This is a genomic window from Streptomyces sp. ID05-39B (assembly GCF_033794725.1).
GTDB lineage: Bacteria > Actinomycetota > Actinomycetes > Streptomycetales > Streptomycetaceae > Streptomyces > Streptomyces bobili.
Genome location: NZ_JARGEF010000001.1, coordinates 1 through 56,493, shown reverse-complemented (window position 1 = coordinate 56,493; position 56,493 = coordinate 1). Strand labels below are relative to the sequence as shown.

Genomic DNA, 56,493 nt, shown 5'->3' with positions numbered 1-56,493 from the left:
GTAAGCCCTGGATCGGGAGCCGCCGCAGACCCGGCGGAACTCGCAGGCGCCGCACCGGCCGCCCAACCGGTCGGGGTCTCGCAGGCCGGTGAACAGCTCAGAGGTGCGGTAGATCTCCGTCAGCGGTGTCGTGCGGACGCTTCCGGCGCCCAGCGGCAGGAATCCGCTGGGGTGCACGGTGCCGGTGTGGGAGACGAACACGAAGCCTCGGCCCGCGTTGACGTCGAGCGGCGGGCGCCGTACCCGGCGCGTTCCGGCGGCCAGGCCCAGCTCGGCGGCCCGGTCGCTCAACTCCCGGTAGAGCGCGCCGAGTCCGAGCACCGTCACGTGGTCGTCGCCGGCGGCGGCCAGCACCTGGCGTTGCAGGACCACGCGGCGGAAGTGGTGGGCCTCGGTGGTCTTGGCCGGAACGGTCAGACCGACGTCGTAGACGAAGTTGATGAGGTCCTCCACCTCACCCGGAGTGAGTGCGCCGAGGCCGCGGCCACGGCCGGTGGGGACCAGGAAGAAGGCGCTCCACAGCATCGCCCCGTGCTCGGCGACGAGGCGGACGATGTCGGGGAGGTCGTGCAGGTTGTGGCGGGCGACCGTGGTGTTGATCTGTACCTTCATGCCGAGAGCCCGAGCGGTGTCCCAGGCGTCCAGGGTCCAGCGGAACACTCCGGGGACCCCGCGAAAGGTGTCGTGGAGGTCCGCGGTGGAGCCGTCCAGGCTCAGTGAGAGGCCGACCGCGCCGGCCTCGTACAGCTTCCGCAGCCTCTCCGCGGTGAGCGTCGGGGTACCGGACGGGGACACCGCCACCCGGACGCCGATCTCACGGCCGTGAGCGACGAGTTCGTTCAGATCCGGGCGCTGGAAGGGGTCGCCGCCGGTGATCACGAACAGTGGGGCGGGCTGCCCGAAGGCGGCCACCTGGTCCAGCAGGTCCTTGGCGGCGGCGGTGTCCAGTTCGCGCGGATCCCGGTCGGGGACGGCCTCGGCGCGGCAGTGCAGACAGGCCAGTGGGCAGGCCCGAGTGGACTCCCAGATGACGATGAAGGGCCGCTCCCCCGCGTCGTGCCGTTGGCGGCGGATGGCGTGGGCGGCATGGGTGGCGTGAGTCATCGCACGGACCTGCCCCACACACCGAGGCTGTGTCCGACCGCCCTGGAGTCAGGGCAGACGAGGCGGGCGGCCGGACGATGACCGGACCGGACCGTGCGCGGCACCCACCGCGGACAACGGCGGCGGGCTCGGCCTCGAGGGGGGTCGACATGGTCGTGCACGGGTTCTACCTCCGGATCGGTCGCCGTCAGCATGCACGGGCGGAAGTGGTCGGCGCGGCGGCCGATGGTCCATGCCCATAGGGCCGACAGTCCCTCTCCGGTGGGCCTGAGAAGGGCCGGTCGGGCCGTCGGGACGGGTGGGTCGGGGCCGACCGCGGCGCAGGTGTGCGTCTGTCGGCGGGACGACGACGGCGAGGTCACGCGTGCCGCCGACCTGATGATGGGTTCCGAGGCCGCTGCGGCCGGTCCGCGCAGCGCCGCGGCGGCGCGGACCGGCCACGGGATACCCCCTCCGGAAGCGGCAGCGCCCGCCCGGCCACGGGACAACGATGTCGGAGACCGCGTCTCGACCACCGTGCCCGGCTGCGGTGCGACGGTCGACGGCGTGCGGGAGAGTGCCGTGGCGCGCTGCCCGCGCATGCACCGGCGGACCGGGTCAAGGATCCCGGGCGTGCGCGCCGCGGCAGGTTCAGGAGCGACGCGGAGAGCGGGTTGCCAGAGCGTCCGCGGTGGCCACCAGGGCGACGCCCAGGCCGGTGACCAGGGTGGTGAGATGCCATGCCTGGTATGCGGACATCAGCGAGGCGCGCAGGGACTGGCCCATGAACGCGGTCTGGCGCAGGTCGGCGAGTTTCTCGTCGTCGCCTGCGGCATGCAGCTCCGCGCTGAGTTCGGCATAGGTGCGGCCGCCGGTGGCATGGGCGAGGTTGCCTTTGATGAACTCGGCGTACGCGTGCGCCTCGGGGCCGGTCTCCACACGGCGGCCGGCATGCGGGGCGAGTTCGGCGGGCAGGCCGCGGTCCGGGAAGGTGATCTTCTGGGCGGCCAGTTCGCCGCGTATCTCGTTCTTGCCGCGGCGGCCACGCCACAGCATGACCGGTCCGGCGACTGCCAGAGCTGTCCCTACGGTCCCGAGCAGAATGCCGGCCCGGCGTGGTGATCCGTCCATGATGTGTCCGTCCTTCTCTCTTCGGGTGCGGCGGGTACAGCGGTGCGCTGCCGTCGGCGGCGGCGTCCGTGCCCCGCCGGGAAGTCGGGTGACCGCGGTCAGCGGTGGCTGAGCCGCAGCCGCCAAGCCTGCGGGCCACTTTCCAGGTACTCCACAGCGAAGACTCCGGGGTTGCGCTGTTCGATCTGCGCGAGCAACGGCAGGGGGTCGTGCGGGGCGATCAGGACCACCGCGGTGCCTGCCGGCACGGCGTCGAGCGCGCCGAAGACCGCCGCGTGGCGCAGGGCGTGCGGCACCTCCCGCACGTCCAGCTCCGGCTCGGCCGCCTCCTCCGCACCGCCGCAGCCACAGACCCCGCCGCAGCCGCCGGGCTCGTCGGTCCGCTGTCCTCGCATGTCGTGTCCTTTCTCGTTGCTCTGATCCTGTGGGGCACCGCTGCCCCCCGTACCGTTCGCGATCCTGTGGTGCATGTCCGCCAGCAGCGCCGTCAGGGAGACCTCGGGTGTCATGGCGAGCAGGGGAAGCACAAGCCCGTTCTCCTTGGCCACGTGCTCCTCGAACAACACCTGCAGAGCCCTGGCGTCGGCGGCCGCGTCGGCCGGTCCGGGTGCGGTGCGCAGGGTGTCGACCAGCGTGGTGAGACAGCGGTGTTCGCCGATGAGGCTCTCGATGAGCAGGCGAGCCTCGAACATCGCGTGGGCGGCCGGATAGAGTGCGGCCTCCTCGGCGGCGGCGTGCGGGAGCAGCGAGCGATCGCAGAAGGCCACGAGACCGGCGTGGATCCGCTCCGCGGCGGTCGGGTCCCGGTCCACGGCGGTCAGCAGCATCTTCACCCGCCCCGCCAACTCACCGGCCAGGCGGGCGTGGTGCGCCTCGGCTCCCTCGAGGGCCGCAGCGTCCTCGGGGGCCGAAGCAAGGTTGAGCGTGCTCATGGGTGTCTCCAGCGGGTCGCGGTCGGCTCGGCCGGCCGATGCGGGTGTGCGGGGCCTTCGGGTGTGCGGGGTGCTCGGGCCGTTCCGGAGGGCCGGCGCCGGTCAGGAGCTTGTTGCGTCCGGCCGCGATGGGCGGCCGGACGCACGACCGAACCGGGCCACGATCCGTACGCGCTGCGCCTGCGGCAGCCGGGGACGGGGGATGCAGCCGCCCGGCAGGCACGGAATGCGGTCGTCCGGAAGGGCTCCCGCGGTTCGATCAGTGCCCAGCATGCACCTCGGGCACCGTCCGCTCCCCGGCCGACCGGGCCCATGGCAAGGACCGTTCGGCCCTGTTCGGGACCGTCCGAATAGGGCCGGACGGTCGCCGCGCAGGGACCGCCGGCCCCGGGTGCGCCTCGGTCCGCGGCACCTAGCGTTCGGGCCATGGAGAACGATCAGAACGCACGGCGTCAGGCGCCGGGCACCGGGGAGGGCTGGCCGCTGGCCGCCCGCAGACTGCTCACCCGCCGTGAGGTGTCCGCCGACGGCCGTGCCGTCTTCGGCACGGGCGACGCGAAGTGGGAGGGCTTCTACCGCGACCGCTGGGCGCACGACAAAGTGGTGCGCTCCACGCACGGCGTGAACTGCACCGGTTCCTGTTCGTGGATGGTCTACGTCAAGGACGGGATCATCACCTGGGAGCACCAGGCCACCGACTACCCGTCGATCGGCGCCGACTGCCCCGAGTACGAGCCTCGCGGCTGCCCCCGCGGGGCGTCGTTCTCCTGGTACACCTACTCACCCAGCCGCGTCCGCTACCCGTATGTGCGTGGCACGCTGCTGAAGCTGTGGCGCGAGGCCCGCAAGCGGCTCGGCGACCCGGTGGCGGCCTGGGCCGAGATCACCTCCGACCCTGCCAAGGCCCGCGCCTACAAGCGGGCCCGCGGCAAGGGCGGTCTGGTCCGCGCCGACTGGGACGAGGTCAGCGAACTGATCGCGGCCGCCCAGGTGCACACCGTCAAGACGTACGGACCCGACCGCGTCGCGGGCTTCTCGCCCATCCCTGCGATGTCGATGGCGTCGTTCGCGGCCGGAGCGCGGTTCCACTCGCTGATCGGCGGCACACTGCTGTCGTTCTACGACTGGTACGCCGACCTGCCGATCGCCTCCCCGCAGGTCTTCGGCGACCAGACCGACGTGCCGGAGTCCGCGGACTGGTGGAACGCGGGCTACCTGATCATGTGGGGCTCCAACATCCCCGTGACCCGCACGCCCGACGCGCACTTCCTCACCGAGACCCGCTACAACGGCACCAAGGTCGTCGCGGTCAGCCCCGACTACGCCGACAACGTCAAACACGCCGACGAGTGGGTCGCCCCGCACCCGGGCACGGACGGGGCCCTGGCGATGGCCATGGGCCACGTGATCCTGCGCGAGTTCCTCGTCGACCGCGAGGTGCCGTACTTCCAGGACTACCTGCGCAAGTTCACCGACGCCCCGTTCCTGGTGACCCTGCGCGAGCACGAGCGCGGTCTCGTCCCGGACGGGTTCCTGACCGCCGCCGACCTCGGACACGACACGGAGCACGCCGAGTCCAAGACGGTTCTCCTGGACGGGGCCACGGGCGAACCCGTGGTCCCCGGCGGCTCGCTCGGCTTCCGGTGGGGGGAAGCCGGGCGAGGCCGCTGGAACCTGGACCTGGGCGATGTCGTACCCGAACTGAGCCTGCTGGAGCGGGCCGAGGAGACGGCCGCGGTCGCACTGCCCCGCTTCGACGAGGGCGCCACGGAAGGCGGCTCGGTCATGGTGCGCGGGGTGCCGGTGCGCCGGATCGGCGGCCGGCTCGTCACCACGGTCTTCGACCTGATGCTGGCCCAGTACGGCGTCGCACGCCCCGGACTGCCGGGCAGCTGGCCCACCTCGTACGAGGACGCCTCCGAGCCGTACACCCCGGCCTGGCAGGAGACGATCACCTCGGTACCGGCGGAGCAGGCGGCCCGCATCGGCCGGGAGTTCGCACGCAACGCCGAGCGCACCAACGGCCGGTCCATGATCGCGCTGGGTGCCGGCACCAACCACTGGTTCCACTCCGACACCATCTACCGCGCCTTCCTGGCACTGATCACGATGACCGGCTGCCAGGGGGTCAACGGCGGCGGCTGGGCGCACTACGTCGGCCAGGAGAAGGTCCGCCCGGTCACCGGGCAGCAGCACCTGTCGTTCGCCTTCGACTGGCAGCGGCCCACCCGGCACATGGCGGGCACCTCGTACTGGTATCTGAACTCCGACCAGTGGCGCTACGAGGCGTTCGGACCGGACGAGCTCGCTTCCCCGCTCGGGAAGGGCCGGTTCAAGGGCAAGGGGTTCGCGGACACACTCGCGCAGGCCGTGCGGCTGGGCTGGACTCCCGGTCACCCCGGTTTCAACCGCAACCCCCTCGATCTGACCGACGAGGCGGCCGCCGCGGGCCGGCCGGTCGCCGAGCACATCGTGGACGAGCTGAAGTCCGGGCGGCTGCGGTTCGCCGTCGAGGACCCGGACGACCCGGCCAACTTCCCGCGTGTGCTGACCGTGTGGCGGGCCAACCTGCTCGGCTCCTCCGGCAAGGGCAACGAGTACTTCCTGCGCCATCTGCTGGGCACCGACGCGGCGGTCCGCTCCGAGGAGACCCCGCCCGAGGGCCGTCCGAAGGAGGTGGTGTGGCGGGAGGAGGCGCCCGAGGGCAAGCTCGACCTGCTCGTCACCATGGACTTCCGCATGACCTCCACCAGCCTGCTCTCCGACGTCGTCCTGCCGGCCGCCACCTGGTACGAGAAGGACGACCTGTCATCCACCGACATGCACCCCTTCGTGCACGCCTTCACCCCGGCCATCGCCCCGCCCTGGCAGACCCGCACCGACTACGACATGTTCCTGACGATGGCCGACAAGTTCAGCGAGCTGGCCGCCGAGCACCTCGGCACCCGCACCGATGTCCTCGCGGTGCCGCTCCTGCACGACACCCCGGACGAACTCGCCCAGCCGGGCGGGGTGGTGCGGGACTGGAAGGCCGGCGAGTGCGAACCGGTTCCCGGGCGGACCATGCCGAAGCTGGTCGTCATCGAACGGGACTACGCCGCGATCGCGCAGAAGATGCGCGCCGTCGGCCCGCTGCTCGACACGCTGGGCACCACCACCAAGGGCGTCACCGTGCACCCGAACCAGGAGATCGACGAACTCAGGCACCGCAACGGCACCGTCAGGGACGGCATCGCCGCCGGACGGCCCTCCCTCGCCACCGCATCCGACATGTGCGAGGCCATCCTCGCCCTGTCCGGCACCACCAACGGCCGACTGGCCACCGAGGGTTTCCGCGCACTGGAGCGGCAGACCGGCAGCGAGGGTCTGGTTGAACTCGCCGCCGAGCGCGAGGCCGACCGGATCACGTTCGCCGACACGCGCACCCAGCCCCGCTCCGTGATGACCTCCTACGAGTGGTCCGGCTCGGAGACCGGTGGCCGACGCTATTCGCCCTTCGTCATCAACACCGAGCACAAGAAGCCCTGGCACACCCTCACCGGCCGCCAGCACTTCTTCGTCCAGCACGACTGGATCGCCGAACTCGGCGAGCAACTTCCCGTCTACCGCCCGCCGTTGAACACGCCCCGGCACTACGGCGACGAGCAGCTGCGCGAGGACGGCCGGGCGGAGGTCACCGTCCGCTATCTGACCCCGCACTCGAAGTGGTCCATCCACTCGAACTACCAGGACAACAAGCACATGCTCGACCTGTCCCGTGGCGGACCCACGATCTGGATGTCCTTGGAGGACGCCGAGAAGATCGGCGTCAAGGACAACGAGTGGATCGAGGCGTACAACCGCAACGGCGTCGTCGCCGCCCGGGCCGTGGTCACCCACCGCATGCCCGAGGGAACCGTGTACATGTACCACGCCCAGGACCGCAACGTGAACGTCCCGAAGACCGAGGTCAGCGGCAAACGCGGCGGCATCCACAACTCCCTCACCAGGCTCCTGCTCAAGCCCACTCACCTCGCGGGCGGCTACGCCCAGTTCACCTACGCCTTCAACTACTACGGCCCGACCGGCAACCAGCGCGACGAGGTCACCGTCATCCGCCGCCGCAGCCAGCAAGTGGAGTACTGACATGCGAGTGATGGCCCAGATCGCCATGGTGATGAACCTCGACAAGTGCATCGGCTGCCACACCTGCTCGGTCACCTGCAAGCAGACGTGGACCAACCGCACCGGTGTCGAGTACGCCTGGTTCAACAACGTCGAGACCAAGCCCGGCGTCGGCTACCCACGCCGCTACGAGGACCAGGAGCAGTGGAAGGGCGGCTGGATGCTCGACAAGCGCGGGCGCCTCGTCCTGCGCTCCGGCGGCCGGATCAAGCGCCTGCTGTCCCTCTTCTCCAACCCGGACCTGCCGTCCATCGAGGACTACTACGAGCCGGTCACCTACGACTACGACAACCTGGTCAGCGCACCCGCCCAGAAGGACATCCCCGTCGCCCGCCCGCGATCGGTCCTCACCGGCAAGCCCACCGCCATCACCTGGGGCGCCAACTGGGAGGACGGCCTCGGCGGCGCACCCGAGAACGCCGGCGCCGACCCGAACCTCAGCGGTGAGTGGGCTCAGAAGGTGAAGTTCGAGTTCGAGCAGACCTTCCTCTTCCACCTCCCCCGCCTGTGCGAGCACTGCCTCAACCCCGCCTGCGTCTCCGCCTGCCCCTCCGGCGCAATGTACAAGCGGGTCGAGGACGGCATCGTCCTGGTCGACCAGGACCGCTGCCGGGGCTGGCGGATGTGCGTGACGGCGTGCCCGTACAAGAAGGTCTACGTCAACCACGCCACCGGCAAGGCCGAGAAGTGCACCTTCTGCTTCCCGCGCATCGAAGCCGGCCAGCCCACCGTCTGCTCCGAGACCTGCGTCGGACGCCTGCGCTACCTCGGACTGCTCCTCTACGACGCCGACCGCGTCGGCGAGGCCGCCGCGACTCCGGACGAGAAGGACCTCCTGGACGCCCAGCGCGGCGTCTTCCTCGACCCGCACGACCCTGACGTCATCGCGGCGGCACGGGAGTCCGGCATCCCCGAGGACTGGCTGGAGGCGGCCCGCCGCTCCCCGGTGTACGACCTGGTCATGCGGTACAAGGTCGCACTGCCGCTCCACCCGGAGTACCGCACCATGCCCATGGTCTGGTACGTACCCCCGCTGTCCCCCGTCCTCGACGCCGTCGACGCGGCCGGCGGGAATCAGGACGACCCCGACCACGTCTTCGCCGCCGTCACCCGACTGCGCATCCCGCTGGAATACCTGGCGGAGCTGTTCACCGCAGGAGACGCCGACGTCGTCGCCGGGGTGCTGATGAAACTCACCGCCCTGCGCTCGTACATGCGTGAACGCACCCTCGGCGAGGACGGCGACGAGGCGGCGCTGAAGGCCGTCGGCCTCACCCCGCGCGAGGCGCAGGACCTGCACCGGCTCCTCGCCGTCGCCAAGTACCAGGACCGCTACGTCGTCCCCGCCGCGCACAAGGAGGACGCCGCCGCGCTCACCGCGATGGAGAACCGCTGCCCCGTCGAATCGTCCGACGACCCGGCGGACGCCGGCGGCCGACGCGTGATGCTCGGCATCCCCACCCTGCGCCGCAAGACCGCCGGAGGCCAGTCGTGAGCCCGCTGCCCACAACCATTCCCGCCCTCCTGCGCACCCGCGTCCGGGCGGCCGTCCGCCGCCCGACCCGGCTCACGCCCGAGGAGGCCGAGGCACGCACCCTGCTGCTGCGGCTGTGCTCGCTGCTGCTGCAGTACCCGGACGCCGAACTCGCGGCGGCCCGGCCGGTGCTGACGGCCACGGTCGAAGCGCTGCCGCCCTCGTCGGCCGCCGAGGACCTGGCCGCCTTCACCTCCTGGTTCACCGACCAGGAACCGGAGGCGCTGGAACGCCACTACGTCGAGATGTTCGACCTGCGCCGCAAGAGCAGCCTCTACCTCACCTACTACCTGCACGGCGACACCCGCCGCCGGGGCATGGCCCTGCTCACCCTGAACCAGCGTTACAAGACTGCGGGCTGGGACATCGACGGGGGTGAACTGCCCGACCACCTGCCGGTCGTGCTGGAGTTCGCCGCCCTGGCGGGCCCGGGTGGGGGCGAGGCCCCGCTGCGCCTGCACCGGCGCGGTCTCGAGCTGATCCACCGGGCGTTGACGGACGCCGACTCTCCGTACCGGCACGTCCTCGCCGCGCTGCTCACCCTGCTGCCTGCGCCCACCGAGGCGGACCGCGCGGCCGTGGCCCAGCTCGTCGCCGAGGGCCCGCCGAACGAGGAGGTCGGCCTCGATCCCTACGGGACGTACGGAGAGGGGGAGTTCGCCCCTCCGGGCACGTTCGTGCCGCCGGTGCCCGCTCCGCCGACCCGAGTGCCGTCCGCCCATCCGACCACCAGCCGTACGGAAGGTACCCGATGAACGCCGCCGTCCTCTCCCCGTCGGCCGCCGCCCCGGTGAGCGGCACCGACCTCCTGCTGTGGGTCGCCATCCCGTACATCTGCCTCGCCGTGTTCGTGGTCGGGCACATCTGGCGCTACCGCCAGGACCAGTTCGGCTGGACCACGCACACCAGCCAACTCCTCGAACACCGCTGGCTGCGCTGGGGCAGCCCGCTGTTCCACCTGGGCGCCTTCATGGTGATCGCCGGGCATGTGGCGGGCCTCGCCGTTCCCGACTCGTGGACCGAGGCCGTCGGCATCACCGAGCACGCCTACCACACCACCGCCGTCTGGGCGGGGTCGGTGGCCGGCGTCACCATGGTCGCCGGACTGGGCATGCTGTGCGCCCGCCGGCTGCTCAACCGCCAGATCCGCCTGGGCACCGACCGCAGCGACAAGCTCCTCTTCCCGCTCCTGTCGGCCACCGTGGTGCTCGGCATCACGGCCACGGCCGCCCACAACGTCTTCGGCGCCGGCTACGACTACCGCTCCACCGTCTCCGTGTGGTTCCGCGGCCTGTTCGTCCTCCAGCCGGAGCCGGAAGCGATCGCCGGGGCCCCGCTGCTGTTCCAACTGCACGCCCTGACCGCGTTCCTGCTCTTCGCGGCCTGGCCGTTCACCCGGCTCGTCCATGTGTGGAGCGCGCCGGTGGGATACCTGGTCCGCCCCTACCTGGTCTACCGGCGGCGAACCGCGCCGGCGCCGGCCTCGGCCTCCCGGCGAGCGGCATGAGTCACGAACTCCCCCTCGCTCCGGACCTCCCGACCACGCGGCTCCCGTCCACGGTGGGCGGGAGCCGCCGGACGGGATGGGTGATGGTCCTCACCGGGACCGTCGGCTGGCTCGCCTCGTTCCAGCTCACCGTGGACGACTGGCGGATGCTCCGCGACCCGTCCTACCGACCGCCCTGCGACGTCAGCCCCGTGGTGAGCTGCGGAAGTGTCATGTCCAGCCCGCAGGGCAGCCTGTTCGGCTTCCCCAACATGCTGCTGGGGCTGGGCGCCTTCGCGGCCGTTACCGCCCTGGGCGTCGCCGTCCTCACCGGAGCTCGCCTGCACCGTCGGTTGTGGCTCTCGCTGACGGCCGGCGCACTGGTGGGGGTGGTGTTCGTGCACTGGTTGATCGGCCAGTCGCTGTACACGCTCGACAAGCTCTGCCCCTACTGCGCCGCCGTCTGGGCCATGACCATCACCCTGTTCTGGTACGCCGCCCTGCACTGCCTGGAACGGGGTCTCCTCCCCGCGCCCCGAGGCCTGCTGCTCCTCCTCCGGGACACGCACTGGATGCTGCTCGGCGCCTGGTACGGAGTGATCGTGCTCCTCGTCCTCACCCGCTTCTGGCCGTACTGGAGCAGCCTGCTGTGACGGGCCCACTGGTCCCCGCGATCGGGACGTTCGGCCCCCGCATCCCGGCCCCCATTCAAGTTAGGTTCGCCTAAGTAGGACTGATGCAGGCAGAAAGTGAGGCTTGACGATGGCATCTACGAACCATTCGGCCCGATGGGCGAACACGTCCCTCCCCGGTGACGGACTGGACGCCGGCCGCATGCCCGGTCACTGGCTGCTGGCCCGCCTGGGCAAGCGGGTGCTGCGTCCCGGCGGTGCGGAGCTGACCCGCTGGATGCTGGACGCCCTGGACCTCGGCCCGCGGGACCGGGTGGTGGAGCTGGCCGCCGGTCTCGGGGCCACCGCCCGGCTGACCCTCGCCCGCCGCCCGGCCGCCTACACCGCCGTCGACCGCGACGCCGCCGCCGTGGCCGCGCTGAGCGTCCTTGGCGCCGTCGGCCCCACCCCGGTGCGCGCCATCCGTTCGGACGCAGCGGACACCGGGCTGCCGGACGGCGACGCCACCGTCGTGTACGGCGAGGCGATGCTGACCATGCAGCCCTCCGCCGCGAAGCGGCGCGTGGTGCGGGAAGCGCGCCGCCTCCTCGACGGTTCCGCCGGCCGGTACGCCGTCCACGAGCTGTGCCTGCTGCCCGACGACCTCGATCCGGCCCTCGCCGACCGTATAGCCGCGGACCTGCAGGACGCCATCCACGTCGGCGCCCGTCCGCTGACCCCGACGGGCTGGAGTGAACTCCTCGCCGACGAGGGCTTCACCGTCACCGCCCACAGGACCGCGCCGATGGCCCTGCTCGAACCCCGACGACTCGTCGCCGACGAAGGGCTGGTTCCCGCCCTGCGCATCGTCGGGCGGATATTGCGGGACCCGGTCGCCCTGCGCCGGGTGCGCCACATGCGTCGCGTCTTCCGACGCCACAGCGCGCACCTCGGTGCCATCGGTCTGCTCGCCGTACCCACCCCGTCCCAGCTCTGAGAAGGTGCCCCCGATGACTGCCACAGTGATCACCGACCTGACCGCCGAACTGACCGTGCCCGAGGACGGCACCCTCAGTCGCGTCCTGTACCGCGACGACCGCCTGCGCGTGGTCGGCTTCGCCTTCGCCGCCGGCCAGGAACTGACCGAGCACACGTCCGCCCTGCCCGTGATCATCCAGGTGGTCGAGGGCCGCCTCGACCTGGTGCTGGGCGAGGAGAGGACCGAGGCAGGGCCCGGAAGCTGGATCCATCTGCCCGCCCGGCTGCCGCACACGGTGCATGCCACCGAGCCCAGTGTCATGCTGCTGACCATGCTGCCCGCCGCCGCGGAGCCGTCCTGATCCGGAGGCCCGTCGAGGCCTGACCGGCGCCCGCCCGTGCGCCTGCTCTGATCAGCCGGCGCACTCAGACGAAGTCCAGCACGTCCCGGACCGGACGCCGGGGCGTGGCCGGGCCCCGCGGGCCGTAGCCGAGGCGGAGCACCATCTGTACCTGGCCGGTGGCCGAACCGGGGTCGCGCGCCAGCAGACGCAGCGAACGGTCCTCCAGAGCGTGGGAGGTCAAGGACGTGGCCAGGTCCGCCAGCGTGGCCTCCAGGAGAACGCGTTCCAGAGCCTGGCCGGCCCGCAGCCAGTCGGCGGGTCCGTCCTCCGGAGTGCTCAGCAGGGCGAGAAGCGGGATGTGCTCGAAGGTGGTGGTTCCGCGGTCGGCCACCGGCCGACGGCCTGAGAAGTCCCGGACGGGAGCCTTGCCGTCCCGCTTGCGCGGCCCGAAGGCGTATTCGGGGACGCCGTCGACGGCGGTGTCCGCCTCTGCTCCTAGTCGCGTCCAGCGGACCAGGTCCTCGTTGACGTCCGGATCGATGACGTCGCGGCTCTCGGCGTCGCGGACCAGGTCGAGGACGGTCTCGGCGTGCCAGGGACCGGGGAAGTCCAGCGCGGCTCCCTCTCGCGCCGCGGCGTCCTGCAACGCGGCCCGCACCTCCCCGGGGACTTCCTTCTCGGCGAAGGGGTGCCGGCTGGTGTGCCGTTGCCGGATCGCGGGGTGCAGCCGCACCAGCTCGCCGCTGCCCGCGTCGTCCACCGGGTCGGTCAGCTGGACGGCGGCGAGCAGCAGCGGGTCGGCCGGCTCGGGCAGCAGCGTCGTCCGGGGGGCGATGCCCGCGTGCGCCGCGGCGACACGCAGGTTGAACAGCGCCGCGCCGCATCCGATGTGCAGCGCCCGGTTGTCGGGGTCGGAACGGGGCATGGCCCGCTCGTGATCGGCCCGCAGCAACAGGACCCGCTCGCCGCTCAGATAGCGGAAGCGCCAGGGCTGCGCGTTGTGCATGGAGGGCGCCGCGGTGGCCTCGGCCACCAGCGTGCTCACGATCTTCGACTCGAGCGGTCGCTCAGCCATGGCATCCTCCTCGCACGTCGCCGGGTGACACCCGTCCGAACGGCCGGGCACCCGGTCATCGACACGGGTTGCGTTCCGGCGCACCGTCGGTGTCCCTTCCCGGAACCGATCACGCGGAGCTGCTCCCGCCACGTCCCATCGTCCCCGAGCCGGGGCCGGTCTGCCCCCTTACCCTCGCGCGGCGGCGCGGGAGCCCGGGGTGTGCCGCGGACGGCACACCCCGGGACCGCCCGGCGCGCTCATCCGGGCCGGACGGTCCGCGGGCGAGCCGCGAGACCTTTGGGCCCCACGACTCTCCGACGGTCTCAGCGGCCTTCGTGCCTGAGCCGGTCCTGGGCCTGGGTGGCGATCACGGCGGCCTGGATCCGCCGCTCGACACCGAGCTTGGCGAGCAGCCGGGAGATGTGGTTCTTCACCGTCTTCTCCGCCAGGTACAGCCGCTGGCCGATCTGGCGGTTGGTGAGTCCCTCACCGATCAGTGCCAGGATCTCCCGCTCCCGCTCGGTCAGGCCCGGCAGGGCGTCGGGCTCCGGTTGCGGTTCCTGGCCCTGGCGCAGGCGGGCCATCAGCTTGGCGGTGGCGCTGGGGTCGAGCAGGGACTGGCCGGCGGCCACCGTGCGCACGGCCGAGACCAGGTCGGAGCCCTGGATCTGCTTCAGTACGTAGCCGGAGGCGCCCGCCATGATCGAGTCCAGCAGTGCCTCCTCGTCGTCGAACGAGGTGAGCATCAGGCAGGCGAGGTCCGGCATCTGGGAGCGGAGCTCGCGGCACACCGTGACACCGTCGCCGTCCGGCAGGCGCACGTCGAGCACGGCGACCTGGGGGCGCAGTGCGGGTACGCGCGCCAGGGCCTGGGCGGCATTGGCGGCCTCGCCGACGACGGTGATGTCCGGCTCGTCGTCGAGCAGGTCGTGCACTCCGCGCCGAACGACCTCGTGATCGTCCAGCAGGAAGACCCGGATCGGGTTGCCGGGTCCGGGCTGCTCGCCGTCCGCCATCAAATGCTCCTTGTTCTGCGCCTTGTACCGCATCGTTCGTCCTTGCGCGCCGTGCCTCGCCCGCCCGACGGGCGGTACGGGCTTGTCCACTGCAGATCCTGCTCGATCCCGGGCCGATGGGCCAGGGCCGTTCGGCCCTACTCGTCTCTGACAATTGTCCCCTCCGAGCCTGCCTCAACCGGCGCACGGTGCACGAACGACCGTCAAGCACCGCCGCCACGAGCGGAGGTGCTTGACGGTCCGGACGAGCGTGCGGCCTCACATCAGCCAGCGGTTGCGGCTGACGAAGGGCAGTCGCGCCCAGGCCCTGCCCAGACCCCAGGTGGCCCCGGCGCCCACTGCCGCAAGGCCGATGAGGACGACGGCGTAGACGAGGTGGTAGTCGGCGAACGGGTTCGTCGACATGCTCGCCGACCCGTCGGAGAGGTGCTTGGCGGGTGGCCACTCCGCGATCCACATGAGCGCCATCATCGCGGTGCCGGCGACCGCGGCGAGCCGCAGGCCGATGCCCGCGATCAGGGCGAGTCCGATGCCGAGGAGACCGAGCATGAACAGCCAGTCCGCCCAGGCCGCACCGGCCCAGGCGTGGAAGGTGGACTCCATCGGGCCGACGGCGACACCGCCGAGGAAGCCCTTGGTGGGCGAGCCGCCGTCGATCCAGCCCCTGCCGGAGCCGGTGGCGTAGCCCAGTCCGAAGGTCTTGTCGAGGAAGGCCCACAGGAACACGAACCCGGTCAGGAGGCGCAGTCCGGCGAACACGTACGCCTGGGTCGCCGTGGCCACGGCGGTCGCCTCACCGGCGGAGGCGAGGGAGGATGCGGGAGCAGCCGACGTCCGGCGCAGGGACCGCAAGCCCATTCCCAGGTGCCGCTGCGGGTGGTTGTGAAGTGCCATGATGCTCATCCCTTTCGGGGAGGGTGGCGCGCCGGCTGGTGGTCGACTCTCGTTGCGCTTTCAATGTGCCGCGTCGCCAACTCCCGGGAGAGGGGCTGCAAGTCCCCGGACAGCGGGCCGAACGTCCCTGTGTGCGGGATCATCGGCACAGGGACTCGGGCGAAGGAGGCGGCATGACCGGCACAAAGGCGGCGAAGGTACCCCGCGCGGCGTACGAGCGGGAGCTGCTGCGTCTCCAGACGGAGTTGGTGAAACTCCAGGAGTGGGTGCGCGCCGAGGGTGCGCGGCTGGTGGTGGTGTTCGAGGGCCGGGACGCGGCGGGCAAGGGCGGCACCATCAAGCGGGTCGCCGAGCACCTCAACCCCCGCGTGGCGCGGATCGCGGCGCTGCCCAAGCCGAGCGAGCGCCAGCGCACCCAGTGGTACTTCCAGCGGTATGTGGAGCATCTGCCGGCCGCCGGGGAGATCGTCCTGTTCGACCGTTCCTGGTACAACCGGGCCGGTGTCGAGCACGTGATGGGCTTCTGCACCAAGGAGGAGCACCAGCGGTTCCTGCGGCAGTGCCCGATCTTCGAGCGGATGCTCGTCGAGGACGGGATCCTGCTGCGCAAGTACTGGTTCTCGGTGAGCGACACCGAGCAACAGGAGCGTTTCCGGCGCCGGTTGGAGGATCCGTTGCGACGCTGGAAGCTGTCCCCGATGGACCTGGAGTCGATCACCCGCTGGGAGGCGTACTCCCGGGCCAAGGACGAGATGATGGTGCACACCGACATCGCCGAGGCGCCGTGGTTCGTCGTGGAGAGCGACGACAAGCGCCGGGCCCGGCTGAACATGATCGCCCATCTCCTGGACTCCGTGCCGTACCGCGAGGTGCCCCCACCGGTGCTGGAGCTGCCGCCCCGGCCGTCATCGACCGGCTACGAGCGCTCGCCGCGCGATCTGCAGACGTACGTTCCCGATCACGCGGCGGGCCTCTGATCCGTCCGGTCAGGCGTCGTGCGGGACGACAGCCACCGGGCAGCCGGAGCGGTGCAGGGCCGCGTGGGCGACGCTGCCGAGCTGCGGCCCGAAGTGTCCCTCGCGTCGAGCGGCCCCGACGACCAGCAGGCCGGCCCCGTGCGAGGCGTCGACCAGCACCTGCCGGGCGTGGCCCTCGACGGTGCGCCGGCGCACGTCCCCATCCTCGGGGACGTCCCGCAGCGCCGCCTCCAGCGCTTCGGCCGCCCGCTCCTCGTGCAGTCGGGCGCGCTCACCGGCTCGCAGGGGGTCGGTGCTCTCGTGCGCGGGGCCACCGCCAGGCCCGTACGGCGTCCCGCGACAGGTAGGCGGCCGACGCCCCGTCCCCCGGTGCGTCCGACGCGGGCCGGTGCCTGCGCCGGCCGGCCAGGGCCGACAAGGTGGTGGTCCGGGTGCCGTTCGGCCCCGTGCCGCAGCGGGGTGCGGGGCCGATGCGCCCGAATCGGCAGGGCCGTTCGGCCCTGGTTCGCCCAGCGCCGCGAAACAGCGCCGAAACGCGCTCCGGCGCCTGGTACACAGAAGACGCCGCCCGATGCGATGGGCCGCACTTCCCACCTCATCCCCCTGCCCGGGAGGCTTCATGCTGTCCGCAGAATCCGCCGCCGTGATCCGTGCGACCCTGCCCGCCGTGGGCGCCGCACTCGACGAGATCACCACTCGCTTCTACGGCGCGATGTTCCGCGACCGGCCCGAACTCCTCGACGGAATGTTCAACCGCGGCAATCAGGCCAGCGGAGCCCAGCGCCGCGCGCTCGCCGGTTCGATCGCCGGGTTCGCGACCGCGCTTCTCGACGACCCGGACACCCGCCCGGACACGCTGCTGGACCGCATCGCGCACAAGCACGCCGCCGTCGGCGTCACCGACGACCAGTACACCATCGTGCACAAGTACCTCTTCGGCGCGATAGCCGAGGTCCTCGGCGACGCCGTCACGCCCGAGGTGGCGGCCGCCTGGGACGAGGTCTACTGGCTGATGGCCGGCGCCCTGATCGGCCGTGAGGCCCGCCTCTACCAGGACGCGGGCGTGGAGCCCGGCAAGGTGTGGCGGCAGTGGACGGTGGTCGAGCGCCGGGTCGAGACCCCGGACGTGGTGTCCTTCCTGCTCCGCCCCGCCGACGGCCGGCCCGCGCCGCGCGCCCGTGCGGGCCAGTACGTGAGCGTCCGGGTCCGGATGGCCGACGGCGTGCACCAGTTGCGCCAGTACAGTCTGTCCTCCGAACCCGGCGGGGACCTGCGGCGGATCACCGTCAAACGCGTCGCGGGCACCGCCGGAACGCCGGACGGCGAGGTCTCCGGCCTGCTGCACGGGCAGGTCCGCGAGGGCGACGAACTGGCGCTCTCCGCTCCCTTCGGCGATGTCTTCCTCGACGACCCGGCCGACGCCACCGCCCCGGTGACGCTGATCTCCGCGGGCATCGGCGGCACCCCCATGACCGGCATCCTGGCCCATCTCCAGGCCCTGGGCTCGGCCCGGCCCGTGCTGGTCCTGCACGCCGACCGCTCCCCCGCCGAACACGCCCTGCGCGCCGACACCCGCCGGCTCGTCGAGCGGTTGCCGAACGCCCGCGCCGCGTTCTGGTACGAGCGTCCGGGCACGGAGGAACCGGACGCCCACGAAGGCCTGATGAACCTCGACCGCATCGAAGTGCCCGTGGACTCCGCCGTGTTCCTGTGCGGACCGCTGCCGTTCATGCGCGAGATCCGCGCCCAGCTGCTGCGCGCCGGGGTTCCGGCCCGGAGCATCCGCTACGAGGTCTTCGGTCCGGATCTGTGGCTGCCCGGTCCGGCGGCCTGACTGCGGGCGCACGCCGAGGCGTGAGCCGGCGGTGGGTGCGGGGCCCGGTCGGTGGAACACCACCGACCGGGCCTTTCGCGTGCTCGCCGGGGGCGCGTTGCGGGCCGTTCGGACCTGACGGGTGACCAATGGCCCACTGACCGCGCCGGCCGGCGCGGGAGAGGCTGTGGCCGTGGGTCCCCGACCAGGTGACCGGACCGAGGAGTGGCGTGATGGCGAAGGCTTATCTGGTGGGCAGTGGGATCGCGGCTCTCGCCGCGGCCACGTTCCTGATCCGCGAAGGGGGGTTCGAGGGTTCGGACATCCACCTCTTCGAGGAGAAGCGGGACATCGGCGGCAGCCTGGACGCGGGCGGGACGGCCGAAGCCGGTTACACCATGCGCGGCGGGCGGATGTTCGAGGCGGAGTACCGCTGTACGTACGACCTGCTGTCCGGCATCCCCTCCCTCGACGATCCCTCGGTGTCGGTCACGCAGGAAATCCGGTCGGCGCACGAGGAGTTCTCCTGGGACGACATCGCACGTCTCGTCGACGGAGACGGCAAGATCGTCGACACGGCCTCGATGGGTTTCTCCGAGCGCGACCGGCTGGAACTGATCCGCTGCCTGGCCTCTCCCGAAGGCCGTCTGGACGGCAAGCGCATCACCGACTGCTTCGGCGAGCACTTCTTCACCACGAACTTCTGGTTCCTGTGGTGCACCACGTTCGCCTTCCAGCCCTGGCACAGCGCGATCGAGTTCCACCGCTATCTCAGGCGCTTCATCCACCTGCTTCCCGAGTTCGCCTCCATGTCGGGAATCCAGCGCACCCGCTACAACCAGTACGACTCCATCGTGCGTCCCCTGACCGCCTGGCTGCGTGAACGGGGCGTCACCGTCCACACCGGCTGCCACGTCAGCGACCTCGGGCTCGCGCCCGGACACCGGAGCATCACGGTCGAGACCCTCTGCCTCTCCCGGCACGGACAGGACGAGAAGATCGCCGTGTCCCCCGACGACCTGGTCCTGGTGACCAACGGGTCCATGACCGACGCCTCCAGTCTCGGCTCGCACACCGCCGCGCCGCCCCCGGCCCCACATCGCTCGGACTCATGGCTGCTCTGGCACCGGCTGTCCCGAGGGCGCGCGGACTTCGGGAACCCCGCCGCCTTCGACAAGCGCGTCAAGGAGTCCCGCTGGGAGTCGTTCACGGTCACCGCCGAGGACCCCGCGTTTCTTGACGCGCTCGCGGAGTTCAGTGGCCGCGAGAGCGGCCGGGGCGGCCTGATGACCTTCACCGGCTCGAACTGGCTGATCACCATCGTCGCCCAGTCCCAGCCCGTCTACCGCGACCAGCCCGACGGCGTCTGCGTCTGGTGGGGCTACGGCCTGTTCCCGGGCCGCGCCGGCAACCACACGCCGAAGCCGATGACGATGTGCTCCGGCAGGGAGATCCTCGAAGAGATCCTGCACCACCTGCCGTTCGACGAGGCGGTGCGGGCGCGGGTCCTGCGGACCTCCAGGGTCGTGCCGTGCCTCATGCCGTACATCACCAGTCAGTTCCTGGCCCGCCGCCGGCACGACCGCCCCGAGGTCGTGCCCGACGGCTCGGTGAACCTGGCCTTCATCGGCCAGTTCGCGGAGGTGCCCGACGACGTCGTCTTCACCGTCGAGTACTCCGTGCGCACCGCCTGGACGGCCGTGGCCCAGCTGCTCGACCTCCCCGAACAGCCGCCGGCGGTCTACAAGGGCCACCACGACCCGCACGTTCTGGCCGCCGCGCTCGAAACCATGCACCGCCGGTAGACCTGGGCGCCTTCCTCCTCGCTCCCACGAAACCGCGGCCCGGACGGTGTCACCGCGACTTCGGTGACACCGTCCGGGCCGCTCGTCGACCGGCCTCGGCGTCCTTGCCCCGAACCGTCCTCCGCACGACGGACGGTCACGTGTGCCCGGCCGGACACGACGGCCGGTGGGCCGGCGTGTCCGGCCGGGGGGAACGCTGGGTTCGGGGAACCGGTCCGCGGCGGCGTGATCCGCTCCCGGCCGGCGCCGCTCGAGCGCCGCGGAGGGGTGCCACCCAGCCGGGGTCGAACGCCCCGGCCCCGGACCCCGGCCGGGCTCACCGGTCCCTCTCAGGGCCGGTGCCGGCCGACGCCGCCCGCCGGCGGACGCGCAGGTCAGTGGGCGGTAAGCCCCTGCGCACGGAACTGACCGCGGACCCTGTCCACCAGAGTCGCGTCGGGAACCGGCGTGTCGCGGAGGGGGAAGGGGATGCCCAGGGCGTCGTACTTGGCGGCCCCGAGCTTGTGGAACGGAAGGATGTCGATCCGTTCGACGCTGTCGAGGCCGGAGAGGAAGCGGGCCAGCCCGTCGATGGCCTCCGGGTCGTCGGTCCAGCCCGGGACCAGCACGTACCGGATCCACGTCCGCTTGCCCAGTCGGTCCAGACGGGTGGCGAAGTTGAGAGTGGGGGCGACTTCGCCGCCGGTCAGCTTCCGGTAGGTGGTGACATCGAAGGACTTGATGTCCAGCAGCACCAGATCGACGTCGGCGAGCAGTTCGTCGGTGGCGCGGGCGCCGAGGAAGCCGGAGGTGTCGAGCGCCGTGTGCAGCCCGGCCTCCTTGCAGCGGCGCAGTACGGCGCCGGTCAGCGTGGGCTGGAGCAGCGGCTCCCCGCCGGTGATGGTGACTCCGCCGCCGGCCGCGGTGATGAACGCCCGGTACTTCTCGATCTCCGCCATCACCTCGTCGACGGTGGCCTCCCGTCCGTCCCGCATGTGCCAGGTGTCCGGGTTGGCGCAGTACAGGCAGCGCAGCGGACAGCCGCTGACGAAGAGGACGAACCGGGTCCCGGGACCGTCCACGCCGGTGGACAGGTCCCAGGAGTGGATCCGGCCCGTCGTGCGGCCGACGGCGGTGTTCACAGCGATCCGTGGAAGGTACGGCTGATCACGTCGAGCTGCTGCTCGCGGGTGAGGCGGACGAAGTTGACGGCGTATCCCGAGACCCGGATCGTCAGTTCCGGGTACTTCTCGGGGTGTCGCATCGCGTCCTCGAGCGTGGCCCGGTTCAGGACGTTGACGTTCATGTGGAACCCGCCGGCGGCCGTGTAGGCGTCGAGGATGCCCACGAGGTGAGCGGCACGCTCGTCGGGGACGTGCCCCAGACCCTCCGGGGTGATCGTCGTCGTCAGCGAGATGCCGTCCCGCGCCTGTTCGTACGGCAGCTTGGCCACCGAGAGGGCGGAGGCGGCCACGCCGTGCCGGTCCCGGCCGTTCATCGGGTTGGCGCCCGGTGCGAAGGGCTGCCCGGCCCGCCGGCCGTCGGGAGTGTTGCCGGTGTGCTTGCCGTAGACGACGTTGGAGGTGATGGTCAGCACCGACTGGGTGTGCTCGGCGTCCCGGTACGTGGGGTGCCTGCGCACCTTCGCCATGAACGTCCCCACCAGGTCGACGGCGAGTGCGTCGGCCCGGTCGTCGTTGTTGCCGTAGGCCGGGAACTCGCCCTCGGTGCGGAAGTCGACGGCCAGTCCGGTGGCGTCCCGGATGACCTGCACCCGGGCGTGCCTGACGGCGGACAGGCTGTCGGCGGCGACCGAGAGGCCGGCGATGCCGCAGGCCATGAAGCGGTGCACGGGGTAGTCGTGCAGGGCCATCTCGATGCGCTCGTAGGCGTACTTGTCGTGCATGTAGTGGATGACGTTGAGCGCGTCGACGTAGGTCTGCGCCAGCCAGTCCAGCACCTTGTCGTAGGCCGCCGACAGTTCCTCGTAGTCGAGGTATTCGCCGGTCAGCGGGGGCATCTCGGGGGTGATCTGGTCCCCGGTCATCTCGTCCCGGCCGCCGTTGACGGCGTACAGGAGCGCCTTGGCGAGGTTGACGCGGGCCCCGAAGAACTGCATCTGCCTGCCCACGGCCATCGCGGAGACGCAGCAGGCGATCGCCGTGTCGTCACCGCTGCGCGGACGCATCAGGTCGTCGGACTCGTACTGGACGGCGCTGGTGTCGATGGAGACCTGGGCGCAGAACTGCTTGAAGCCCTCCGGCAGTTGCCCCGACCACAGCACGGTCAGGTTCGGCTCGGGGGCCGGTCCGAGGTTGTACAGGGTCTGGAGGAAGCGGAAGGAGGTGCGGGTGACCAGTGGGCGGCCGTCCTCGCCGATGCCGCCGATCGACTCCGTCACCCAGGTCGGGTCGCCGGAGAACAGGGCGTCGTACTCGGGGGTGCGCAGGAACCGCACGATCCGCAGCTTGATGACGAAGTCGTCGATCAGCTCCTGGGCCCCTGCCTCGTCGAGGTGGCCCTCGTCCAGGTCCCGCTGGAGGTAGACGTCGAGGAAGGTGGAGGTGCGGCCCAGCGACATCGCCGCGCCGTTCTGCTCCTTCACCGCCGCCAGATAGCCGAGGTAGAGCCACTGCACGGCTTCCCGCGCGGTGGTGGCCGGGCGGGACACGTCACAGCCGTAGGTCGCCGCCATACGGGTCAGCTCGGTGAGTGCCCGGATCTGCTCGGCCAGCTCCTCGCGGTCCCGGATGACGTGTTCGGTCGACGGCCGGGCGTCGAGCAGTGCCCGTTCGGCGCGCTTGGCCTCGATCAGCCGGTCGGTGCCGTACAGCGCGACGCGCCGGTAGTCGCCGATGATGCGGCCGCGGCCGTACGCGTCCGGGAGGCCGGTGATGATCCCGACCCTGCGGGCCGCCTTCATCGCGGGCGTGTAGGCGTCGAACACCCCGTCGTTGTGGGTCTTGCGGTAGGTGCCGAAGACCTTGCTCACGAACGGGTCGGCCTCGTAGCCGTACGCCTTCAGGCCGTTCTCCACCATGCGCAGGCCACCGTTCGGCATGATCGCGCGCTTGAGCGGGGCGTCGGTCTGCAGGCCGACGATCAGTTCGCGGTCGCGGTCGATCCAGCCGGGGGCGTGCGAGGTGATCGTGGAGGGGGTGGAGGTGTCCACGTCGAGGATGCCGCGGCGCCGCTCCTCCGGGAACAGTGCGCTGACCTGCTGCCAGACGGCCCGGGTGCGGTCCGTGGGACCGGTCAGGAAGGACGCGTCACCCTCGTACGGGGTGTAGTTGGCCTGGATGAAGTCGCGCACGTCGATGCGCTCTCGCCAGGTGCCGCCGCGGAACTCCCGCCGGGCGTCGGCGGTCCGGGGGCCGGCTGTCATCGTCGTGGTCATCACGGGTCCTCTCGGTGAGCCGTTGTCTCACTGTCGATGCTGCTCGTCGGGGGTGATCTCGGGGAGTGCCGGTCAGTGCACGCGCGGGTCCCGCCCGGCCCCCGGGGCGCCGGGACCTTCGGCCCCCGCGTCGACGACCGGCTCGGCGTCGGCCGGCTCGGCGTCGGCCGGCTCGGCGTCGGCCGGCTCGGCGTCGGCCGTGGGCCCGGTCGAGCGGCGCCCTGGAGCCCGCTCCAGGGCGCCGAAGCCGTGTGGGCGGCGCGCCGTGCGAGCGCGGTGGGAGGCGGCCGACGGGTGAACCGCTGTCACGGCCGGTCTCGCGTGAGACCGCGGGCGGACGGGTTCAGTCGTGCGGGACCACGGCGACGGGGCAGCCGACATGGTGCATGACGGCGTGCGCCACCGGTCCCGTGTGGGCGCCGAGCCGGTGCCCGCTCGCACGCCGGCCCACCACGAGGAGCCCGGCGTCCTTCGCGGCGTGCACCAGTGCGACCGCCGCCCGTCCCTCGCTGACCAGCTGGGTCACGGGAACGGCCGGGTACTTCTCGCGCCAGGGGCGCAGCACCCCGGTCACGGCGCCTTCCGTGGCCGCCAGCGCCTCGGGGCCCGGCGGCGGGCCGGGGGCGGCCGCGGGTGCCGCGGTCTCCGCCGGGTCGAAGGCGGCGCGGGCCGGTACCTTGAAGGCGTGCACCACCCGCAGGACGGTTCCGCGTCGGCGGGCGGCGTCGAAGGCGAACTCGACGAGTTCGTCGCAGGGGTGCGCGAGATCCAGTCCCAGCACGACCGGGCGGTAGGGCGTCTCGGGGATCTCCTCCGGCGCGATGCCGTGCACGGCCGGCAGGTGTTCGCCGGCCTCGCTGCGCCCCGCCCGCACCAGCACCACCGGCTTCGGAGACCGGGCGACCACACGCTGGGACACGGATCCCGTCACGAACCCGCCCAAGGCGCCGAGGCCCAGCGAGCCCAGAACCAGCAGGTCCACGTCGGCGGCGGCGCCGACCAGGGCGGCGACCGTGGCGTCGCACACGAGACGCTCCGTGACCCGAAGTCCCGAATGGGCCCCGCGGACGGCATCGGCCGCCTCCCGGAGGATCTGTTCGGCCCACTGATGCTCCGTGCGGTCCAGAGGGACGTACGGTGCCCGGCGCGGGTGGGGATGCCAGACGTGCACCATGCTGAGCCCGGTGCCCCGGCGCCCGGCCTCCCGGGCCGCCCAGTGCGCGGCGGCGAGACCCGCTGGTGAGCCGTCGACCCCTACGGCGATGTCGTGAAGCATGATGCGTCCCTCCCGGTCCCTGGACCTGCTGTCGCCCCCAGCCTGTCCCCGGCGGAAGCGCGGGCCCACGGGCCGAACAGCCCGGACACGGGCCCGTCAGGCCCTGAGCGGGCGAAGGCCTCCCCTTCCGGGCCGACCGGCCCCGTGCGCGGGACTGCCGGCACCTCGCGTGGAACGGATGCCGGTCGGACGCTGGAAGCATCACGTCCCCATATACGAGGAGCACAGCGTCATGGCTCGTTACGTGTACGACTTCACCGAGGGCGGCCGTGACATGGCCGGCCTGCTCGGCGGCAAGGGAGCGAACCTGGCCGAGATGACCCGTCTGGGACTGCCGGTACCACCGGGGTTCACCATCACCACCGAGGCCTGCCGGGCCTTCCTGGACTCCGGCGGCGAACCACCAGGCATGTGGGAAGAGGTCTCCTCGCATCTGTCGGCCGTCGAGGCCGCCGCGGGCCGGATGCTGGGACAGCCGGACGACCCACTGCTGCTGTCCGTCCGTTCCGGAGCCCGGTTCTCCATGCCCGGCATGATGGAGACGATCCTCGACATCGGTCTCAACGACGAGTCCGTCCTCGGTCTGGCCAAGGTCTCCGGCAGCGAGCGCTTCGCCTGGGACTCCTACCGCCGCCTCGTCCAGATGTTCGGCACCACGGTCATGGGGGTCGACGCCACACACTTCGAACGGGCCATCGCCCTGCTGAAGGACGTACGCGCCGTCCCGGACGACGTCCACCTCGACGCGGGCGACCTCGGCGAGCTCGTGGAGACGTACAAGAACCTCATTCACCTGGAGACCGGCGAGTACTTCCCGCAGTCCCCCGCCGAGCAGCTGCGCCGGGCGGTGCTGGCCGTCTTCCGGTCCTGGAACGGAGAACGCGCCCGCCTCTACCGGCGGCGCGAGCACATCCCCGACGACCTCGGCACCGCGGTCAACGTGCAGCGCATGGTGTTCGGCAACCTCGGTCCCGACTCGGGCAGCGGCGTCGCCTTCACCCGTGACCCGGCCACCGGGCGCCCCGGCCTGTACGGCGACTACCTGGCCAACGCCCAGGGCGAGGACGTCGTCGCCGGCATCCGCAACACCGTCCCCCTGGACGAACTGGGCCGCCTGAACCCGGACGCGTTCGCCCGGCTGCGCGCCCACATGGAGACCCTGGAGCGGCACTACCGGGACCTGTGCGACATCGAGTTCACCGTCGAACGGGGCACTCTGTGGATGCTCCAGACCCGAGTGGGCAAGCGCACCGCGGAGGCCGCCTTCGCCATCGCCGCCGCGCTGGCCGACGAGGGGCTCATCACCGCGGACGACGGCCTCGCCCGGGTGAGCGGCGAGAGTCTCGCGCGGCTGATGTTCCCGCGCTTCGACATCTCGGCGAGTGGTGATCCGCTCGCCCACGGCATACCCGCCTCGCCCGGTGCCGCGGTCGGTGCGGCGGTCTTCGACTCCGCGGAGGCCGTACGGCGCGCCGCGGCCGGCGAGAAGGTGGTGCTCGTCCGTCAGGAGACGACCCCCGACGACCTGCCGGGGATGATCGCCGCCCAGGCGGTGCTCACGAGCCGAGGCGGCAAGACGAGCCACGCGGCCGTCGTCGCCCGCGGCATGGGCAAGGTCTGTGTGTGCGGCGCCGAGGAACTCTCCGTCGACCTCGGAGGCCGGCGCTTCACCACACCTGACGGCACCGTCGTGGAGGAGGGCACGGTCGTCTCGGTGGACGGCACCGCCGGAGCCGTGTACGCGGGTCCGGTGGCGCTGGTCGACTCGGCGGTCATGCGTTTCCTGGAGGACGGTCGCGCGGACGAGGGCGCGGCCGGTGTGGTCGACGGGGTCGCCCGCGCCCTGCGCCGGGCCGACGCCGTCCGGCGCCTGGAGGTGCGCGCCAACGCCGACACGCCCGAAGACGCCGCCCGGGCGCGCCGGTTCGGTGCGCAGGGCATCGGTCTGTGCCGCACCGAGCACATGTTCCTCGGCGACCGCCGCAAGCTGGTCGAGGAAATGATCCTGGCCCGCACGGACGCGGAGCGCGACCGTGCCCTGGCGGCTCTCCTGCCGCTCCAGCGGGAGGACTTCACCCGCATCCTGGAAGCGATGGACGGCCTGCCGGTCACCATCCGGCTCCTGGACCCGCCACTGCACGAGTTCCTCCCGGACCACACCGAACTCGCCGTCCGGATCGCCTCCGCGGAGGCCCGCGGCGATCTGCCGGACGCGCGCGACGTCGAACTGCTGACGGCGGTGAACCGCATGCACGAGGAGAACCCGATGCTCGGGCTGCGGGGCGTGCGCCTCGGCCTGGTCGTGCCCGGACTGGTCGCCATGCAGGTGCGGGCGATCGGCGAGGCCGTCGCACGACGCGTCCTGGCAGGCGGCGATCCCCGGGCGGAGATCATGGTTCCGCTCGTGGGTGACGTCCGCGAGCTGCGCATCGTGCGCGAGGAAGTGCAACGAGTGCTCGGCGAGGTCTCCGAGACATCGGGCGTCGCCCTCGCCTGCCCGGTCGGAACCATGATCGAACTGCCCAGGGCGGCGCTCACGGCCGGCCGGATCGCCGAGGAGGCGGAGTTCTTCTCCTTCGGCACCAACGACCTGACCCAGACCACCTGGGGGTTCTCCCGGGACGACGTGGAGGCGGAGTTCTTCTCGGCCTATCTCGACAAGGGCGTCTTCCCCTCCTCCCCGTTCGAGACGCTCGACCGGGAGGGCGTGGGCCGACTGGTCGGCATCGCCGTCGCGGAGGGCCGCGCCACCCGGCCCGGCCTGAAGATCGGGGTGTGCGGCGAGCACGGTGGCGACCCCGACTCGGTGCACTTCTTCCACGCCGCCGGCCTGGACTACGTCTCCTGCTCGCCCTTCCGCGTCCCGGTGGCACGCCTGGAGGCCGGACGGGCGGCGCTGGAAACGGCCGACGTCAGCGACAGCAGGTGAGCGGGACCCTCGGCCCCTGTCCCAGGGTCGGCCGACCCTGGGACAGGGGCCTTCGCACCCAGCAGTCTTGAGGTGCACCGGAAACGATCACAAGGAGCGGATCACATGAGCGCCAAGGACACAGCTACGGACGACGTCGCCACCGCCGTGCGGGTGCGCGCCGACGGCGACGTGGACGAGGAGTCCCTCGCGTACCTGCGGGAGAAGGTCGGTGCCGCGCTCGACCGGCGCGGGCTCCCGGCTGTCATCGGCGAGGTACGCGTGGCCAGGGCCGTCGCCCACCACGTCGAACTGCCCTGGTCCGCCGCCGCCGAGATCCGGGTGGGAGCCGACCTCGTGGTCGTTCATGCCCGCGAGGCGAGCGCCCGCGAACTCGCCGACCGACTGCACGACAGGCTGCGCGAGGGAACCGAACGCGTAGCGCACCGCGGGGACGTGACCCGCAGGACGGCCACGCCGCCTCCGTGGCGCGGCGGCCCGCAGCAGTAGGGGCCTGCGGGCCCGTGCCCGAAACGGCGGGGGACCGAAGACCGATCCCGGCTCCGGCCTCCCCGCCACGCCCGTGAGGAGAACCACCGTGACACACCGCACCGTCGGCGAAGTGATGACCAGCGACGTCGTCGAGGCACGCCGGGCGACGCCGTTCAAGGAAGTCGTAAGGCTGCTCGACCATCACCGGATCAGTGGTCTGCCGGTGATCGACGACGACGACAAAGTGCTCGGGGTGGTCTCCGGGACCGACCTGGTGCGCGCGCAGGCGCACCGATCCCCTCGGAGTCCGGTCGGCGGCGCCACCGCCGCGGACCTGATGACCAGCCCCGCGATCACCGTGCACCCGGAGCAGAGCGTCCCGGACGCGGCCCGTTTGATGGAGCGCCGCGGCGTGGAGCGGCTGCCCGTCGTCGACGAGGAGGACCGTCTCATCGGCATCGCCACCCGCCGGGACCTGCTCCGCGTCTTCCTGCGCACGGACGACGACCTGGGCCGTCAGGTGAGTGAGGAGGTCGTGGTCAAAGTTCTGGGGCTGTCGCCCGAGGCCGTCCTCGTCTCCGTACGGGACGGCGTCGTCACCCTCGCGGGTCGGGTGGAGTCGCGCAGCCAGGTCCCGGAGGCCGTCCGCGCGGCATGGCGGACGGAAGGCGTCGTGGGCGTGGTGAACGGGCTGACGTTCCGCGTCGACGACTGCTCGACGCAGGCGGCTTCCTCGGCGTCCGGACGCCGGTGAGGCCATCACGGGCGGGGGCCGACAGGCCCTGTGGGGGCGGGCCGGACGGGCTCGGACGGGGACCTTCGGCGCCTGCGGCGGGACCACGATCCGCAGCACAGTGAAGACAGGGAGCGGCGTCACCCCCCCCCGTGGCGTCGCTCCCGCCCTGCCACCGCCGTGCATCCACGGCAACCCGACAACGGAGGCTCGCTGCCATGACCCGACACGACTCCCCGAGCGAGGCCCCGGTCGGCGCCGAGGCTCCCTCGGACACCATGGTCGCCGTGGACCGGCTGGTCATGGCCGGCCTCAAGGCCCTCGCCGACTACGAGGGCCTCACCCAGGATCAGGTCGACCACATCGTGAAGAAGGCCTCGGTCGCCGCTCTGGACCAGCACACCGCGCTGGCCCGCCTGGCGGTGGAGGAGACCGGACGCGGGGTCTTCGAGGACAAGGCGGCCAAGAACATGTTCGCGTGCGAACACGTCACGCACAGCATGGGCCGCATGAAGACCGTGGGTGTCATCGCCCGTGACGACATCGAGGACATGGTCGAGATCGCTGAGCCGGTCGGCGTGGTCTGCGCGATCACACCCGTCACCAACCCGACCTCCACCACGATCTTCAAGGCGCTGATGGCGCTGAAGACCCGTAACCCGGTGGTGTTCGCCTTCCACCCCTCGGCCCAGCGGTGCAGCGCGGAGGCGGCCCGGATCGTGCGCGACGCGGCCGTCGCCGCAGGCGCTCCCGAACACTGCGTGCAGTGGATCGAAGCGCCCTCGGTCGAGGCGACCAACACGCTGATGCGGCACCCGGGCGTCTCACTGATCCTCGCCACCGGCGGCAACGCCATGGTCAAGGCCGCCTACTCGGCCGGCAAACCCGCCCTCGGCGTCGGCGCGGGCAACGTCCCCGCCTACGTGCACAAGAGCGCCAAGCTGCGCCGGGCCGTCAACGACCTCGTGCTGTCGAAGTCGTTCGACAACGGCATGATCTGCGCCTCCGAGCAGGCCGTCATCCTGGACACCGAGATCTACGACGCGGCGCTCACCGAATTCCGCGCCCTGCACGCCCACCTTGCCACCGCGCAGGAGAAGGCGAAGCTCGAGGCGTTCCTGTTCCCGGTGGACCACAAGGCGGGTGCCGGCTGCGAGCCCAAGGTCAACGCGGCGGCCGTCGGCCAGAGCCCGGCGTGGATCGCCGAGCAGGCCGGGTTCGCCGTACCACGGCACACCTCGCTCATCCTGGTGGAAGCCGACCGCGTCGGACCGGACGAGCCGCTGACCCGGGAGAAGCTGTGCCCGGTACTGGCCGTGCTGCGCGCCGGGGACGAGCGCCACGGCTTCGACCTGGCCGCGGACATGGTCGCCTTCCACGGCCAGGGCCACAGCGCGGTCGTCCACACCGAGGACCGAGCCCTCGCGGAGGCTTACGGCATGCGCATGAAGACCGTGCGGGTCATCGTCAACGCCCCGTCCTCGCAGGGAGCGATCGGCGGCATCTACAACGGTCTGCTGCCGTCGCTGACGCTCGGCTGCGGCTCCTGGGGCAGCACATCGGTGTCGAACAACGTCTCCGCCGCCCAGCTGCTCAACGTCAAGCGCCTCTCCACCCGCCGCAACAACCTGCAGTGGTTCAAGGTCCCCCCGAAGATCTACTTCGAGCCGCAGGCCATCCGCTACCTCACCTCCATGCCGGACGTGCACCGCGTCACCATCGTCACCGACGGGACCATGACCCGCCTCGGCTTCGTCGACAGGATCACCCGCGTCCTTCAGCGCCGCCGCGACCCGGTCACCCTCCAGATCATCGACAACGTCGAACCCGAGCCCAGCATCGACTCGGTGCAGCGCGGCGCCCGCCTCATGCGGGAATTCCGCCCGGACACGATCATCGCGCTCGGCGGCGGCTCGCCCATGGACGCGGCGAAGGTCATGTGGCTGCTGTACGAGCACCCCGACATCGACTTCGCCGACATGCGACAGAAGTTCTCCGACATCCGCAAGCGCGCCTTCCGCTTCCCGACCCTCGGAACGCTCGCCCGCCTGGTGTGCGTGCCGACCACCTCGGGAACCGGCGCCGAGGTCACGCCGTTCGCGGTCATCTCCGACCCGGCCACCGGCAAGAAGTACCCCTTGGCCGACTACGCGCTCACCCCGAGCGTGGCCATCGTCGATCCGCTGCTCACCACCGCGCTGCCGCCGGCCCTGGCCGCCGACAGCGGTTTCGACGCCCTCACCCACGCCATCGAGTCGTACGTCTCCGTCTACGCCAACGACTTCACCGACGGCCTCGCCCTGCACGCGATCCGCCTGATCTTCGGCAACATCGAGGCGGCGGTGAACAACCGCGACAGGTCGCCCGAGGCCCGGGAGAAGATGCACAACGCCGGCACCATCGCCGGAATGGCCTTCGGAAACGCCTTCCTGGGGATAGTCCACGCCATGTCCCACACCGTCGGCGCGACCTTCCACATCGCCCACGGCCGTACCAACGCGATCCTGCTGCCGCACGTCATCCGCTACAACGGCAGCGTCCCGACCAAGCTGACCGGCTGGCCCAAGTACGAGAACTACCGGGCCCCTGAGCGCTTCCAGGACATCGCGCGGGCGCTGGGGCTGCCCGCCGCCACCGCGGCCGAGGGCGTGGAGTCCCTCGCCACCGCCGTCGAGCGCCTGCGCGCCGCCGTGGGTATCGAGCCGACGTTCCAGGCCGCCGGAGTCGACGAGCAGTCGTTCCTCGATGCCCTGCCCCAGCAGGCCCTCAACGCCTACGAGGACCAGTGCGCGCCCGCCAACCCCCGTATGCCCATGCTGGACGACATGCAGGAGATCATGCGGGCGGCCTACTACGGCCGCTGAACGCGGTCACCGCGACGAGGGGAGAGATCCGGCCGGGCCGGGGTCCACAGGGCCCCGGCCAGGCCGGCTTCGGCACATCCCAGTACGTCGGCCTGTTCGGCCGCGTTGAGCAGCGCCGCGGTCGCCGGGCCCTCGGCCTGCGCGTCGTGCAGACGCACGTCGGGGCACGTGGCGAGGACACGCAGCTCGGCCTGTCGCAACACGCGTCGCGAGAGCTGCCGCTGGGCGGCGTTGGCGATTTCACCCTCTCCCTGCCGGGGGTGCCAGTTCCAGGCGTGCAGCAGTTGTAGCGGCCGCTCCCGGCGAACGGCCTCGTGGGCCGCCCACTCGGCGGCGGCCAGGCTCTCGGCGGAACGATCCACCGCGGCGACAACGGGCGGAAGCATGACGTGCACCTCCACAGACTCGGTTCTCTCCCCCACCCCCTCAGCGTCCGCCCGGCAGCGGATCCGCAGCAGGGCCGCCAGGCACCGGCTCGGGGCCCGTCGGCCCCTTTCGTCGGTGCGAGTCGTGGTGCGGACGCCTCCGGCGTGTCACTCCTGGAGGAGCAGGCGGCACGTCTCCCCGGGCTGGACGCTCACGGACCGGTCGGCGAGCTGGACGTCGATGGGCGAGCGGTCCGACGGCGGCACCTCGATCTCCAGCTGCCCGTGCCGCAGTCGCAGCCGTACGCCCCAGTGGCCCTGGTAGCGGAAGGCGAAGCCGTACGAGGACAGTTCCGGCAGCGGCACCGGGTCGAGCCACAGGGCTCCCTCGCGGGTCTCCAGTCCGGTCAGCCCGCGCTGCACGAGGTCGAGGGTGCCCGCCATGGCGCCCAGGTGGATGCCCTCGCCGGTCGTCCCGCCCTGGACGTCGGCGATGTCGCCGCGCAGGGCCTCCTGGCAGAACGTCCACGCCTCGGCGCGCCGGGCCCTGGCCAGGATCCAGCCGTGGACCAGGCCACTGAGCGTGGAGCCGTGGCTGGTGCGTCCCAGGTAGTAGTCGACGGTGCGCAGCCAGGTCTCGTCGTCCAGGCGGTGTCCCAAGCGGTGGAACAGCGCTCGCAGTTCGGCGGGGGAGAACAGATAGCCGAGCATCAGCACGTCGGCCTGTTTGGACGCCTTGTAGCGGTTGACGGTCTCGCCCTCGGCCTCCAGGATGCGGTCCAGGCGCCGGATGTCGTCGTACCGCCTGCGGTAGTCGTCCCAGTCGAGTTCGGCCAGATCGCCGTAGCCTTCGAACTGGCTGACGACGCCGTCGTGGAAGGGCACGTACAGCGTGCGTGAGACGTCCTCCCACTGCTCCAGTTCACCGCCGTCCAGGCCCGCGCGCTCGGCCAGTTCACGGCGGCGCGGCTCGGGCAGGGCACGCAGCACCTCCAGGGTGCGGGCGAGCACCCAGGCGGCCGTGATGTTGGTGTAGGCGTTGTCGTCGAGGCCCGGATCTGGCCTGTCCGGGTAGGCGTCGTGGTACTCGTCGGGCCCCATCACGCCCAGGATGCGGTGCCGTCCGAGGTGATCGTCCCAGGTGGCCGAGTCCGCCCAGAAACGGGCGATCTGCAGGAGCGTCTCGGCGCCCTTGGTGTGCAAAAACTCCGCGTCCCCACTGGACTCGCAGTACTGCCACACGTTGTACGCGATCGCCGAGCCGACGTGGTACTGCAGGTGGGAGTGGTCGGGCAGCCAGCGTCCGGAGCGCGGGTTGAGGTGCAGCCGCTGTGTCTCCTCGCGGCCGTCGCTGCCGCTCTGCCAGGGATACCGGGCACCGCGTCGGCCGATCGCCCGCGCGGCCGAGCAGGCCTGCCCCAGGCGGCGGTGGCGGTACTCGAGCAGGGCGCGCGAGACCTCGGGGAAGTGGAGGTTGAGGTACGGCAGCACGAACAGTTCGTCCCAGAACACGTGCCCGCGGTACGCCTCACCGTGCAGCCCCCGGGCCGGGACGCCGACGTCCAGTTCGGCGGTGTGCGGCGACAGGGTCTGGAGCACATGGAAGATATGCAGCCGCAGGATGGCTCCCGGCTCCCCCGGCACGTCGATGTCGGCCCGGCGCCACAGCTGGTCCCAGGCCGTCAGGTGCGCTTCGAGGAGCTCGTCGAAGGCGGGGGCCTCGCTCGCGCGCTCGACCGCCGCCTGCAAGGGGTCGCTGATCGCGCGGTCGTGCGCGGTGTGCAGGGCCACCGTCTTGTCGACGGTGGCGGTCCGCCCGGCGGTCAGACGCAGGCCGATCTCCTGGACGGCGCGCAGTTGTTCGTGCCGCGCGACGACCGGGACGTCGCCCGACGTGAGGCGGGCCGCCATGCCGATGCGGATGTCCGAGGTACGGGTGCGGCAGCGCAGCCACACCGTGTCCGCGGTGCCGGTGCCGGTCTGCACATGGGTGAGGTGGTGGCCGTCCAGATCGCGGTACCGCGGTACACCGGCGTTGGTGACGCCACCGTCGAGGGCAGCCTCGACCTCCAGGCCGGCGGAGTGGCCCTCCAGGGTGAACTCGGTCCGCATCGCGGCCAGATGAGGGTCCGCCATGTGCACGAGGCGCTGCTGTCGCACCGTCAGTACGCGGTCGGCGTCCAAGCCGTACCGGGTCCGCCGTTCCAGCAGGCCGGACGCGAGGTGCAGCACGACGCGGTGTTCGAGCACCGTCGTCGTGTCCGGGGTGATCCACTCGCCTCCCTCGAGCCGGAAGCGCAGAGGCAGCCAGTTGGGGAGGTTGACCATGTCCTCGTTCTCGACGAGGCGACCCGCGACCTCGGAGGTCAGCCGGTTGTAGCAGCCGGCGGCGTAGGTGCCCGGATAGTGCACGCCGTCCGCGGCGCACTCCGGGAAGGCGCCGCGGGTGGCGAAGTAGCCGTTGCCCAGCGTGCACAGCGACTCCCTCAGCGGCTCCTGGCCGGGGTCGTAACCCGTGTACTCCCACGTCCGGCCCGGCGCGGCGGCCCGGCGTCCTTCGTGCGGCTGTCCGCGGTCGTGGGGGCCGGGCGTGCCGCCCGCCGGTCCGCTGGTGGTGCCGGACCGGCGGGACGCACCCGTCCATTCGGGGTACGGTGCCACGGTCTCCTCCGCCTCCCTCACATTCGGCCGGGTGGGGCGTTCACACTCGCTGCGGTACGACCGTCACCGGGCACCGCGCATGGTGCAGGAGGGTGTGGCTCACCCGGCCGATCTGCAGGCCCAGGTGGCCCACCCTGCGCCGCGCCCCCACGATCACGAGGTCCGCGGCGGCCGACCGGTCGACGAGTACCTTGGCGGGCGGCCCTTCAACCGTCGTCCGGCGCACCCGGACGTCCGGGTGCCCGGCCATCGCTTCGCGCAGGAGTTCGTCGAGCAGGGCCGAGGCGTGTTCCTCGTGGTGGCGGGCCGGTTCCGCGGCCAGGGCTGGATGGTCGACGGTCTCGTGTGCCGGGCAGCGCCAGGCACGCACGACGTCCAGGGTGCACGACCGTGCCTCGGCCTCACGGAAGGCGAAACGCACCGCGTCGCCGCTGGTGTCCGGGTTCCCGGCCCCGAGCAGGATGCGCTCGTGGATGCCGGCCGGCCCCGCGCCGTCCCCCCGGACCACGGTCACCGGGCAGTGCGCGCGAGCGGCGACGGCGAGGCCGACAGAGCCGAGGAGGAGTCCCCGCAACCCACCGCGGCCGCGCGAGCCGGTCACCAGGAGCGAGGCGTTGTTGCCCTCGCCGAGCAGGGCGTCCGCCGGTTCCGAGGCGAGGATGGCGGTCGACACCTTGACGTCGGGATAACGCCGCCGGGCGCGTTCCGCGGCGGAGGCGACGATGTGTTCCGCCAGTACCCGAACGGAGGGGCGTTCCTGCCCGCGCAGCGCCAGGGCTCCCTCGTAACGTTCCCAGAGGGAGGCGTGGACCAGCCGCAGCGGCAGGCCCAGGCGGGCCGCCTCATCCACGGCCCAGTCGACCGCCGCCAAGCCGGCATCCGATCCGTCGACTCCCACGATCAGGGGCAGTTCGGTCATCGCACTCACCACCTTGCAGAAGGCCCCTTCTGTCACCGTCGCACGAGGTGTGTTGCCTGAGCAGGGGCCAGAAGGGTTCGTTGCCCGGGCCGTTCGGCCCCCGCGCCCGCACCGGACGGGAACCGTCGGCCGGCGAGGCGCCCGAGGGGGAGGACGGCCGGCCGCTTCCGGCGGCGTCGGGGCCGCTCGGCTCTGCGCCGGGGCCGCTCAGCCCCTGCCCGCCGCGACCGGTCCGGCGGAGGCTGGGTGCAGCAGGCTTCGGAGGGAGGGCCGGACGGTCTCCTCCTCCGGACAGGTCCCGACGTTCGAGGAGAACCGGCCATGAAGGCCACCAGACCGGTGATCGACTCCGAGAGCAAGGTCATCGGCGTCGTCTCCGAGACGGATCTTCCGACCATCGGGGTTGCACGACCGCGAGGGTTCCACCCCCGAGGTCGCCGAACGGATGGCGGTCGGCCGTCGGCGGACGGATCCGACGGAGGTGGCCCCGTCCCTGGCCGAAGGCTTTGACGGTGACGGCCACGGGGATTCTCGTACTCGGTGCGCGCTGGAAGGCGCCGTGCCCGGGCAGTGCCGGTTGCCCCTGGCGGCGCACCGTCCGAGGGGCGGCGACCCGGATGTCCTGCGACCGCTGCCGGTATGGATCCGCAGTGGGGGGAATCCCCGACGTGCTACGACGGCCGCCCGCGTCCGGCGCGTGTGGGAACGCTGAGGTGCCGCCCGAAAGCACGCGCGCGTGCCAGGGCAGGAGACAGCGCACCGAATGCCGGACGGAGCAGAGGCGACTGCCCGGCGGATCCGCGGGCTTCGGGCATCCTTGCCTGTCAAGGGCCTGAAGCGTTGCCGTGTGTGCCACACGGTCCCGCGGCCGCCAGGTCAGCAGGCGACCGGGGTTCGGCGGTCGACCGGCCGCCGGGCCGGCTGTTCCGACGGCTCCGGCGGTCCGGACGCCCGACGGCGTGCCCGGCGGACGGCCAGCGCGTCGGACACGGCGGCGATCGTGAAGGTCACACTCGTCGAGGTGACCAGCATCAGCGCGAGCCGCTCCCGGCGTTCCGATGTGAGAGACCTGCCCATCGTCCTCGCTCCTCGCTCTGGGTGCGGATTTTGGTGGCTTCACCTCCATACAACTCCGGCCGAGACCATGCCACATGGGCCGACCGGCCCGGACGTCTCCGGGAAGCGGCCCTCACCGGCCGTCGGCGGAAGGAACCGTCGGGGGCCGTGTCCCTTCCGTGCCCGCGCTCCGCGGCTGCCCCACGGTTGGGCCGAAGGGCCCTCATTGGGGCCTTGCGGCCCGTGGCCCCCGCGGGCCGACGGGCACAGTCTGGAATCAGCGGAGATGCCATGGCGAATCGTCGCCGGGTCCGCGCACCTCGCAGGGCACGGGTCGGCCTGACCGCCGCGCGACAGGAGCGCGCTCCGATCGCCCCACACGTCGGCCGCCTGCGGCCGAAAAAAGAAGGGAACCGGGACGATGACCTCCACCACACTGGCCGCCGGCCTTCCGATCGAGCACCGTGAACAGCTGATGCGGAACGCGCGCGAGGTCTCCTTCGACGTGGGGACCCGCCTGTTCGAGGAGGGACGCCACGCCGACCGGTTCTGGATCATCAGGACCGGGACCGTCGACCTCGACCTCCGGGTGCCCGGCCGTCGCGCCGCGGTCATCGAGTCACTGGGTCACAACGAACTGGTCGGCTGGTCCTGGCACTTCCCGCCCCACCTGTGGCAGCTGGGCGCCGAGGCCGCCACTCCGGTGCGGGCGTACGAGTTCGACGCGGACGCCGTGCGGGCCATATGCGCCGACGATCCGGAGTTCGGCCGCGCGATCGCCGTGTGGGTCGGCCGGGTCGTCGCCCACCGGCTGCAGTCCGCCCGCGTCCGCCTGCTCGACCTGTACGCCCCGTACGGCAGTGGCAGCCGAAGCGGCTGACAGCCAGGGCATTTCCTCGGCGCACGAACGCCGCCCGGCCACCCTCGCCCGACCACCGACACCGACACCGACACCGACACCGACACCGACACTTCGAGGAGTTCACCATGTCCACCGGTCCGCACCTCGTCAGCGACGTCATGACGCACACGGTCGTTGCCGTGGGCCGCGACGCGCGCTTCAAGGACATCGTCGAGCTCATGGAGGAGTGGAAGGTCAGCGCCCTGCCGGTGCTCGAGGGCGAGGGCCGGGTCGTCGGCGTGGTCTCCGAGGCCGACCTGCTGCCCAAGGAGGAGTTCCGTGACGACGACCCCGACCGGTTCACCCAGCGAAGTCGCCTGGCGGACCTCGCCAAGGCGGGTGCGCTGACCGCCGGGGAGCTGATGAGCACCCCGGCCGTGACCGTCCACGCCGACGCCACCCTTGCCCAGGCCGCCCGCATCATGGCCCAGCGCAAGGTCAAGCGGCTGCCGGTCGTCAACGCCGAAGGCGTTCTCGACGGCCTGGTGAGCCGGGCGGACCTGCTGAAGGTCTTCCTGCGGACGGACGAGGACCTCGCCGGGGAAGTCCGACGAGAGGTGATCAGCACCCTCTTCCCCGCCCCGGCCGAGCCACTGGGTGTGGAGGTCCGGGACGGTGTGGTGACCCTCACCGGCCACATCCGCGACACCTCGCTGGTACCCGTCGCGGCCCGCCTCGTGCGCGCCGTCGAGGGCGTCGTCGACGTCGAGTGCGAGTTCTCGAGCGGTTTCCCGCGCAGCGTCACGGGGTGAGACGCGGCAGCGGCCCGACGCCGCGCGTCGGGCCGCTGCCCGGGGATCCGGAAAGACGTGGTGGGCGGCCGGTGACGCACCGGCCGCCCCTTCGCGTGCCGCTCAGGTCGGCTTCCCCGCGTCGCGATGACCCCGGCCGCATGCTTCTCCGGCATCGGCCGTTGTCGTACTCCGTCATGGGCCCGGACGCACGGATCAGCCGGCCGGGACGACGACCACAGGCCACGCGAAGGGCACAACCCCGGCGGACCGCCTCGTCCGCGGCGCGGTCCAGGGCCCGTACGGAGGCCGTCGATCCGTCCACTCCGACGACCACTCGTTCCTGATGGTGTGTCATGACGTCCTCCCCTTGGGCTCCGCCCCGCGACGGCGCGGCGGCTCATGCCCGATGCTCGTCCTCGGACAGGAGCCGGACCAGGGGCCGTGGGAGCCCGGCAGCACGCTGAACGGCCCCCTTCCGCCGGGCCGTTCGGTCCCCGCACGGCTACCGGGAGAAAGCGCGGGTGGATCCGGACAGGTGGGTCCGTTGCCCGCACGGACGGTCTCCCCCGACGCGGTCGTGACGGGTGACCGTCGGGCGCGGATCCGTTCCGTCGGGAGAGGCACGTCCGGGCGGCGGCGGGCCGGGGCGGGACTGCCGTGTGGGGACGGGCCGCCGGTCACCGACGCCCCGCCGACGACCGGTGGCAGAGGGGCAGGGCCAGACCCCTCCGGGCAACGCGCCGATGCGGCGCAACCGCCGGCGAGCCGGACCCGCTGTGCGGATCCGGCTCGGTGAGCACGTCGGTCCGGTACCTCACCGCTGTTGGGCCGGCACCGCCACGGAGTCGTGCCGCTGACCTCCGAGCACGACCTTGAGTGCCCCGGTCTCGGCGGCGTTGCCGAAGACGTCGTACGCCTCCTGCATGCTGTCGAGCGGGAAGGTGTGGGTGATCAGTTGCCCCGTGGGCAGCCGGCCTGCGGCCGCCATCCGAAGCAGTGTGGGCGTGGAGTGGGTGTCGACCAGACCCGTCGTGATGGTCACGCTCTTGATCCACAGGTCTTCCAGATGCAGGGTCGCCGGCTTGCCGTGGACCCCGACGTTGGCGACGTGGCCACCGGGTCGCACCATGCGCGTGCACAGTTCGAAGGTCTCCGGCACGCCGACCGCCTCGATGACGACATCCGCGCCCAGGCCCTCGGTGAGATCGGCGACCAGCTCCTCGGGGGCCTCCCGGGCGTCGGCCACCGTCTCGGCTCCGAGTTTCCGGGCGGCCTCGAGACGGGACGCGGCCACGTCCACGGCGACGATGCGCGAGGGCGCGAACAGCCGGGCGGTGGCGACGGCCGCCAGTCCGACGGGGCCGGCCCCCACGACGACGACGGTGTCTCCGGGACGGATCCCGCCGTTGAGCACGCCCACCTCGTAGGACGTCGGGAAGATGTCGGCCAGCAGCACGGCGTCCTCGCTGCTGACCGCGCCGGGCAACGGATGCACGGAGAGGTCGGCGTACGGAACCCGGACGTACTCCGCCTGGGTCCCGTCGATCAGGTGGCCGAGGATCCAGCCTCCGCCGCCACGGCACTGGCCGTACATGGCCTCACGGCAGAAACGGCACCGCCCGCAGGCGCTGATGCAGGAGACCAGAACCCGGTCCCCGGGTCGCACCGTACGCACGTCGCCGCCCACCTCGACGATCTCGCCGACGGCCTCGTGTCCCAGCACCGTCCCGGGGCGGACCTCGGGCACGTCGCCCTTGAGGATGTGAAGGTCCGTGCCGCAGATCGTGACGGCGTCGACGCGCACGATGGCGTCGGTGGCCTCCCTGACGGCGGGGTCCGGTATCTCTTCCCAGGCGGACTGACCAGGACCGTGGAATACGTAGCCTTTCATGCCACACCTCTCGGGTTCTCGCGCTACGGCGGAAGCCGGATCCTGGGCCGCCATCGGCCGGCGGAGCGGGACTCCCGCGCGCTGCCGTTCCTCTCCCCCACTTCCAGCCTGTCCCACGGTTCCGGATCCCGCTTGGGCCGGTCGGCCCCGCCACAGGCCGCCGACCGGAGCATCCAGCGAGAGGTTCGCCCTCGAACGCCATGCGGCGAAGTGCCGGACGGGCTCTCTCCACCGGGCCGGGACAGGTCCGTTCGGCCCGAGGGAGCCGCCCCATCGGCCCTGCCCCTGCCCCGGCTTCAGCTGCCACCGTCGAAGAAACGTGGACGGGCGAGGAGGTGCCGGCACATGCGCGGGAACCGGGGTGCGGGAAGGCTCTGGCGGTTGCGGAGGAACCCGCTGCGGCGCCGCACCGATGTCGTGGAAGCCTGGATCATGCTGGTTCTGTGGACGGTCGTGCTCGTCGGGGGAACGCTGGCCGGGCTCATGACGGCCCATGCCGCCGTCCAGGCGTCCGCCCGGGAGCGTGCGGAACGGCACGCCGTCGCGGCCGTGGTGCTCGCCGACGTTCCACGCGCCACGACGGACGTGGGGAACGCCTACCGGATGATGACCGAGGTGCGCTGGGCGGCGCCCGACGGCACCTCGCGGACCGGACGGACGCTGGTGAAAAGGGGCACCGAGTCCGGTGCGACGATCACTGTCTGGCAGAACGACCGCGGCGCTCTCACGCCTCAACCGACGGGCGCCACCGAAGGTGCCGTGGAGGCGGCCTTCTTCGGCGGCAGTGCCGCACTGGCCGTCGCCTGCGCCGCTCTCGGCATCGGCGCTCTCACCAGGAGGCTTCTCGACCAGGGTCGTCTCGCCCGGTGGGCCACGGAGTGGGAGCTGATCGGCCCGCGGTGGAGCCAGCGGACCAGCTGACGGGCGGGACATCCCGCGGCCTCTCCGAGCCGTCTGCCCGGAAAGGGCCGACCGGCCCTCCAACCGCTGCCGGTGGCCTACTTCGGCATGGAACGGGTGGGGCTGCCCCACGGGAGGCCGCCGCGGGCGACGACGTCCGCGCGCGATCGTCCCCACAGCGGCCGTCCGGATGGCCGGACCAGCCGTGGCTGCCGCGTGGCGAGTGCACCGGCGCTCCTCCTCGGTGCACTCGCCACGCGGCTCCTCGGCCACACCTGGCAGGCAGCCGACTGGATGCGCTGCGAGCTCCGCCTCGCCGTGATTCCCGGCGCCGCGCGCGGCTCCACCGAGCCGGGGTGCTGGACGCGGTTACAGCGCTCGACCTGGACCGGTTCACCGATCGCCTCCTGCAACCGGTCCCCGGGGCGGTGTGACCCGGCCGGCGAAATACGACGAGCGACGCCCGCACGCGAGCGTGCGGAACCCACCGGCCTGGCCGAGGGCTCGCCCCCGGCCGCTCCCTCCTAGCGGACCCTCTGACCGCCCAGCGCCCTTGCGACACGCTCCGCCCACGACTCGATGGCCGCGAAGTCACGGAAGTCGCCGCCCTTGCCGGACTGGACGATCATGCGGGCGATGCGTCCCTCGGCTCCTTCCTCCAGCCGCCCTCCGAAGGTGACGTGCTCGGTGACCCCGAGCTTGTCCATGGCCCGTCGGACGCCGGGCACCGGCGGGATGTCCCGCTCGGAGGCCGAGGCGTCGAGCGGCCCGCTGCTGAAGAACCACACCGGACGCTCTGTCAGGGCCCGGCGGTGGCGTCGTACGAAGCGGCGGGCATCCTTGTGCCAGCGTCCGGCGTACAGTCCGCCGCCGAGCACCACGGCGTCGTAGGACGCCAGGTCGGTGACAGACCCGGCGGGAACGGCCTCGGCCGCGAGCCCGCCCTTGCGGAGAACCTCCGCGACGGCCTCCGCGATCTCCGCTGTCGAACCGTTCTTCGTCGCGTAGGCGACCAACACGTTGTTCGCCATGACGGTCCGCCTCCTCTCAGATTCGTCGTGGCCTGCCATGGGCCACGCCGTACAGGGCCACGCCGTACAGGGCCTCGGCGCCGGGCCGGCGCCGCGTGTCGTCGGTCCGGTGCGGTGAGGTGTCGGTCAAGCCGTCCGTCACCATGGTTCCCCCTCAGCGGAGCCGGCGCAGATACGGATCGTGGGCCCGGCCCGGCAGCAGCCGGATCCGCGCGTCGAGTACGGAGATCAGGCCGGGAGCCGCGCGGACCGGATCGAAGTCGGCCTCGGCGAGCTGTGGCAGATCGACCGCCAGCCGCGACAGCCGCCCGAGCAGTTGTTCCAGGCCCTCGAGGTCGACGGGGCCCCGGCCGGCCGCGCCGAACAGCAGCGGGGCGCAGCCCGGCGACGTGATCAGGTCGTGCACGTCGTGGTCCGTGAGCGGGGCGAGGCGGGCGATCGGGGTCTCCCCGGTCGAGCCAAGCCGGGACTGGGGGAGATCTGCGAGTGTCTCGGTGGCGGTGCCGCCGAGGCCGAACAGGACGAGCGGCCCGAAGACGTCGTCCTGGACTGCGCCGGCGAACAGTCCGATGCCGCGCTCGGCGAGCGGTTGCACGACCACGCCGGTCATCACTCCGGCGAAGCGCGTCTCCAGGTCACGGAAGGCGGCCCTGACCTGTGCCTCGCCCCGGAGGCCGAGATGGACGGCGTGCTCCTTGCTCTTGTGGAGCAGTCCGGGCCAGTGGGCCTTCATGACGACCCGGCCGTCGACGCCGCACAGCCGCTCGGCGGCGAGGGCGGCGTCGTCCTCCGTCTCGGCCCATGCCCAGGGCACCTGGGGGATGTCGTAGCAGGCCAGGAGATCGGCACAGGTGCGGGGGTCGAGCCAGCCACCGTCCGGATGGGTGGCCAGATAGGCGGCGGCGATCTCCTGGGCGCGCGCCACGTCGACTCCTTCGGGGTCCACTTCGGTGCCCGCCGACCGGTGCAGCCAGGCCATCCGCCGGGCCCCGTGGGCCAGGGCGCGGCCCGCCGCCTGGGGTTCCGCGTACGAGGGCACGTCGCCCCCCTCGGCCGCGGGGAGCAGCGTCACGGGTACGGCCTGTTCCAGGCGTACGACGGCGACCGGCCGCGCCCGCCGTCCCGGTCCGCAGGTGACGGCCCGCAGGAGGTCCTCCCCCGTGGCCTCGGCGATCGCTGTGGGAACCAGTACGACCAGCAGGGCGTCGATCATCGGGTCCGCCACGAGCCGGTCCACGCAGGCGCGCAGTTGCTCCTGCGTCACGCCGGCGGTGGTGACCACGGGGTTGTCCACGGTCGCGCCGGCCGGCAGGGCGGCGTGCAGATCGTCGGTGAGTTCGGGACCGAACCTGGACAGGACGAGTCCCGCCTCGGCACAGGCGTCCGCGGTCAGGACGCCGGCGCCGCCGGCATTGGTCAGAACGGCGACGCGGGTGCCGGCGGGCAGCGGCTGCGTGTGGAACAGGGCGGCCGCTTCGAGGAGTTCGCCGATCGAGCGCGTGGCGGTGATGCCCGCCTGGGTGAAGAGGGCCTGACGGGGAATGGTCCGGGTGGCCGCGGCGGCGGTGTGCGAGGCGGCGGCGCGGCGCCCCTCCTCGGTCCGGCCCACGTCGACGGTCAGCACCGGCATACGACGGGTGACGCGCCGGGCCGTGCGGGAGAAGGCCCGCGGGTTGCCGAAGGACTCCAGGTGCAGCACGGCGAGGTCGGTACGGCCGTCGCTCTCCCACCACTGGAGCATGTCGTTGCCGCTGACGTCGTACTTGTCGCCCAGGGAGGCGAAGGTGGAGACGCCGATGCCCAGCCGGGACAGGCCGTCCAGCAGGGCGATGCCGACGCCGCCCGACTGCACGGCGACTCCGGCGGTCCCCGGCCGCGGACGGCCTGGGGCGAAGGTGGCGTCCAGGCACAGCCTCGGCTCGGTGTTCGAGACGCCGAGGCAGTTCGGGCCGACCACCCTCATGCCGTAGGTACGGCACACCGTCAGCAGGGCGCGTGCCTCGTCGCCGTCGAGGCCCGTGGAGATGACGACCAGGGCCCGCACACCGGCCTTGCCGCACTCCTCGGCCACGGCCGGCACCGAGTCGGCGGGCTCGGCGATCACCACGAGGTCGGGCGTCGTGGGCAGGGAGTCGACCGAGGCGTAGGACGGCTCGCCGAGCAGCGAGGTGGCGCCGGGGTTCACCGCGAAGAGACGCCCCGTGAAGCCGCCCGCGTGCAGGTGATGCAGCAGGGCGCGCCCCACCGACCCGGGGGCGGGTCCGGCACCGACGACGGCGACGGCGTTGGGCCGCAGCAGCGGCTCCAGGCTGGCTACGTCGGCGATCCGGCCCCGGGCCTCCACGGCCGACAGGTAGGCGTCGTCCTGGCCGAGTGTGATGGTGCAGTGGACTTCCGGCCCTTCCCGGCGTCGGTCGACGTGCAGGCCGAGGCCGGCGAAGAGGCGCAGGATCTCGTGGTTGTCGGCGAGTGTGTCCGCCGTGAGGGTGGTGATGCCGTCCGACCGGGCCGCCGAGACCACGTGCTCGATGAGGAGGGTGCCCACGCCCCGGTGGTGGAGGCCCTCGGCGACGGCGACGGAGATCTCCGCGGAGTCGGCCGCACCGCCGGTGTCGTACTCAGCGAGCCCGAGGACCCTGCCCCGCGCCTCGGCCAGCAGCGCACGGTAACCGGGCCGCGCGGGGGCGCAGGCGCGGTCGGCGGCCAGGGCGGCGGACCGGGTGCTGACCGCGAAGAACCTCCGGCGCAGGTTCTCCGGGGACATCTCCAGGTAGAGCCCTTCCAACTGGTCGTGGTCGCCCGCCAGCACGGGACGGATGGACACGGTGGTGCCGTCCGCGAGCAGGGCGTGGACTCCCGGTCGGCTGAGCACGGCGTCCGTCATCGGGGATCTCCTTGGGGCCTTGTCACTGCGTCGATCGTCGGGCGGTGGGGCCGGCCATGCCCAGGGGCTGTCCGGGACCGGCCGGGGGGCCGGTCGGCCCTTCTCCCCTCCGCCCGGAATGCCGGTCGGGCACAAGGGCGAGGTGCTCCGGCCTCGGATGTCCCAGAGGGCCGGCTCCGCCCGGAGCGGCAGGGGTCCTCAGTCGTGCGGGACGACGGCGACGGGGGCGGTGCAGTGGTGCAGGACCGCGTGGGTGACGTGGCCGATGTGCGCGCCCAGCCCATGACGGCGGATCCGGCGGCCCACCACCACGAGAGAGGCCCCGCGGGAGGCTTCCACCAGTTGCGCCGCCGGGCTGCCGTAGCGGGACTCGGCCGTGATCTCGAGGCCGGGGAACTTCTCCCGCCAGGGGTGGAGCATCTCGATCAGCGCGGTGGACTCGTACTGGGCGAGCGTGTCGTGGAAGCCGGGGTCGGCCGACAGTGCGTAGACGTAGCAGGGCTGTGGGTTCCAGCCGTGGACGACGCGGACGGCGGTGCCGCGGCGCACCGCCGTGGTGAAGGCGAACTCGATCAGCGCCTCGCTCGGCATGCCGGTGTCCAGCCCCAGTACGACGGGACCGACCGCGGTGGCGGCCGCTGACCCACCCGCGGTGTTGTGCGCACGCTCGTCGGCCGTCGCTTCCTGGGCGCGGACGAGCACCACCGGCCGCTCCGCGCGGGCCACGACGGCAAGGCCGACGGAGCCGACCAAAAAGCCGCCGAGCCCGCTCATCCCGCGCGAGCCCAGCACCAGGAGTTCCGCTTCCGCGGCCACCCCGCTCAGCGACTGGGCCGGGTTGCTTCCGGAGACCTGTTCGACGCTGACGTCGAGAGCGGGGTGCCGTAGGCGGAGTTCCTCGGCGGCCTCGCGCGGGTTCCTCTCGGTCCAGTGCCGGTGGGTCTCGGCACCGAGGAGGGGGACTTTCGCCATGGACTTCGGCAAGGGCTCCCACACCTGAACGAGCTTGAGCGGCACAGCGCGCAGCTCCGCCTCCACGGCTGCCCACTCGGCGGCGGCACGGCTCTCGCGAGAGCCGTCGAGACCCACGGTGACGGTACGGGACATGGTGTCTGCCTCCAGGAACGAGTGTGGCCCGGTCTGTTCCGGACACCGCTCACTCTGTGGGACCGGGGCGCTCACACCGAGTGCCGAACGGCTGTGACCGAAGGGCTGAACGTCCCGCGGTCAAGGGCCCGGCCGGCCGGGACGTCCGTCAGGGAGCGGGCCGGCGCGAACAGGGCCGTCCGGAGCGGGGCGAGGCCACTCGGCCCCTGTCCTCCGCCCTCCCCCGGCACCACGCTGGGCCAGGACGACGACCGGGCCCGCCGACGACGTGTGCGGGTCGGAGAGGAGTTCCGATGAGTACGACGGCTCTCGATGTCTCCGTCCTGGAGAGGCTCATCGCCGCCGCCACGGCAGCGCCCTCCATCCACAACACCCAGCCCTGGAAGTTCCACTACGTACCGGAGACCGGGACGGTGGAGATCCGGGCGGCCACGGACCGCGGTCTGCGGCACCTCGACCCGACCGGGCGCGCCCTGCACGTTTCGGTCGGCTGCGCCGTCCTCAACCTCCGCGTGGCGGTGGCCCGTCACGGCCACGCACCCGTCACGCGACTGCTGCCCCGCCCCGATCGGCCGGATCTCCTCGCCACCGTTCGTCTCGGCCGGGCGGCCCGCGCTTCCTCGGTACCCGGCCTGTACGACGCCTTGTGGCGCCGGCACAGCAGCAGGTTCCCCTTCTCCGACAGGCCCTTGCCGGGGCATCTTCGCGCCTCGCTCACCGAAGCCGCTCACGCGGAGGGAGCCTTCCTCCGCTTTCCCGAGCCGCAGGAGACCAGCCAGGTACTGCTCACCACGCGCGAGGCGGAACGCCGCAACACGGCGGACGCCGACCGGGCGGCGGAGAGCCGGCACTGGGTCCAGGCCGCGGAGCCCTCGACGGTGGGCATGCGGGCGAGCGTCCTGGGCCTCCAGGACTTTCTGGACCGGATGCCGATGCGGGACTTCCGCGCCCACCGGCACCCCGCCGTGCTGGCGGCCCGCCCCTACGAGAGGCGTCCGCAGATCGCCCTGCTGTCCACGGCTCACGACCGGCGGGCGGACTGGCTGCGCGCCGGTCAGGCCCTGGAGCACGTCCTGCTGTTGGCCACCGCCCACGGCACCCGGGCTTCGCTGCTGCACCAGGCACTGGAATGGCCGGACCTGCGCGCACACCTCGGATCGCTCACCGACGAGCGGTGCGGCCACCCCCAGATGGTGATCCGTCTCGGCTACGGCCCCGACGGACCGGCCTCCCCGCGCCGCGCGCAGTGGGTGGCCCCGGAGGCCGGCGCGGGAGGTGGTGCCCCGTCGTCGCGGTGAGGTCCGACGAGCCTGTCCGCGCAGCCGACACGGCGGGCCCGCCGGAACGGTCCTGTTCCGGGCGGGCCGTCGTCAGCCGGCCGTCGGAGTCTGCGACTCCCGCACCGGGACATGCCACACGAGCCGGGTGCCCCCACCCTCGCGGTCGGCGATTTCCATGCTCCCGCCGAGCTTCGCGGCGCGTTCCCCCATGTTGGCGAGGCCGCTGCGGCGGCCGTCGGCCGGGATGCCCACGCCGTTGTCGGTGACCGTGACGCGCACCTCGTTGCCGTCGGTCTCCAGCACGACCTCGGCACGGTCGGCGCCTGCGTGCCGGGCGATGTTCGTCAGGGACTCGGACAGGACCGCCACGATGTGTTCGGCGGTCTCCTTCGGGACGTGGGTGTCCAGCAGGCCCTCCATGCGGACGCTGGGAGCGAAGCCCAGGACGGGTGCGGCCTCCCCGACCACCCGTACCGCTCGGGCCCGCAGACCGGGCGCCGCTTCGTCACCGCGGGTGCGCAGACCGAAGATCGTCGAACGGATGATCTTGATGGTCTCGTCGAGGTCGTCCACCGCCCTCAGCACACGCTCCGAGGCACCGGGGTGGTCGATGAAGCGGCCCGCGCTCTGCAACGTCATGCCCGTGGCGAACAGCCGCTGGATCGCCAGGTCATGGAGATCCCGGGCAATCCGGTCGCGGTCCTCCAAAAGCACGATCTGCTCGACGTCCCGGCGGCGCTCGGCCAACTCCATGGCCACGGCGGCCTGGGCGGCGAAGATCCGCAGCGGTGCCATCTCCTTCTCGGTGAACTCGTTTCCGCCCGTTTCCCGGACGAGCAGCACCACGCCGCGGGCACTCTCGCCGGAGCCGATGGGGACGGCCACACCGGGGCCCAGACCGGTGAACCGTGGCGGGCCGGCCGAGATCCGGTCCTCGTGAGCGACGTCGGCACTGGTCACCGGTGCGTCCTGGGCGAAGGCCTGGCCGATCAGACTGCCCTCCAGCGGCAGCACGAGCCCTCGGTGCGCCTCCGCTTTCAGGCCGATGGCGAGCTCCACCGTCAGGGAGTCGGTGCCCTCCATCGGTATCGCGACCACGGCGAGCGCCGCGCCGGTGATCTCCCGTGCCTGTTCGGCGATGAGTGCGAGGACGTCGCCCTGTTCACTGCCGGACATCAGACGGTGGGTGATCTCGGCGTTGGCCTGGAGCCAGCGCTCACGCAGCCGGGAGTCCTCGTACAGCCGCGCGTTGTCGATGGCGACGCCGGCCGCGACGGCCAGCGTCGACAGCACCGCCTCGTCCTCCTCGTCGAACTGGAACCCGCCGCGCTTCTCGGTCAGGTACAGATTTCCGAAGACCTGGTCGCGCACCCGGATGGGAACGCCGAGAAAGGAATTCATCGGTGGGTGGTTCGGCGGGAAGCCGTAGGAGGCGGCGTGCGTGGAGAGCTTCGCCAGCCGGAGGGGCTCGGGGTGACGGATCAGCTCTCCGAGGATGCCGTGTCCCTCTGGGTACGGACCGATGCGGGCGATCTGTTCCTCGCTGACCCCGACCGTGTGGAACGCCGACAGCCGCCGCCCGTCCGGGCCGATCACGCCGAGCGCGGCGTACTCCGCGTCCACGAGGGCCGCGGCGGCCTCCACGATGCTGTGCAGCGCCTGTTCCAGGTCGAGTTCCCGGCCCACCGAGAGAACGGCCTCCAGCAGGCTGTGCACCCGGTCCCGGGTGCCACGGGCCGCGTCCAGGCGCGCCTGCAGCTCCTCCAGGAGCTCGTCCAGCCGCAGCTGGGGCAGCCTGATCCGGGCCTGCTCACCCTCGGTGCTTCCCACCCGTTCTCCTCCGCTTTTCCGCCCTGGCCTGCCGTGATACCGCTGCGCGCTCTGACTGCAACGGTATCGGTCGGCGCCAAAGGAGGATACGGGATCGTTTCGTCGCGGTGGGAAGCCGTCGGACTGGCCGTCAGCGGCGTGGCAGGCGGGTCGCGGCGCGGTCTTGGGCCGTACGGGAGCCGGCAGCGGGCCGTACGGCCCTGCTCCGCACCACCGGGCGACCCGGTGCCGGCCACACCGCGCGCCCCTGCTCGGCTGCCTCCGCCGAGCAGGCACGACGGTGTTGGCGGCGACGACCGCGGCAGCCGGGACCGCGCGATAGGGCCGGTCGGCCCCGGCCGGGGACCTGCGGCCCCTGCACCGGACACATCCGCGCCGCCAAGCTGGAAGCAGAAGCCCAGTTCAGGAGGCAGAACACCATGGTCCGCACTGTTGTCGCCGGTATCGACGGATCGTCCGAGAGCCGTGCCGCCGCGGAATGGGCAGCCCGCGAGGCGAAGCTCCGCGGCCTGCCGCTGACGCTCGTCCACGTCTGGCAGCCCGTCCCCGAACCGATGGCCCAGGCGCCGCTGCTCGGCGCCGAGACACAGCAGCACTGGAGTGAACGCATCCCGCGTGAGACGGCCGAAGGCCTGCGGCTGCGCCACACCGGCGTCGAGATCACCCAGCGGCAGCTGACCGGTACGCCCGCCGACGTACTGGCGGAGGCCGCGAAGGATGCCGAACTGCTCGTCCTCGGCTCCCGCGCCCTGAGCGGGCTCGGCGGGTTCCTGGTCGGGTCCGTCGGCCTGTCCGTGGTCGCGCACACCGACGTCCCGGTGATCCTCGTCCGGGCCGGAGAGCAGGCCGCGGACGAACACGTCATGGATCCGGCCGGCATCCCGTCGGCGGCTGCCCCGTACCGACCGGTCGTGCTGGGCCTGGACGTGGAGAAGGCCGACGACACCGTCCTCGCCTTCGCCTTCGAGGAGGCCGCCCGCCGCGACACCGCCCTGCATGTCGTGCATGCCTGGACGCTGGCGCCGTACTACGTCTACAGCCTGCCCGCGGCACCCGAGATCGGCGCCGAACTGGGCCGGCAGGAAGCCGCCGCCCTCGCCGGCCTGCTGCGCCCCTGGCTCGCGAAGTACCCGGACGTCGAGGTCGTGGAGATCTCCCGGACGGGCACCGCCGCCGACCGCGTGCTGGACGCCTCCCGAGACGCCTCCCTCGTCGTCGTGGGCCGCCGGATCCGCCGCAACCCGATCGGCACCCACATCGGCCCGGTCGCGCACGCGGTGCTGCACCACTCCACCGCCCCCGTAGCCGTCGTCGCCCACGACTGACTCCACGCACGTACCAGTACAGAGGAGAAGAGAGCCATGAAGGCAGCGGTCGTACGAGCGTTCGGTGAACCCCTGATCATCGAGGAGCGTCCGGACCCCGAGCCGGGCCCCGGTCAGGTCCGTGTCCGGGTGGAGGCGTCGGGGCTGTGCCACACCGACATCCACGCCGCGCACGGCGACTGGCCGGTCAGGCCCACCCCTCCGTTCGTGCCCGGCCACGAGGGCGTCGGCCTGGTCGAGAAGCTCGGCGAGGGAGTCACCCATCTGTCCGTCGGACAGCGGGTCGCCGTGCCCTGGCTGGGCAGGGCGTGCGGACGCTGCGAGCACTGCCTGTCCGGCTGGGAGACGCTGTGCGAGCAGCAGATCAACACCGGTTACGGCTGCGACGGCGGATACGCCGAGAAGATGCTCGCCTGGGCCGACTTCGCCCAGCCGGTGCCCGACGGCATCACCGCGGCGGAGGCCGCCCCGCTGACCTGCGCCGGCGTCACCACGTACAAGGCCCTCAAGGTCGCCGACGTCCGGCCCAGCCAGCTCGTCGCGATCTCCGGCATCGGCGGACTCGGCCACCTGGCCGTGCAGTACGCGAAGATCGCCGGTGCCACCGTCGCCGCGATCGACGTCACCGACGACAAGCTCCGACTGGCCGCCGAACTCGGCGCGGACCTCGTCATCGACGCCCGCACGCAGGACGTGGCCGAGGTGCTGAAGCAGCACGGCGGCGCCCACGCCGCGGTCGCCCTCGCCGTCGACGAGGCCGCGTTCGCATCCGTCAACGCCGGTCTGCGGCGCGGTGGCAAGCTCGTCATGGTGGCCCTGCCCGCGCACGGCACCATCCAGGTGCCGATCTTCGACACCGTCCTCAACGGCACCTCCGTCATCGGTTCCATCGTCGGCACCCGACAGGACCTCGCCGAGGTCTTCCGACTGCACGCGGCCGGCCGCACCAGGGTCATCTACGAGACCCGTCCCCTCACCTCCGTCAACGACTCCATCGACGAGGTACTCCGCGGCGAGGTCAAGGCCCGCATCGTCTTCGACCTCGACGCGGCACAGTGACGACGACGGACCTGCCTCTGCTCCGGTCGACGACCCGGGCGCCCTCGGTCTCACCGCCCGACTCCGCATACGGATCTCACCCCTGTACGCGGCCCGCAGCCGGGCGGGACGGTACTTGCACACTCTCCAGGACCAGCCCCTGGCGCAGCCCGACCGCCACTCCCCCCGGCCCTGACCACATCCGCCGGCACCACCGGCAGGTCTTCAAACACGCCGCTGCCGCCGCCTGAGCGCGGAAGGTCCGCACGGCAGGGCGGGCGGCGTGCCACGTTCCGCCGGCTCGACGGCGGCACCGCCGCAGCCGGGGTCAGGTCCTGCGGCAGCAGCTCGGAGACCTGCCGGTTCCACGCCGCCTCCCGCCTCGACCACTACTTGCTGACGGCGAAGCGCATCAGGGCATGTTCGTCACCCTGCTTGATCTTTCCCGTCACATTGATCACTTCGAGCTTCCAGCTGTCGCCCACCCGAAGGGCCTTGGCCACGGCGCAGCCGTTGTCCTGGGTGAGGAGGCTGGGCCAGATGTCGGCGACCTGCTGGGAGCTGCCGCCGGAGGCGTCGTACACCTTGAAGCTGATGTTGCGGGCCTTCTGGAAGGAGCTGCCCTTCTTGAAGGCCGCGGCGACGAACACGATCGACGTGACGTTGCGCGGGATCCCCGCGAACTCGACCGTCACCGTCTCGTCGTCGCCGTCGCCGCGCCCGGTCTGGTTGTCACCGCTGTGGACCAGGGCACGGTTGCCCAAGGGGTCCAGCGAGTCGAGGCCCGCCAGGCGCACCGGCTCCCCGCCCTGCATCGCGATGGCGATCAGGTCGAGGTCGGTGCCCGCCTTCCGGCGCAGGACGCCCAGGACGCCGCCGCTGGTGCCGGCGGTGGGATCCCAGGACACGCCGATGGACAGGTGGGTCACTCCGTCGAGATCCGCCGGGCCGTCTTCTTTGGTCAGCGTCAACATGCGTGGAACATCCTCTTGTAGAAGGGACTACTACACGCAGAGTCTGCCTGGTGGCGCGGCGGTTCCAGAACACGGGTACCGATCCGCGCATATGGACGCGCTCACCGGTCCACCGCGGGCAGCCGGGCGAGGCCGGTGTCGAGCAGGATGCGGTCGACCGTCTCGTGCAGGGCGCTGTCGGCGCCGATGACGGTCTCGATGCGGCCGGGCAGGAGGTCGCCCGGCCGGTACCAGTCGCGCAGTCGGGCCTCGTCGACATCGTCGGCGATCGGTTTGGTGGCGTGCCGGGCGAGGGTCTCGGTGAACGGCACGTCCAGGTAGTAGCCGTGCGTCGGCCCGCGATGGTCGGCGCGCAGTCGGGCGAGCATGTCGCCGTAGTGGTCGGCGTAGAGGATGCCCTCCACGACGACGTGGTAACCGGCGTCGAGGGCGTAGCGGGCGGTCAGGTCGATCAGGCCGATGTTCGCCGCCCCCGGCCTGTCGCGCTCCCGCAGCACGATACGGCGAAGGTTGTCCTGGCCCACCAGAGCCAGGCCACGGCCGAACCTGTCACGCAGTCCGGCCGCGACGGACGACTTCCCCGACGCGCTGTTGCCCCGCAGGACCACCAGCCGGGTCTCTTCTGTCCCCACGAGCATGGCGTCACGCTATCGGCACGGTGCGGTGAGGTCGCCGGCCCGCTCAGCCCTTGATCGAGAAGAAGACCGTGTCCATGGTCCAGCCGTGCCGCAGGGCGGTCTGCCACTCGTCGTGCTCGGTCTGGAGGCTTCCGGCGAGTTGCTGCAGCTCGTAACGGAAGTCCTCGGCCACCCGGTCCATGACCGCGCGGTAGGCGTCCGCCGCCGGCTTGACGCGGTCCAGGGGCAGGCGGCCTATCTCCGGGGAGCCGTCGACCGGGTGCGGGATGGGGAACGGGATCTCGTCGGGCGGACCGGCGTAGAGGAAGGTGCCCGGGAGCAGCTCCGTGGGGACGCCGAGGCGGCGCAGTTCGTCGTCGAGCAGGCCGAAGAAGGTGCCCGGCCTGGAGAAGACGCCCAGGTCGTACGGGTCGGAGGCGTGGTTGTCGATGATGTGCTGCAGGGCACTGTAGTAGGCGTTGCCCGCGTAGGAGGCGTCCGAGTCGGCCCGGCCCGCGAGGAGGTGGTCCAGGGCTTCGGGGATCGTCAGTCCGTAGTCGATGTCCTGGCGGTCCAGGTCGAGTTGGTGCTGCTCGCAGGACTTGCGGATGTGGCCGAGGATGCGCTGCTGATCGGCGGTCAGTGGTTCGGGGCTCAGGAAGGCGACGACGTGGCGGGTGTCGGCGACACTGTACGAGATCACTTTGCTCATGGCCCCATGATGGCAACCGCCACTGACATTCGGTTCCACCCCTTTGGCGTCCCGTCAACACCCGTGCAGCGAAGGCGCCTACGTCTCCTGCACGGCTCGCCGGGCGACTCCTCGCTGTTACTGTCGCGCCATGTCGAAGAGCGCGACGGACGTGGTGACCGCCGAGTTCTTCGCGGCCTTCGACAACCGGGGCGGCAGGGCTGCCGACGTGGCCCGGATCCGTCGCCTGGTTCTTCCGGGCGGCGTGATCGTCAAGGCCGGCCCGGAGTTCACGGCGTACACCGTGGAGGAGGGGGATGCGCGAAGGCGACCTGCCCGCGGCTCGGACGTGGTTCGAGGCGCCCCGACGACGAGTGCCCGGCCACGCTCCGGCGACCGGTCACCTCGCCGAGGTCGACCTCCTCTCGGGCGATCCCGCGGCCGCCGTCTCCCGCCTCCGCCCCCTCGTGGAGACGAGTGACGACCCCGAGTAGGCCTCCCATCCCACCCTGGCCCTGCGGGTCCTGGGCCGGCACGAGGAGGCCCAGCGGTGGCGAGATCGTGAGCGGAGCGCGACGACGACCTGGTGCTGCGTCACCCGGGGGCGTACGCCGACCATGCCGCCGACTTCTGGTTCATGGTGGGAGCCGATGTCGACCGGGGCCTTCAGCCGGCACTGCGGACCATGGTCATGCGCTGCACGAACCGCTCCAACGCCCTGGCAGGGCGAGCGCACACGGAAGAATCCGACGGCCGCGCGGCTCAGCCTCCCGGACCCAGTGGGTAGGCCTGGACGATGTACGTCCAGCGCGCCGCACCCACGGTCAGGAAGATCAGGGACGGCGCCAGCCACCAGCGGCCGAGAGTCCCTTGCCGTACGGGGACCAGGGCGAGCAGGGATGTGACGACGGCGAGCACGATCAGCAGAGCTGACGCGAACTCGATGGCCGTCAGCGTCTGTTCGTCCCAGTCCCCCAGCGGCTGGGTCACCAGTGCCCCGTAAGCGACATAGGCGTTGCACAGGTTCGCGAGGACGAGGGTCACTCCCCACGGCCCTCGCAGCAGGCCGGTCACTTCAGGGCACTCCTTGCGTCGTCCAGGTTTCTGTCGAAGCCGCGGCCGTAGGCCTGGGCGTCGTCATTCTGCCAATACGGTCCGCCGTTGTAGCGGGCGGCCAGTTCCTGGCGCTGCTCCCGCGTCATCTCGTCCGCCGGTACGTCGGCGAAGGTGCTCTCCTCCTTGAGCATGGCCAGGTACTCGGAGGCGATGAAGATGTTCTGTCCGGGGTCCTGGAGCGATGCCTCGATCGTGTCCCGTTGCCCCTCGGTGAGATTCGCCGGGTCGTATCCGAGGACCTCCGCCGCCCTCCTGACCTGGATGGCGATGGGCCCGAAGGACGTCTCGTCAGGTGAGCCGCCGAGCCGCGAGGGCAGGTTCTCCGGGGTGCCGGGCAGCCAGCCGTCCCTGGCGAGTCCGCGGACGGTGTCGACACCGTCGTCCATCCAGCCCCACTGTCCGCCCACCTCCTGCCAGGCGATGCCGGCGACCATGTCGGGCGGCAGGCCGGATCGCTGGGCGGCGCCGGTGATGATGTCCTTGTTCGCCGCGATCCACTCGCGGCGATCCTCCGCGCTCCTCGGCACGGCCCAGTAGGCGTCGGTCGCCTCGGGAAGCCCGGTGAGGTGCATCCTGATGTCCAGCAGGGACGGCGATACGTCGTCCTTTCCCACCGGATCGGTGAACTCCGCCTTGGCCCCGCTGCCGGGGAGGTGGGTGAGCGGGTCCCCGCCGGCCTCGGCGGCTTCGGCCCGGAGCGCGGGAATCGCGTCGATCAGACCGGCGGCGTCGACGAAGTCGCCACCGCGGAAGTCGGGCAGGGCCTTGTACGCCTTGTCCAGCGCCGCCGTGCACGTGTCGCGGGCCTCGGATTCCACCGTCCTGGCGCGGTGGTACGCCGCACTGGCCTGGCCGTGGGCGCGGTTCGCCTCGTCCTTGATGTCGTCGATGTCCACCGTCAGTTCGGCGGCCCAGTCCAGGAACCCGGTCGTGCCCCGAAGGTCCTCCCACTGATGCATCGGCCCGGCTTCCTGCGCCTCACGTGTCACGGCGTCCGCGACCTGGGAGATGAGTCCGGCCAAGGTCTGCTCCGCCGCCTTGCCGTCGGAGTAGTGGGACTTGGCGGTCGCGAGCGCCGACGCGTAGTGCAGCAGCGCGCTCTGCGCCTTGTCGTAGCCGTCCGCCAGGTGCGTGATCAGGTCACGTGCCTCGCGCAGGCGGTTGTCGTACGGCTTGCGGTTCTGGCTCACCCACCGCGTGTGGGTGGCGGCCCGCTCGGCGCCGGGCTCCACGTCGAGCAGCAGGTCACGCAGCCTCTTGAACTCCAGGGCGTTGCGCTCCACGAGAGCGGGGTTGCAGTCCTCGAGGAACCTGACGTCCTGTCGGTAGGTGTGGGCCATGCGGGCTCACCTGTCTTCCGGAGCTGTGTACTGCCCCAGTTCGAGGATCGCGTTCATCATCCCGCCGGCCACTTCACCGTCGTACTCGACGAACGTGCCGTTGGCCGCTCTCAGTCGCGTGGACAGCGCGGCGAGCAGCGACGTCACGTCCTGGTACTGGTCGTCCGCGAAGCGGGCGAACCGGTCGACCTTCGCCGCGACGTCCGCGTGTGAGCGCGGCACGCGCGCCATCGTGCAGAGGTCACCGTCGGGCCGGCCCTCGTGGAGAAGCCCTGCCAGCTCGATCAGGTCGTTGGAATTTCCGTTCAACGAGGCGTGGTTGACATGCAGCACATCGCCCTCGCCCCCTTGTCCGCCCC

At 71.8% G+C, this 56,493-nt stretch carries 47 protein-coding genes and 3 pseudogenes (1 of these 50 only partly in view); 22 read left to right on the top strand and 28 right to left on the bottom strand.

The genetic code is table 11. The features are described from left to right. The 3 genes from P1P75_RS00245 to P1P75_RS00235 form a co-directional block, all read right to left on the bottom strand. A protein-coding gene (locus P1P75_RS00245; protein ID WP_319250698.1) for a TIGR04053 family radical SAM/SPASM domain-containing protein crosses the window boundary here: on the bottom strand, positions 1 to 1,104 show its 5' portion. The gene continues 246 nt to the left of window position 1, outside the view; 1,104 of the gene's 1,350 nt are visible here — the first part of the coding sequence; the start codon lies at positions 1,102 to 1,104; the stop codon falls past the left edge of the window. A gap of 630 nt (positions 1,105 to 1,734) precedes the next feature. Next, on the bottom strand, positions 1,735 to 2,214 hold the full coding sequence (locus tag P1P75_RS00240; RefSeq protein ID WP_319250696.1) for a hypothetical protein: 480 nt from the start codon (positions 2,212 to 2,214) through the stop codon (positions 1,735 to 1,737). Between the two features lie 98 nt (positions 2,215 to 2,312). After that, positions 2,313 to 3,146 (bottom strand): DUF2249 domain-containing protein, encoded by an 834-nt coding sequence (locus tag P1P75_RS00235; RefSeq protein WP_319250694.1) that lies wholly within the window; start codon positions 3,144 to 3,146, stop codon positions 2,313 to 2,315. Between the two features lie 426 nt (positions 3,147 to 3,572). Between P1P75_RS00235 and P1P75_RS00230 the strand changes: the two genes are divergently transcribed. The 7 genes from P1P75_RS00230 to P1P75_RS00200 all read left to right on the top strand — a co-directional run bounded on the left by P1P75_RS00230 (position 3,573) and on the right by P1P75_RS00200 (position 12,281). Further along, a complete protein-coding gene (locus P1P75_RS00230; RefSeq protein ID WP_319250692.1) occupies positions 3,573 to 7,271 on the top strand; it encodes a nitrate reductase subunit alpha in 3,699 nt (1,232 codons plus the stop codon). 1 nt (position 7,272) lies between these two features. Then, positions 7,273 to 8,805, top strand: a complete 1,533-nt coding sequence (narH, locus tag P1P75_RS00225; protein WP_319250690.1) for a nitrate reductase subunit beta — start codon at positions 7,273 to 7,275, stop codon at positions 8,803 to 8,805. Beyond that, on the top strand, positions 8,802 to 9,599 hold the full coding sequence (gene narJ / locus P1P75_RS00220; protein WP_319250688.1) for a nitrate reductase molybdenum cofactor assembly chaperone: 798 nt from the start codon (positions 8,802 to 8,804) through the stop codon (positions 9,597 to 9,599). Before narH ends, narJ begins: the two co-directional genes overlap by 4 nt. Continuing rightward, a complete protein-coding gene (gene narI / locus P1P75_RS00215; RefSeq protein ID WP_319250686.1) occupies positions 9,596 to 10,351 on the top strand; it encodes a respiratory nitrate reductase subunit gamma in 756 nt (251 codons plus the stop codon). Before narJ ends, narI begins: the two co-directional genes overlap by 4 nt. Further along, positions 10,348 to 10,983 (top strand): vitamin K epoxide reductase family protein, encoded by a 636-nt coding sequence (locus P1P75_RS00210; protein WP_319250684.1) that lies wholly within the window; start codon positions 10,348 to 10,350, stop codon positions 10,981 to 10,983. The genes narI and P1P75_RS00210 overlap by 4 nt, the downstream gene beginning before the upstream one ends. A gap of 109 nt (positions 10,984 to 11,092) precedes the next feature. Next, a complete protein-coding gene (locus P1P75_RS00205) occupies positions 11,093 to 11,938 on the top strand; it encodes a methyltransferase domain-containing protein (protein ID WP_319250682.1) in 846 nt (281 codons plus the stop codon). Between the two features lie 13 nt (positions 11,939 to 11,951). Next, positions 11,952 to 12,281, top strand: coding sequence for a cupin domain-containing protein (locus P1P75_RS00200; RefSeq protein ID WP_319250680.1), 330 nt, complete (start codon positions 11,952 to 11,954; stop codon positions 12,279 to 12,281). 64 nt (positions 12,282 to 12,345) lie between these two features. On the opposite strand, the gene P1P75_RS00195 is transcribed toward P1P75_RS00200, so the two are convergent. The 3 genes from P1P75_RS00195 to P1P75_RS00185 all read right to left on the bottom strand — a co-directional run bounded on the left by P1P75_RS00195 (position 12,346) and on the right by P1P75_RS00185 (position 15,230). Beyond that, on the bottom strand, positions 12,346 to 13,338 hold the full coding sequence (locus P1P75_RS00195) for a nitroreductase (protein WP_319250678.1): 993 nt from the start codon (positions 13,336 to 13,338) through the stop codon (positions 12,346 to 12,348). A gap of 305 nt (positions 13,339 to 13,643) precedes the next feature. Continuing rightward, on the bottom strand, positions 13,644 to 14,336 hold the full coding sequence (locus P1P75_RS00190) for a response regulator transcription factor (protein ID WP_319250867.1): 693 nt from the start codon (positions 14,334 to 14,336) through the stop codon (positions 13,644 to 13,646). A gap of 258 nt (positions 14,337 to 14,594) precedes the next feature. Further along, positions 14,595 to 15,230: a hypothetical protein gene (locus tag P1P75_RS00185; protein WP_319250676.1), complete on the bottom strand. Its 636-nt coding sequence runs from the start codon at positions 15,228 to 15,230 to the stop codon at positions 14,595 to 14,597. 173 nt (positions 15,231 to 15,403) lie between these two features. Between P1P75_RS00185 and ppk2 the strand changes: the two genes are divergently transcribed. Continuing rightward, positions 15,404 to 16,207 carry a polyphosphate kinase 2 gene (gene ppk2, locus P1P75_RS00180; RefSeq protein ID WP_319250675.1) on the top strand — a complete coding sequence of 268 codons (804 nt, stop codon included), beginning with the start codon at positions 15,404 to 15,406 and terminating at the stop codon, positions 16,205 to 16,207. Positions 16,208 to 16,216: 9 nt separating this feature from the next. On the opposite strand, the pseudogene P1P75_RS00175 reads toward ppk2, so the two are convergent. Continuing rightward, positions 16,217 to 16,541: pseudogene (locus P1P75_RS00175) on the bottom strand (universal stress protein); the annotation flags it as partial. A gap of 285 nt (positions 16,542 to 16,826) precedes the next feature. Here P1P75_RS00175 and P1P75_RS00170 point away from each other — a divergent pair. After that, entirely contained in the window at positions 16,827 to 18,041 is a 1,215-nt protein-coding gene (locus P1P75_RS00170) for a globin domain-containing protein (RefSeq protein WP_319250673.1), read from the top strand. A gap of 212 nt (positions 18,042 to 18,253) precedes the next feature. Next, complete coding sequence (locus P1P75_RS00165) at positions 18,254 to 19,825, top strand: oleate hydratase (protein ID WP_319250671.1); 1,572 nt, start codon at positions 18,254 to 18,256, stop codon at positions 19,823 to 19,825. A gap of 374 nt (positions 19,826 to 20,199) precedes the next feature. On the opposite strand, the gene pflA is transcribed toward P1P75_RS00165, so the two are convergent. The 4 genes from pflA to P1P75_RS00145 form a co-directional block, all read right to left on the bottom strand. Next, positions 20,200 to 20,946 carry a pyruvate formate-lyase-activating protein gene (gene pflA / locus P1P75_RS00160; protein WP_319250669.1) on the bottom strand — a complete coding sequence of 249 codons (747 nt, stop codon included), beginning with the start codon at positions 20,944 to 20,946 and terminating at the stop codon, positions 20,200 to 20,202. Then, on the bottom strand, positions 20,943 to 23,201 hold the full coding sequence (gene pflB / locus P1P75_RS00155; protein WP_319250667.1) for a formate C-acetyltransferase: 2,259 nt from the start codon (positions 23,199 to 23,201) through the stop codon (positions 20,943 to 20,945). The genes pflA and pflB overlap by 4 nt, the downstream gene beginning before the upstream one ends. Before the next feature lie 72 nt (positions 23,202 to 23,273). Beyond that, complete coding sequence (locus P1P75_RS00150; protein WP_319250665.1) at positions 23,274 to 23,510, bottom strand: hypothetical protein; 237 nt, start codon at positions 23,508 to 23,510, stop codon at positions 23,274 to 23,276. Between the two features lie 34 nt (positions 23,511 to 23,544). Then, positions 23,545 to 24,477, bottom strand: a complete 933-nt coding sequence (locus P1P75_RS00145; protein WP_319250663.1) for a universal stress protein — start codon at positions 24,475 to 24,477, stop codon at positions 23,545 to 23,547. A 232-nt stretch (positions 24,478 to 24,709) separates the two neighbouring features. Between P1P75_RS00145 and ppdK the strand changes: the two genes are divergently transcribed. The 4 genes from ppdK to adhE all read left to right on the top strand — a co-directional run bounded on the left by ppdK (position 24,710) and on the right by adhE (position 31,474). After that, positions 24,710 to 27,406 (top strand): pyruvate, phosphate dikinase, encoded by a 2,697-nt coding sequence (ppdK, locus tag P1P75_RS00140; RefSeq protein ID WP_319250661.1) that lies wholly within the window; start codon positions 24,710 to 24,712, stop codon positions 27,404 to 27,406. 105 nt (positions 27,407 to 27,511) lie between these two features. After that, positions 27,512 to 27,895, top strand: a complete 384-nt coding sequence (locus tag P1P75_RS00135) for a hypothetical protein (protein ID WP_319250660.1) — start codon at positions 27,512 to 27,514, stop codon at positions 27,893 to 27,895. 88 nt (positions 27,896 to 27,983) lie between these two features. Next, on the top strand, positions 27,984 to 28,631 hold the full coding sequence (locus tag P1P75_RS00130) for a CBS domain-containing protein (RefSeq protein WP_319250658.1): 648 nt from the start codon (positions 27,984 to 27,986) through the stop codon (positions 28,629 to 28,631). Between the two features lie 197 nt (positions 28,632 to 28,828). Continuing rightward, the gene (gene adhE, locus P1P75_RS00125) at positions 28,829 to 31,474 is read left to right on the top strand and encodes a bifunctional acetaldehyde-CoA/alcohol dehydrogenase (RefSeq protein ID WP_319250657.1); all 2,646 of its coding nucleotides are present in this window, start codon (positions 28,829 to 28,831) and stop codon (positions 31,472 to 31,474) included. Here the strand turns inward: adhE and P1P75_RS00120 are convergent. The 4 genes from P1P75_RS00120 to P1P75_RS00105 form a co-directional block, all read right to left on the bottom strand. Then, positions 31,462 to 31,860, bottom strand: a complete 399-nt coding sequence (locus P1P75_RS00120) for a universal stress protein (protein WP_319250656.1) — start codon at positions 31,858 to 31,860, stop codon at positions 31,462 to 31,464. The two genes, adhE and P1P75_RS00120, sit on opposite strands and share 13 nt — an antisense overlap. Positions 31,861 to 32,007: 147 nt before the next feature. Then, a complete protein-coding gene (locus P1P75_RS00115; protein ID WP_319250655.1) occupies positions 32,008 to 34,500 on the bottom strand; it encodes a glycosyl hydrolase family 65 protein in 2,493 nt (830 codons plus the stop codon). Positions 34,501 to 34,540: 40 nt separating this feature from the next. Further along, positions 34,541 to 35,419, bottom strand: coding sequence for a universal stress protein (locus P1P75_RS00110; protein WP_319250654.1), 879 nt, complete (start codon positions 35,417 to 35,419; stop codon positions 34,541 to 34,543). Positions 35,420 to 36,295: 876 nt separating this feature from the next. After that, positions 36,296 to 36,496 carry a hypothetical protein gene (locus P1P75_RS00105; RefSeq protein ID WP_319250652.1) on the bottom strand — a complete coding sequence of 67 codons (201 nt, stop codon included), beginning with the start codon at positions 36,494 to 36,496 and terminating at the stop codon, positions 36,296 to 36,298. A 400-nt stretch (positions 36,497 to 36,896) separates the two neighbouring features. On the opposite strand from P1P75_RS00105, the gene P1P75_RS00100 reads away from it, so the two are divergent. Continuing rightward, positions 36,897 to 37,355, top strand: coding sequence for a cyclic nucleotide-binding domain-containing protein (locus P1P75_RS00100; protein WP_319250650.1), 459 nt, complete (start codon positions 36,897 to 36,899; stop codon positions 37,353 to 37,355). Positions 37,356 to 37,462: 107 nt separating this feature from the next. Then, positions 37,463 to 38,128, top strand: a complete 666-nt coding sequence (locus P1P75_RS00095) for a CBS domain-containing protein (RefSeq protein ID WP_319250648.1) — start codon at positions 37,463 to 37,465, stop codon at positions 38,126 to 38,128. A gap of 223 nt (positions 38,129 to 38,351) precedes the next feature. Here the strand turns inward: P1P75_RS00095 and P1P75_RS00090 are convergent. After that, positions 38,352 to 38,465 (bottom strand): annotated as a pseudogene (locus tag P1P75_RS00090) (universal stress protein); the annotation flags it as partial. Positions 38,466 to 38,924: 459 nt separating this feature from the next. Next, positions 38,925 to 40,001 (bottom strand): zinc-dependent alcohol dehydrogenase family protein, encoded by a 1,077-nt coding sequence (locus P1P75_RS00085; RefSeq protein ID WP_319250646.1) that lies wholly within the window; start codon positions 39,999 to 40,001, stop codon positions 38,925 to 38,927. A 345-nt stretch (positions 40,002 to 40,346) separates the two neighbouring features. On the opposite strand from P1P75_RS00085, the gene P1P75_RS00080 reads away from it, so the two are divergent. Then, positions 40,347 to 40,922 carry a hypothetical protein gene (locus tag P1P75_RS00080; protein WP_319250644.1) on the top strand — a complete coding sequence of 192 codons (576 nt, stop codon included), beginning with the start codon at positions 40,347 to 40,349 and terminating at the stop codon, positions 40,920 to 40,922. A 503-nt stretch (positions 40,923 to 41,425) separates the two neighbouring features. On the opposite strand, the gene P1P75_RS00075 is transcribed toward P1P75_RS00080, so the two are convergent. From P1P75_RS00075 to P1P75_RS00060, 4 genes are all read right to left on the bottom strand, one after another. Further along, complete coding sequence (locus P1P75_RS00075; protein WP_319250642.1) at positions 41,426 to 41,932, bottom strand: flavodoxin domain-containing protein; 507 nt, start codon at positions 41,930 to 41,932, stop codon at positions 41,426 to 41,428. Between the two features lie 16 nt (positions 41,933 to 41,948). Further along, entirely contained in the window at positions 41,949 to 42,077 is a 129-nt protein-coding gene (locus tag P1P75_RS00070) for a hypothetical protein (protein WP_319250640.1), read from the bottom strand. Positions 42,078 to 42,086: 9 nt separating this feature from the next. Then, the gene (locus tag P1P75_RS00065) at positions 42,087 to 44,816 is read right to left on the bottom strand and encodes a GNAT family N-acetyltransferase (protein WP_319250638.1); all 2,730 of its coding nucleotides are present in this window, start codon (positions 44,814 to 44,816) and stop codon (positions 42,087 to 42,089) included. A gap of 198 nt (positions 44,817 to 45,014) precedes the next feature. Further along, positions 45,015 to 45,923 (bottom strand): universal stress protein, encoded by a 909-nt coding sequence (locus P1P75_RS00060; RefSeq protein ID WP_319250636.1) that lies wholly within the window; start codon positions 45,921 to 45,923, stop codon positions 45,015 to 45,017. 293 nt (positions 45,924 to 46,216) lie between these two features. On the opposite strand from P1P75_RS00060, the gene P1P75_RS00055 reads away from it, so the two are divergent. Further along, entirely contained in the window at positions 46,217 to 47,221 is a 1,005-nt protein-coding gene (locus tag P1P75_RS00055) for a nitroreductase family protein (RefSeq protein WP_319250634.1), read from the top strand. Between the two features lie 72 nt (positions 47,222 to 47,293). Here P1P75_RS00055 and P1P75_RS00050 read toward each other — a convergent pair whose 3' ends face one another. After that, positions 47,294 to 49,033, bottom strand: a complete 1,740-nt coding sequence (locus P1P75_RS00050; protein ID WP_319250632.1) for a GAF domain-containing sensor histidine kinase — start codon at positions 49,031 to 49,033, stop codon at positions 47,294 to 47,296. Between the two features lie 419 nt (positions 49,034 to 49,452). Here P1P75_RS00050 and P1P75_RS00045 point away from each other — a divergent pair, with 419 nt between their 5' ends. The 3 genes and pseudogenes from P1P75_RS00045 to P1P75_RS41930 form a co-directional block, all read left to right on the top strand. Continuing rightward, positions 49,453 to 50,358 (top strand): universal stress protein, encoded by a 906-nt coding sequence (locus tag P1P75_RS00045; RefSeq protein ID WP_319250630.1) that lies wholly within the window; start codon positions 49,453 to 49,455, stop codon positions 50,356 to 50,358. Between the two features lie 36 nt (positions 50,359 to 50,394). Further along, positions 50,395 to 51,417: an alcohol dehydrogenase AdhP gene (gene adhP, locus P1P75_RS00040; RefSeq protein ID WP_319250628.1), complete on the top strand. Its 1,023-nt coding sequence runs from the start codon at positions 50,395 to 50,397 to the stop codon at positions 51,415 to 51,417. Positions 51,418 to 51,448: 31 nt separating this feature from the next. Next, positions 51,449 to 51,647: pseudogene (locus tag P1P75_RS41930) on the top strand (restriction endonuclease); the annotation flags it as partial. Between the two features lie 138 nt (positions 51,648 to 51,785). Here P1P75_RS41930 and P1P75_RS00035 read toward each other — a convergent pair. The 3 genes from P1P75_RS00035 to P1P75_RS00025 all read right to left on the bottom strand — a co-directional run bounded on the left by P1P75_RS00035 (position 51,786) and on the right by P1P75_RS00025 (position 53,699). Beyond that, complete coding sequence (locus P1P75_RS00035; RefSeq protein WP_319250626.1) at positions 51,786 to 52,370, bottom strand: TerD family protein; 585 nt, start codon at positions 52,368 to 52,370, stop codon at positions 51,786 to 51,788. Positions 52,371 to 52,471: 101 nt separating this feature from the next. Beyond that, on the bottom strand, positions 52,472 to 53,008 hold the full coding sequence (locus P1P75_RS00030; RefSeq protein WP_319250625.1) for an AAA family ATPase: 537 nt from the start codon (positions 53,006 to 53,008) through the stop codon (positions 52,472 to 52,474). Between the two features lie 43 nt (positions 53,009 to 53,051). After that, a complete protein-coding gene (locus P1P75_RS00025) occupies positions 53,052 to 53,699 on the bottom strand; it encodes a hypothetical protein (protein WP_319250624.1) in 648 nt (215 codons plus the stop codon). A gap of 296 nt (positions 53,700 to 53,995) precedes the next feature. Here P1P75_RS00025 and P1P75_RS00020 point away from each other — a divergent pair, with 296 nt between their 5' ends. Then, positions 53,996 to 54,172: a hypothetical protein gene (locus tag P1P75_RS00020; protein WP_319250623.1), complete on the top strand. Its 177-nt coding sequence runs from the start codon at positions 53,996 to 53,998 to the stop codon at positions 54,170 to 54,172. A 268-nt stretch (positions 54,173 to 54,440) separates the two neighbouring features. Here P1P75_RS00020 and P1P75_RS00015 read toward each other — a convergent pair whose 3' ends face one another. The 3 genes from P1P75_RS00015 to P1P75_RS00005 form a co-directional block, all read right to left on the bottom strand. Further along, positions 54,441 to 54,752, bottom strand: coding sequence for a hypothetical protein (locus P1P75_RS00015; protein WP_319250621.1), 312 nt, complete (start codon positions 54,750 to 54,752; stop codon positions 54,441 to 54,443). Next, entirely contained in the window at positions 54,749 to 56,134 is a 1,386-nt protein-coding gene (locus P1P75_RS00010; protein WP_319250619.1) for a hypothetical protein, read from the bottom strand. The genes P1P75_RS00015 and P1P75_RS00010 overlap by 4 nt, the downstream gene beginning before the upstream one ends. Positions 56,135 to 56,140: 6 nt before the next feature. Continuing rightward, positions 56,141 to 56,493 (bottom strand): hypothetical protein (locus P1P75_RS00005; RefSeq protein WP_319250617.1); only part of this gene is annotated, 353 nt, incomplete at its 5' end.

What these genes read in the sequence shown, in the direction of transcription:
- P1P75_RS00135 (WP_319250660.1), top strand. Translation starts at nt 27,512, where the DNA reads ATGAGCGCCAAGGACACAGCTACGGACGACGTCGCCACCGCCGTGCGG.
- P1P75_RS00170 (WP_319250673.1), top strand. Translation starts at nt 16,827, where the DNA reads ATGCTGTCCGCAGAATCCGCCGCCGTGATCCGTGCGACCCTGCCCGCC.
- P1P75_RS00230 (WP_319250692.1), top strand. Translation starts at nt 3,573, where the DNA reads ATGGAGAACGATCAGAACGCACGGCGTCAGGCGCCGGGCACCGGGGAG.
- P1P75_RS00145 (WP_319250663.1), bottom strand. Translation starts at nt 24,477, where the DNA reads ATGCTTCACGACATCGCCGTAGGGGTCGACGGCTCACCAGCGGGTCTC.
- P1P75_RS00025 (WP_319250624.1), bottom strand. Translation starts at nt 53,699, where the DNA reads ATGAGCAAAGTGATCTCGTACAGTGTCGCCGACACCCGCCACGTCGTC.
- P1P75_RS00065 (WP_319250638.1), bottom strand. Translation starts at nt 44,816, where the DNA reads ATGACGGACGCCGTGCTCAGCCGACCGGGAGTCCACGCCCTGCTCGCG.
- P1P75_RS00210 (WP_319250684.1), top strand. Translation starts at nt 10,348, where the DNA reads ATGAGTCACGAACTCCCCCTCGCTCCGGACCTCCCGACCACGCGGCTC.
- P1P75_RS00235 (WP_319250694.1), bottom strand. Translation starts at nt 3,146, where the DNA reads ATGAGCACGCTCAACCTTGCTTCGGCCCCCGAGGACGCTGCGGCCCTC.
- P1P75_RS00010 (WP_319250619.1), bottom strand. Translation starts at nt 56,134, where the DNA reads ATGGCCCACACCTACCGACAGGACGTCAGGTTCCTCGAGGACTGCAAC.
- P1P75_RS00195 (WP_319250678.1), bottom strand. Translation starts at nt 13,338, where the DNA reads ATGGCTGAGCGACCGCTCGAGTCGAAGATCGTGAGCACGCTGGTGGCC.
- ppdK (WP_319250661.1), top strand. Translation starts at nt 24,710, where the DNA reads ATGGCTCGTTACGTGTACGACTTCACCGAGGGCGGCCGTGACATGGCC.
- P1P75_RS00075 (WP_319250642.1), bottom strand. Translation starts at nt 41,932, where the DNA reads ATGGCGAACAACGTGTTGGTCGCCTACGCGACGAAGAACGGTTCGACA.
- pflB (WP_319250667.1), bottom strand. Translation starts at nt 23,201, where the DNA reads ATGACCACGACGATGACAGCCGGCCCCCGGACCGCCGACGCCCGGCGG.
- P1P75_RS00045 (WP_319250630.1), top strand. Translation starts at nt 49,453, where the DNA reads ATGGTCCGCACTGTTGTCGCCGGTATCGACGGATCGTCCGAGAGCCGT.
- P1P75_RS00080 (WP_319250644.1), top strand. Translation starts at nt 40,347, where the DNA reads ATGCGCGGGAACCGGGGTGCGGGAAGGCTCTGGCGGTTGCGGAGGAAC.
- P1P75_RS00100 (WP_319250650.1), top strand. Translation starts at nt 36,897, where the DNA reads ATGACCTCCACCACACTGGCCGCCGGCCTTCCGATCGAGCACCGTGAA.
- P1P75_RS00190 (WP_319250867.1), bottom strand. Translation starts at nt 14,336, where the DNA reads ATGGCGGACGGCGAGCAGCCCGGACCCGGCAACCCGATCCGGGTCTTC.
- P1P75_RS00030 (WP_319250625.1), bottom strand. Translation starts at nt 53,008, where the DNA reads ATGCTCGTGGGGACAGAAGAGACCCGGCTGGTGGTCCTGCGGGGCAAC.
- P1P75_RS00110 (WP_319250654.1), bottom strand. Translation starts at nt 35,419, where the DNA reads ATGACCGAACTGCCCCTGATCGTGGGAGTCGACGGATCGGATGCCGGC.
- narI (WP_319250686.1), top strand. Translation starts at nt 9,596, where the DNA reads ATGAACGCCGCCGTCCTCTCCCCGTCGGCCGCCGCCCCGGTGAGCGGC.
- P1P75_RS00060 (WP_319250636.1), bottom strand. Translation starts at nt 45,923, where the DNA reads ATGTCCCGTACCGTCACCGTGGGTCTCGACGGCTCTCGCGAGAGCCGT.
- P1P75_RS00070 (WP_319250640.1), bottom strand. Translation starts at nt 42,077, where the DNA reads ATGGTGACGGACGGCTTGACCGACACCTCACCGCACCGGACCGACGAC.
- P1P75_RS00120 (WP_319250656.1), bottom strand. Translation starts at nt 31,860, where the DNA reads ATGCTTCCGCCCGTTGTCGCCGCGGTGGATCGTTCCGCCGAGAGCCTG.
- narH (WP_319250690.1), top strand. Translation starts at nt 7,273, where the DNA reads ATGCGAGTGATGGCCCAGATCGCCATGGTGATGAACCTCGACAAGTGC.
- P1P75_RS00205 (WP_319250682.1), top strand. Translation starts at nt 11,093, where the DNA reads ATGGCATCTACGAACCATTCGGCCCGATGGGCGAACACGTCCCTCCCC.
- P1P75_RS00105 (WP_319250652.1), bottom strand. Translation starts at nt 36,496, where the DNA reads ATGGGCAGGTCTCTCACATCGGAACGCCGGGAGCGGCTCGCGCTGATG.
- P1P75_RS00240 (WP_319250696.1), bottom strand. Translation starts at nt 2,214, where the DNA reads ATGGACGGATCACCACGCCGGGCCGGCATTCTGCTCGGGACCGTAGGG.
- P1P75_RS00085 (WP_319250646.1), bottom strand. Translation starts at nt 40,001, where the DNA reads ATGAAAGGCTACGTATTCCACGGTCCTGGTCAGTCCGCCTGGGAAGAG.
- P1P75_RS00200 (WP_319250680.1), top strand. Translation starts at nt 11,952, where the DNA reads ATGACTGCCACAGTGATCACCGACCTGACCGCCGAACTGACCGTGCCC.
- P1P75_RS00095 (WP_319250648.1), top strand. Translation starts at nt 37,463, where the DNA reads ATGTCCACCGGTCCGCACCTCGTCAGCGACGTCATGACGCACACGGTC.
- adhE (WP_319250657.1), top strand. Translation starts at nt 28,829, where the DNA reads ATGACCCGACACGACTCCCCGAGCGAGGCCCCGGTCGGCGCCGAGGCT.
- P1P75_RS00035 (WP_319250626.1), bottom strand. Translation starts at nt 52,370, where the DNA reads ATGTTGACGCTGACCAAAGAAGACGGCCCGGCGGATCTCGACGGAGTG.
- P1P75_RS00055 (WP_319250634.1), top strand. Translation starts at nt 46,217, where the DNA reads ATGAGTACGACGGCTCTCGATGTCTCCGTCCTGGAGAGGCTCATCGCC.
- adhP (WP_319250628.1), top strand. Translation starts at nt 50,395, where the DNA reads ATGAAGGCAGCGGTCGTACGAGCGTTCGGTGAACCCCTGATCATCGAG.
- P1P75_RS00020 (WP_319250623.1), top strand. Translation starts at nt 53,996, where the DNA reads ATGCGCGAAGGCGACCTGCCCGCGGCTCGGACGTGGTTCGAGGCGCCC.
- P1P75_RS00185 (WP_319250676.1), bottom strand. Translation starts at nt 15,230, where the DNA reads ATGGCACTTCACAACCACCCGCAGCGGCACCTGGGAATGGGCTTGCGG.
- P1P75_RS00165 (WP_319250671.1), top strand. Translation starts at nt 18,254, where the DNA reads ATGGCGAAGGCTTATCTGGTGGGCAGTGGGATCGCGGCTCTCGCCGCG.
- ppk2 (WP_319250675.1), top strand. Translation starts at nt 15,404, where the DNA reads ATGACCGGCACAAAGGCGGCGAAGGTACCCCGCGCGGCGTACGAGCGG.